The following is a 55,826-nucleotide window of genomic DNA, read 5'->3' on the forward strand; positions in this document are numbered from 1 at the left end:
CCGCTCCCTGACGAGCCCGGAGCTTGCGGAGGGCGTCTCGAAGGGTCCCGCCTTCACCGTCACCGCCAACCAGCGGATGTCCGATGTGCCTGCGTTGCAACCGCTCACGAGTGAGTGCGTCGAACCGTTCCGCGCCGACCGCATCGCCGCGCGGCTCGACGGTCTCGGTTCGGTGAGTCCGGCGGATTGCGCCGACATCCACACCGATGTCCGCCTCGAGCAGGCGACCGTCGTCCAGGCGTTGCTGTCACGTGTACGCGGCGCCGACGCCGAGGCCGAGCACATCCGGGAGCGCCTAGTGGCGTGGGACCGGTCGATGACCGCCGACAGCACCGACGCGTACCTCTATGCCGAGTTCCGTACCCAGTTGGTTCTCGGGGTCGCGAGTACCGACGTGCTCGCGCCGCTGCGCGGGCCGCACGGGTTCCCGGCGGTGTTCCAGCCGTGGTTCGTGCCCGAGCCCCGTCTCGCGACCGCGCTGACCTCGGTCGTCGCCAACACGGCGGGGATCGGCATCGACATCGAGGCCGTGGCGGTCGCAGCCCTCGATGCCGTGGTGGCCCGGATCGGGGCCTTCGGTTCGACGCCCACGTGGGGCAGCGTCCACCGCCTGGCACCGATCCACGGATTCGACCTGGTCGGCGCATCGCCGCAGTACCCGGACCTGTTCGCCACCCTTCGTCCTGCACCCCTGCCCCTGGCGGGGGACGCCGAGTGCGTGTTCGCCAACGCCGCGGCGGTCGGCACCCACCTGTGCATCACGGGTGCCGCCGCACGATATGTGTGGGACCTCGCGGACCGCGGTGCGAGCCGCTGGATCGTTCCGCTGGGCGTGAGCGGTGATCCCCGTTCCGATCACTTCCAGGACCAGGCGCCGCGGTGGGCGGCGGGCGAGCTGATCGAGGTCGTCCGCGACTGGGATGTGTTGCGTGGCATGACCGCAGCAGCGTCGACGCCGACCACCGCCACATCGACCGAGAGGGAACCATGCCCGCGTTGACCGAAGCGCGACTGACGCTGTTGCGTCGTCGAATCGCGCAGGCCGGCGAACCCGCCCGCACGGCGCCCGCACCTGACGAACCGAGGACCTCCGTGCCGTTCGGCGAGTTCGGCACCGCCGAACGGCGGATGTGGCGGATCTACGAACTGGATCCGGAATCGGTGTCGCACAACATCGGACTCGTCCTGGAGTTCGGCGGTACGCGAACGCTCCGATCGGTCGTCGACTCCGCCGAGCTACTCGTCGAGCGCTTCGGGGTCCTGAGCTCGGTGGTCGAGGTCGACGACACGGGCACGCCGACTCGCCGCGCCGTTTCGCACGCGGGATCGTGGGACGCATCGGGCACGTGGACATGGGGCCTGCCGGACGCGGAGGCGACCGGACCCGTCGACGATGCCGACGCGATCGCGACCGCGCTGACCCGCACGCCATTCGATCTGACGTCGGATGTGCCGCTCCGGCTTCGGGTCTCGGGCTCGGACGGCGACGTCACGATGATCCTCGTGGTGCACCATCTCGCCGTCGACGACACCTCATGGCCGCTGCTGCTGGGCACCCTGGTGTCAGGTTCGTGGCCCGGGGACGTCACCGCCGACTCCCGCCCGGTCGCACCAGAGTCCTCGGCGGCCGCCGAGGACGCGGTGCGCCACGCCCTCACGACCTGGGCCGCCGAGGACGTCCGCTATCCGCTCAGCGGCGAGTTGCCCACCGAGAGTGCCGCCGACAGCTGGCTCTCGCCGATGGACGACCGCGACGGCATCAAGGTCGCCGCCCCGGTGGCGGCCGACTCGCTGGCCGCTTTCGGGCGGGTCGCCCAGACCGTCGGGGCCACCCCGAACGCGTTGCTGATCGGCGTGTGTTCGCTGGCCGCGTATGCCCTGACCGGCGCCGCCGATCACGTCCTGGTGGTGCCGGCCGACAACCGTCGTCGGACGCAGTCACCCCAGAACGTCGGATACTGCGGCAACATCATCCCGATGCGGTTCCGCATCGACCCCGACGCCACCGTCGAGCAGGCTCTGCGGGATGCGGGTGCGGTCATCTACCGTTCGATGGAGCACTCCGGCACCGACTTCGGGCCGATCCTGACCGCGTTGCGACAGCAGGGCAGCCGTTTTCCCGTCATCGAGATCATGGCGTCGGTCCGGCCCGCACCGTTGCGGGGGATTCCGCAACCCGCCGACGCCCCGGTCACCTGCCGGTCGGTGTTCAACGGGATCGCCAACTACCCGCTCTCGATCGCCTTCGAGGCCGACGACGAGAGCACCCACGTCGAGGTCGACCACCAGCCGGGGATCGTCCCCGACGCGGTGGCCGACCGCGCCACCGCAGTACTCACCGCGCTCGTCGACCTGATCCCGACGTCGTTGCACCAGAACGTCTCCGCACTCGTCGAAACCCTCGCCGAGAGCGCACCACAGAAGGGCAGCGCCGGATGACCGGCCTGCCACCGCGCCACCGCGCGCCAGAGTCAACAGGGGGGAACTCAGTGTCCGAAGACCGCCAGTCCGTGTGGGGTGCCTCGCGATTCGCCCGTCCCGGCGATGGCTGGGCCGACGTCGGGCGTGGCTTGGCCGAGGTCGCGGCCGCGGTCGGCGACGATCACCACGGCGCCCCGCTGCCGAGCGGTGACCCCGTCGCGGTGCTCGGCGGGGTGACGGCACTACTGGGCCCGCACGGAGTCCCGGAGAACGGGATCGGCGAGTCCGAGGCGCTGACCCGGCTCGCCCGCCTGGTGGCCGAGTTCGGACTGGACCTCACCCATCCGATGGCCGCGGCGCATCTGCAACCCGCTCCGCTGTCGGTCGCGGTCGCCGCCGACGCCCTGGCCTCGGCCACCAATGCCTCACTCGACACCTACGATTCCGGCCCGGCCACCCTGGCGCTCGAGACCTGGACCGTACAGTCGCTGGCTCGTATGGCCGGGTTCGGCGAACATGCCGGCGGCGTCTTCAGTCCCGGCGGATCGATCTCGAATCTGCTGGCGCTCATGATCGCTCGCGACCACACCGCTGCCCGGCGGGACATCGACGTGCGGCACGACGGCGTCGGGGCGTTGCACCGCCCGGTCGTCTTCTGCTCGCGCGTGGCGCACTTCTCGGTCCACCGCGCCTGTGCGGCACTGGGATTGGGCGAAACCGCGGTCATCCCGGTCGAGGTCGACTCGCATCACCGGATGATCCCGGAGGCGCTGGAAGCGGCCATCCGAGACGCCCGCGGAGCGACGCCACTGGCGATCGTCGCCACCGCGGGCACCACCGACTTCGGTACCGTCGACCCGCTCGGGGAGGTCGCCGACATCGCCGAGCGGCACGAGATCTGGATGCACGTCGACGCCGCCTACGGTTTCGGCTCGCTGTTCTCCGACCGCCTCGCCGGTCTGCTCACCGGCGTCGAACGCGCCGACTCGGTCACCCTCGACCTGCACAAGGTCGGTTGGCAGCCGGCGGCCGCGAGCCTCATGCTGCTGTCCGACGCCAATCGCTTCGTGTCCCTGAACCGTTCGGTGGCCTACCTCAACCCCGACGACGACGTGGAGGCCGGGTACAGCGGCCTCCTGGGTCAGACGCTGCAGACGACGCGACGGCCCGACGTCCTCAAGGTCGCGGCGACCCTCCTCGCCTACGGACGCCGCACCCTGGGTGACATGCTCGACAAGTGCAACGACCTCGCGGTGTACGCCGAACAGCGAATCGCCACCGAACTGCAACTCGAGCTCATCGCGCCGGTCACGCTGACCACCGTCGTGTTCCGGTATCGCTGCGCCGATCTCGACGCGGTCAACGGCGAACTGCGACGTCGGTTGATCGCCGACGGCAAGGCACTCATCGGCCGTACCCAGGTCCGGCTGCCCGGTGAGGAAGAGCCCCAGACCTGCCTGAAACTGACCCTCCTCAACCCGGAGACCTCGGAGAGCGAGATCGACGAGCTGTTCGACGAACTGTTGCGCGTCGCGCTCGAGGTGGAGTCGGAAGGCACCGCCGCACCCGGCGCGGAAGTCCACAGTGAAGAAATGGTGAGAGTGTCCGAATGACCCCTGTTGAGAACGTAGACGTACTCGCGATCGGTTGCGGCCCATTCAATCTGGGCCTCGCCGCGCTCGCCTCGACGCTCGACGACGTGAACCTCCTGGTCGTCGACTCGCGGGACGAGTTCCGGTGGCATCCGGGCCTGATGTTCGACGACGCCACCCTCCAGGTGAGCTTCCTGTCCGACCTGGTGACGCTCGTCGACCCGACCCATCCGCTGTCGTTCCTGAACTACATGGCCGACATCGATCGCATGTACCGGTTCCTGGTACGCGAGGACTTCTTCCCGACCCGCATCGAGTACGAGGCCTACCTGCTCTGGTGCGTGTCCCGGCTCGACTCGCTCCGGTGGGGCACCACCGTCGACGAGGTGGCCTGGGACGCCGAGGCCGACGCGTTCCGAGTCACCATGCACACCGGCACGAGCTCTTCGACGGTGATCGCACGACACGTGGTGGTCGGCATCGGCACCGAACCGTTCGTCCCGCAGGCACTCTCGTCAGACTCGCCCGCGGTGGTCCACAGCTCCGACTACCTGTTCAACCAGGAGAAGGCGCTCGCCGGCGACACCGTCACGGTCATCGGCTCCGGCCAGTCGGGTGCCGAGATCGTCATCGATCTGCTGGAATCGAACCTGCGCGGCGGACCCGCGGTCCGATGGTGGACGCGCACACCGTGGTTCGCGCCGCTGGACTTCACGAAGCTCTCATTGGAGATGACCACGCCGGCCTACATGGACTACTTCCACAGCCTTCCCGAGGCCGCGCGGGATCGGGTTCGCCCGCAGCACTGGCAGTTCCACAAGGGCATCTCCACCGATACCCTGGAACGCCTGCACGACCTGCTGTACCGGCGCCAGTTGCAGGACAAGCTCAACCCGGTGCAGCTGCGGATCTCGGTCGAGGTCGAGGGCGTCGACACCCTCGCCGACGGCAAGCTCCGGGTCCGCGGCCGTCACCTCGACACCGGCTCCGAACTGGCCCACACCACCGACATGGTCATCGCCAGTACCGGCTACCAGGCCCGCAGGGCGGACTTTCTGGCCCCGATCGAGTCTGCGCTGCACCGGGATTCGCGCGGACGCCTGGTCATCGGCGCCAACCACGAGATCGAGACCGACGACGCCCTGACCAACCGGATCTTCGTCGCCAATGCCGAGGAGCACGCGCACGGCGTCTCGGCCCCGAACCTCGACATCGGCGCGGTCCGCAACGCACGCATCCTGAACACCGTGCTGGGCCGCGAGGCCTACCGCCTGCCCAAGCACACCGCGTTCACCAGCTTCGGCGCGTCGGACGACGACGACATCGTCGCGCCGTAACCCGCTAGCCGGCTCACGGCCCGATTCGCCACGTGCGGCTCGGGCCGTTGTCGTTGTTGCCAAGTGGCTTCGACACGGCTCCTCGCTGCGCTCGTCGCCTGCTCAACCAGCGGTGGGCCCCCGCTCCCTGAGGAGCCCATGGCGACGGGCACCCCCTGCTCCCTGAGGAGCGCCCGGAGCTTGCGGAGGGCGCGTCACGAAGGGTCTTCGCAACCCGACTCGCCAGGACCCTTCGTGACGGCCTCCGCAAGCTCCGGCCTCCTCAGGGAGCAGTGGTTGGGCTCGCTCCAACACAACGAGTTCTTTCGTAGCCACGACGGCCGCCAGGCCGCGGATACTGAGGAGCGATAGCGACGAGCACCCCCTGCTCCCTGAGGTGCGAGGAGCGATAGCGACGAGCCACGAAGGGTCCGGTGACCCGAAAACGAACTCGCCCTCCGCATTCCGCGGAGGGCGAGTTCGATTAAGACCGAGCTCAGTTGGACGCCGCGGCGAACGACGGCTTCAGCAGGTCGAGGACGTACGGGATCGAGTTCGGCGTCGGCGCGTTGAGACCGGTGATCTGCGACTGGGTCATGAACGTGACGGCGTTGTCCTTGACCGCCTTCAGGTTCTTGTACCCGGGCAGCGACTTCAGGGTCTCCGCCTGCTCCGGGGTGGCCGTCGCCACGACGAGCACATCCGCGTCGAGCATCGGGATGTTCTCGGTGCTCAGCCCGAAGCGCGGCTGGCCGGTCCGCTGGTACTCGGCGACCAGCTTGGGAGCCATCTTCATCCCGAGCGAGGTGAACAGCTTTCCGGCGCCGTCGTTCTCGTCGCCGAGTACCGACAGCTGGTCGTTGCCGTACATGAACGCGAACGCGTAGGTCTTACCCTTCAGATCCGGGTACTCCTGCGCCACCGCCGCGATCTTCGCGTTGGTGTCGTCGATGATCGACTTCGCCTTCTCCGGGTCGTGCAGCACGGTGCCCATCACCGTGACCATGTCCTGCCAGGGATCGATCTCCTGGTCGCTGATGGCATTGACCGTCGGGGCCAGCTTCGAGATCTGCTGGAACTCCGGGCTGTCCGAGGCGAAGCCGGGTGCGAAGATCAGGTCCGGGTTCAGCTTGGCGATGGTCGTCGCGTCGTCGCCCTTGGTGGGATCGACGAACGTCGCGTCGGCCAGCTTCTCGCCGTACCACGGCTGCATCTCGCCGGTCGCCGACTTCGAGTAATCGTAGTACCCCACCGGCGTCTCACCGAACGACAGAACGACGTCGGTCCATTGGTCACCCAGGGTCACGATCCGCTCCGGGGTGTCCGGGATCGTCACCGACCGGCCGTCCGGCAAGTTGAGTTGGACGGTGCCACCGGCGGATTCGTCATCCGAGCTCGAGCAACCGGCCAGCAGGCCCGCGAACAGGAGTGCACTCGCGGCGAGTGCGCCCAGGCGTGGTCGTGAAATCACGTGAAGATCCCCCAATGGGTTGTCGGTGTCGTCCGGCGGACCGGACCGTGTCACCCCGCGCGGTCAGAGCGAGCAGGGCAGCAGGACGAATCCCGCGATGGTGCAGACGCTTCGGTTGGAGAGCTTCCACTTGTTGCCGCTCCACACGAACGTCATCGAGCGATTCTGGCTACCGCGGCCGACCACGCTGATCTGCAGCGGAGCGGTCAGCGTGTTGCCGCTGACCTGGACGGGCCCGACCATCTGGTAGCTGAGCCCGACGTTGCCGTAGGTCGTGATCGCGCGGGCGACGAGGTCGATCTGACGGAGCGCGCGCTCACCGCCCTCGAGTTCGGCGGCGCGTGCGGCGCGGCTGCCGTTGGAGTTCATGACGATGCGGACCTTGGTGTTGAGCTGTCCGGGCGTCAGCGCGGTCGGGCCGGCGGCAACGCTCTGCTGCGGGGCGGCCGTGGTGCCCGGCGCGGGAGCAGGTGCGGGGGCCGCACCCGGAGCCGGCGCGGCTCCTTCACCGGGAGGACCGACCGGTCCACCGATCGCTCCGCCGCCTTCGGGCACGTTTTCCGTCGGGGCCGCTGCCGGCGCTCCGGCCGGTGCGCCGGCGGGTGCGGGCTGACCCGGGACGGGCTGCTGGCCGGCAATGCCCTGCTGGGGCAGGGCGGTCTGCGCGGCACCGAGGTTGACGACGGTCGGCTGTGCGGCGGTGGCGGAGTCGTTGCGCTCGCTCACCACGATGCCCACCACGCCGATCGTCACGACGATCGCGGAGATGATGGCAGCGATGCCTGCCGACGCCAGGACGGTCGGGACGCTGACCCCGCCCGATCGGCGAGACGAACCGGTGTCCGACTCGCGGTGATCGACCCCCGAGTAGTAATCGGCCCCGGCCGGGTCCTGGTAGTTGACGTCGTTGCTCATGTTGTTCTTTCTCCGTGTATGTCTTCGCCCCCGCCGAGCCGACGGCCACCTGTATATTGCAGCCCTCGGACCCCGGATTACAAGGCAAGCCTAAGCTCGCACCCCCGTCAGGTTGACGGGAGGGCCTCCTGAAGTACTTCGTCGAGCGCGGACACGAATCGTTCGGCGTACCCGGGTAGCGCCCGCGCGTCGGTGACGACGCCGAACGTGGTGGTGTGTCCGAGGATCAAGGCCGTCACCGACAGCGAGTAGCCCGCGAGCGGCGACAACGGTGTCAGGGTGACGATCGAACGCCCCAGCACCGACCGGACCCGCGAGAAGCCGGGGTTGATGCCGATGTGGATGTCGGGGTGCATGTGGGACATCGACGCGTTCACGATCGCGCGTTGCAGACCCCACAGCGGGGCGCGCGGCAGATCGTCGGCGGCGGCCAGGTACAGCTCCGGCTTGCGCGTTGCGATCGTCTCGAGTTCGCTTCGCGCACGGCCGATCTGACGCGACAGATCAGGCTCGTTGCCGAGCAGGTTGAGGAGCGCCACGGACACCGCGTTGCCGGTGTGCCGGAACTCGTCGTCGAGGGGCACGGGCAGTGTCACGCGGACGACGTCGGCCTGTGGGGACGCGGGCGGGTTGAGGCTGATCGCGCGGCCGATGGCGGCAAGGAGGAACTCGTGAACGGTCGCACCGTTGCCCTTGGCCGCCTTGCGCAGCGTCCGGGTCGACGCGGAGAACAGGGCGTACTCGCGCTCGCCCGACTTCGTCAGTGCGGGCCAGGCCCGTTTCTTGCCACCGCCCGCCGCGTGCTGGTCGCCATAGGCGGCCTTCGCCTCTTTGAGTTCTTCGGGATCGATGCCGCTGATCCGGAAGCGGGGACTGGTGGCGAATCGCTCGAACTCCGCGAGATCGTCGGGTTCCCCGTCGGCGAGGAGGGCGGCGAAGGCCGCCCCCGCGATGCCGTCGGAGATGCTGTGGTGCACCCGGAGCAGGACCCATTGTCCGACACCCTCGGCACCCGCCGACGGTGTGAACAGGGTGATGTCCCAGAACGGGCGCGGACGCGGCAGCGGCGACTCGAGCAGTTTCGTCACCCGTCGCTGGAGATGGGCGCGGTCGGTGAACCCGAACTCGGTCACGTGCTCGCCGGCATCCCAGCTGTCGTCGGCGAGCACCACCTCGGGCTTGCGCCAGCGGCCGTTGCGGATGCCCAGCCGGAAGATCTCGAACAGCCCGGCCCGCTCCCGGACCCGCGTCCGCACCTCGTCGAGGCCGAGCAACGCCCCGTTGCTCTCGAGCTGCAGGAGCATCGACCAGTGCATGGGCGCACTGTCTTTGTCCATGTGCAGATAGGTGTGGTCGGGCGGCGCGAGTTCGGTGACACGCGCGTCGGCCGGCGCCTGGCTGGCTGGGCTGTTCATGGGATGACCGCCTGGGTGAGAGGGACGATGGCTCGAGCGCTTCAGGACACCGGCGAGCCGGTGCCGTGGAGTTCGGAGTCGACGAACATGGCCTGGTACCGCTCGGTGTCGGGTTTCATCGCCGCCGCGACCAGTTCCCACAGCACCTCGTCGGTGCCGCCGCCGACTCGGGCCAGTTTCATGTCCCGCCACCAGCGACCGATCGGGGATCCGGTCTCGAGGTAACCGATCCCGCCGAAGATGTGCAGGCACTCCGACGCGACCTCTTCCCCGAGGTTGGCGGCGGTGGCCTTCAGTGCCGCGGCGGTGCGCAGGTTGATCTTGCCCTCCGCGGCGACTCCGGCCAGCGAGTAGCGCAGGACGTCGACCCTGGCCTGCAGATCGGCGACGCGCAGCCGGAGCGCCTGATGGTCGTAGAGCTTCTTGCCGAATTGGGTGCGCTCCACCATCCGGGCGAGTGTCACGCCGATCATCACGTCGCACGCGGCGGCGATCTGGGCGGCCACCGAGTACCGCTCGTGCGCCAATCCCCAGCTGATGATCGCCAGGCCCGTCCCCGGCCGGGCGATCAGCGCCTCGTCGGGGATCCAGGCGTCGATGGTCACCGGCGCGGTGTCGAGGGGCCCGGCGCCGAGTTTCGCATATGGCTTCCCCACCGTCACCGACTCGATCGGGACGGCGGCCAGCGCCACGTTGCCGCCCACGTCGGGACCGTCGTCGACGCCCCGGCAGACCACGAACACGTGGTCCGCGATCGGCGAAAGAGACACGAACTTCTTGTGCCCGACGACGCGGAACCCGCCGTTCTCCGGCAGGATTCGGGTCTCGGAGTTCTGTAGATCCGACCCGCCCTGCTCCTCGGAGGCCCCGATGCACAGCACCGTCTCGGCGGTCAGGGCGCGCTGGGCCAGGTCTCTGAGGTAGTCGTTGCGGCCGAAGCGGCGGAGGATGGCGATGGCCGAATCGTGCAGGCTCACACCCACTCCGATGGCCGCGGAACCCAGCGCGCCGAGATGTGCGCCGAGGGCGAAATGGTCGTGGAGGTCGGTGACCTTGCGGTCCTCCCACTTGCGGACGAAGACGCCCTCGGCACCGAGGTGTTCGAGCAGGGGCCGCGGGAATCGGTGATCCCGCTCGGCCTGCGCCGTCCACGCCGTCACCTGCTTGTCGAACGCGGCGTCGAGCAGTTCGGCGTACGTCTGCACTGGGGTCTCCACAGTCATGTCGGGTCCGGGTCCTCTCAGGCCGGGGTGCCGGCCTTCGACCGGATGAGGTCCTCGAGGTCGCCGACGGTCTTGGACTCGAAGAGCTCCCGTTCCGACAGCTTCACGCCGAGACGCTCTTCAATCGCCACCACGCCGATGGCGAACGCCACCGAGTCCAGCCCGAGGTCGTCGATCAGCTTCGAGTCGCGGCTGATGTCGCCGAGCGCGAGGTCGAGGTCCTCTTCGAGGATGCCGCGCAGGGCTTCGGTGATGTGGTCGGACATGTGGTGGCTCCTGGGGTGGTGATGTTCGGTCGAAAGTATCGGTCGGTCAGCGCGGGACCACGTACGGGGCGACGCTGGCCAGCTTCTCGCAGGTCTCGGTGAACTCGCGCTCCGGCGTGGACTGGGCGACGATCCCGGCACCGGCACGCAGCCATGCGCCTTGCCCGGACGAGAAGATGGTGCGCAGGGCCAGGGTCGCTTCGAGCTCGCCCGTCGACGAGGCGGTGAGGATCGCGCCGGAATACAGGCCGCGGCGTCGGGGCTCGAGACGGTCGATCGCCTCCACGGCCGGGGTCTTGGGGATGCCCGACGCGGTGATCGACGGGAACACCACCTCGAGTGCACGCCACGGCGTTTCGTGATCGGCGAGGGTCCCGCGCACGGTCGAGGCCAGATGCTGGACGCTCCCGCGCTCACGAACCTCCATGAACTCGCTCACGGCCGTGGTGTCCGCAGTGGCGATCGAGGAGATCTCGTCGAAGCACGCACGTACCGACATGGCGTGCTCGGCGATCTCCTTGGCATCCGAGAGCAGGTCGGCGCGGGCCGCCGCGTCCTGCTCCGCGGAGATCCCGAAAGCCCTTGTGCCGGCCAGCGGTTCGGTGACCACGGTCCGGTCGTCATGCACCGCGACGACGAGTTCGGGACTGAACCCGGCCGCCTGCAGGTCACCGAGCGAGAGCAGGTAGCTCCGGGCGGGGTTGTTGTCGGCGCGGCCGCGGGCGTAGGTGGCCGGGATGTCGACGTCGAACGGGATGTCGACGGCACGCGAGAGGATCACCTTCTGGTACCGGCCGGCTTCGATCTCGGCGACAGCGGTGGCCACACGGCCCCGGTAGTCGTCCGGGTCGGACTGTACATCCACCGGCCGCGACTCGCCGGAAACGGTGGCTCGCGAGGCGATCTCGAGGAGACGACCGGCACTCTCGGCGTCGAGCGACCCGGTGTCGACCCCGTCGGCATCGACGGTCGCCTCGAACTCGGGAACGATGAGGTGCGCCAGCACCGTGTCCTCGGGAACGCGCTCGAGGATGCCGTGATAGGGCGCGCAGAAGTCGAAACCGACCCAGCCGTAGACGCGCCAGTCGGGAATCGACAGCGACGCGGTCGCGGCGGCGAGCGCGTCGGCGGGGTCGCCGTGCCAGGGCGTCGTCGTGCGGTCGCCCTGATCGTCGACGATGACCTCACTGCGCGTGATCACCACGCGGGCGCGGACACCGGCCGCAAAGGTCCAGCGCCGGTCACGCTCGTAGACGACATGGTCGCCGAATTCGCCGGAGCCGGCCCAGGCCGCCGTGATCCGCGCGGCATCGGACTCGCTCAGCGGCGAGGCCGGCGCGAGCAGGTCGACGAACTGCGCGGCGTGCGATTCGGTTGTCAGCGACATGTCCTTCGTTCCTCCGGTCGTGATGCACTCGAGCACCGATGATCATAGGGAATCTTAGGGCAGCCTAATCAAACAATCCCCCGCGGGTCGATAGCCGGCCTCCCGCCCTGCATCGACCGGTAAGGTTACCCTATCCTGCCTGTGTTTGAATGAACTCATGCCGACGCATCTCGACCCCGCGACCGATCTGCTCGACGGTTTCGCTCCCCACACCGACGCACAGGCACAGAAGTACCGCGACGCCGGCGTCTTCCTCGACCGCCCGTTGTTCGCCGGCCTCGATCTGGCCGCCGAGCGAACTCCCGACTCCCCTGCGCTGACCGATGCCTCCACCGACGGGCCGCGCACGCTCACCTATGCCGAGTTCCGCGACGCCACCCTCCGTCGTGCCGCCGGTTTCGTCGCGGCCGGACTGCAGCCGACGCAACGGGTCGTGTTGCAGCTGAACAACTCCCTCGACTTCGCGGTCACCCTGTACGGCCTCCTACGCGCGGGTGTCGTGCCGGTGATGACGCTGCCCGCGCACCGGATCTCCGAGATCGCCCATCTCGCAGCCGGTGCCGGCGCGGTCGCCTACATCGGTGAGGACGGCCGCCGGGGATTCGACTACCGCGAGCTCGCGACCGAGCTGCAGTCACGGGTGCCCGACGTCGCGCAGGTCTTCATCTCCGGCGAACCGGGTCGATTCACACCGCTCCCCGACGCCGACCCCGCCTCGGTCGAGCTCCCGGCTGCCCCCGACGCCGGGCTACCCGCCCTGTTCCTCGTGTCGGGGGGCACCACCGGACTGCCGAAACTCATCGCGCGCACGCACGACGACTACGACCTCAACGCCCGGCTGTCCGCGGACGTCGCCGGCCTCACCGCCGACGACACCTACCTCGTCGCATTGCCGGCCGCGCACAACTTCCCGCTGTGCTGCCCGGGAATCCTGGGCGTCTTCGGTGCGGGCGGCCACGTCGTCTTCGCCGACAACCCCAGTCCGGACAACACTTTCGAGCTCATCGAGCGGCACCGCGTCACGGTGACCGCGCTCGTCCCCGCGCTCGCGCAACTCTGGTGCGCGGCGACCGAGTGGGAGCCGGCGGACATCAGCTCCCTGCGCCTGCTGCAGGTGGGCGGCGCCAAGCTGGCCCAGTCCGACGCCGTCGCCCTCGACGGGGCCCTCGGCCCCGTCGTCCAGCAGGTCTTCGGCATGGCCGAGGGGCTGATCTGCTACACCCGGACCGACGACCCACGCGACCTGGTCCACCAGGTGCAGGGGGCGCCGATGTCGGCGCTCGACGAGGTACGTGTGGTCGACGAGGACGGAGCCGATGTCCCCGACGGGGAAGAAGGCGAACTGCTGGTGCGGGGGCCGTACACGATCCGCGGCTACTACCGCGCCGCCGCCCACAACGAGAAGTCCTTCACGCCGGACGGCTTCTACCGGTCCGGGGACAAGGTCACCAGGCTGCCGTCGGGGCACCTGGCCGTGACCGGCCGCATCAAGGACACCATCGTGCGCGCCGGGGAGAACGTCGCCGCCGACGACGTCGAGGAGAACCTCCTCGCCCACGATTCGGTCCGGCAGGTCGCGGTGGTCGGGCTGCCCGACGACGCGCTCGGTGAGAAGATCTGTGCGGCAGTCGTGCTCTCGCACGAACACCCCCCGGCCCGTCCACTCGAGCTGGCCACGATCCGCACCTTCCTCGCCGACCGCGGACTCGCCTCCTTCAAACTGCCCGACGTGGTCCGCGTCGTGCGCACACTGCCGGTCACCGCAGTAGGCAAGATCGACAAGAAGGTGCTCCGCGAGACATTGCTGTCGGAGCCGTCGGCGGGCTGAGCCGAGTCGGAGCCCGTTCCTCACACCGGCGCGAGGAGCGCGACCACCGCTCCATAATCCGAAGAAGGAAGCGCATAACCCCTGCTCCCTGAGGTGCGAGGAGCGATAGCGACGAGCCTCGAAGGGTCCGGCGAGGAATGTTCCGGAGCCGCCGAGGCCAACCTTCGGATCACACCGGCGCGAGCGTCACGATCCCGGGATGGCCGTCGAGGTAGTGCTTGGTGAACGTGCACACGGGTCGTAGACGGGCGCCTTGTTCACGGGTGTAGTGCACGACGGTGCGGGTGAGTCGGGTGGCGAGACCGTGTCCGCTGTACTCGTCGTAGAGCACGGTGTGCAGCACGGTGATGGTCGTCTGACCGTCGACCGTCTCGGTCGAGTAGCCGAGCACGCCGACCAGGTCGCCGGCGACCCACAGTTCGAACCGGTCGCGGTCGGGATTGTGCACCACCTGCGCGATCTGTTGCAGGATCGACTTCGCCGACTGTGGTGGTCGCTGACGATGCTTGCGTAGCACCCGACCCTCCTCACCTCTTGATCGTGGACATCGGACCACTGACATGTGCCGTCCGAACCTCGGCATCGGCCCCGCTTGTGATCCGGGTCACACGGTACCTTACGGAACCGTAACTGCCGACCCCGATCGTCCGGTCGTCGCACATCGAGACGGTCGCGCGCACCCCTACGACCCGAACGAACTCCGCGCTGTAGGGTGGCGGGCGCACGACAACTACACCGCGGGGGCTCTCACGACGACCGAGGGCTGAGATGGCGACAGGCGGTCGCCGACCGCTCGAACCTGTCCGGATAATGCCGGCGTAGGGAGCAGCCATGGGCACACGTGTATCCGGTACCCGATCGGTCGACGAGCAGTCCTTCACGGGACTCCCGGTCGCGCAGCGCGGGTCCGCTCCGGTACGGGTCCTGACCATCGCGGGTTCGGACTCCGGCGGGGGCGCGGGAATTCAGGCAGACATGCGCACCTTCGCCCTGCTCGGGGTGCACGGGTGTGTCGCGGTGACCGCGGTGACGGTCCAGAACTCGGTGGGCGTGAGCGGGTTCGAGGAGATCTCACCGCAGACCGTGGCGGCGCAGATCGACTCCGTGTCCGGTGACATCGGTGTGGCCGCGGCGAAGACCGGGATGCTCGCGTCGGCGCCCATCATCGAGGCCATCGTCGAGCAGTGCCGCACGAGCGGTATCGGCCGGGACACATCCGTTCCGCTGGTGGTCGATCCGGTGTGCGCGTCGATGCACGGCAACCAGCTGCTCGCCGACTCGGCACTCGACACCCTGCGGCACAGCCTGTTTCCCCTCGCGACGGTGGTGACCCCGAACCTGGACGAGGTTCGCCTGATCACCGGGATCGAGGTCACCGATACCGCGTCGCAACGCGACGCGGCCAGGGCACTGCTCGATCTCGGGCCGCGCTGGGCGCTGGTGAAAGGCGGGCACCTGCGAAGCTCGGACCACTCCCCCGATCTGCTCTACGACGGCGACCAGTTCATCGAGCTCAGCCACGAACGCATCGACACTCCGCACGACCACGGCGCCGGCGACACCCTCGCCGCCGCGATCGCGTGCGCGTTGGCACATGGATACGAGGTTCCCGAGGCGGTCGGCTTCGGCAAGGACTGGGTGACCCGTTGTCTGGCCGCTGCGTATCCACTGGGCGCCGGCCACGGTCCGGTCAATCCGCTGTGGCGTGTGGGCGTCGGGTCGGCGGACTGACGCGACCGGGCCGGACCCCGAGAAGCAGACAACGCTCCCCGACGGCGACCGGCGCCATCGGGGAGCGTTGTCTGTGTCGAGGGACCGTCAGGCGGTTCCGCTGAGGGCCTTGCTCTTCAGGTGTTCGAACTCCTGGGGTGTGATCGCGCCCGAGTCGAGCAGGTTCTTCGCGTCGGCGATCTGCTGCGTCGGCGAGGTGCCCGCGACAGACCGGATGTACTCGTCGGACGCCTGCTTGGCCTCGCTGTACGCCTCACGCTGACGCTCGGCCATCCCCTTGCCCTTGGCGAGTAGGTAGACGATCGCGGTGATGTACGGGAAGACGATCAGAAAGATCACCCACGCCGCCTTCGCCCACCCCGAGGACGCCTTGTCCCGGAACAGGTCGCTGATGATGTGCCACAGGACGATCAGGTATGCGACGAACGCGAAGATGACGATCGTGTACCAGATGAAGTCCCAGAATGAATCCCACATCGGAGTGTCTCCCTTGTCTAGAAGAATCGGCGCTCGCACGCCGAGCACATGAACCGATATGAAGCATTACACAGCACCGACCTCGACACCGTGACGAACTGGAAAGATGTCCGTGAAATCGTGTGAAAAGACCAATGCGGGCGCGATTCCTCGGATTTCGCCCCGCACGATCACAACTTCGCGAAGGGCGACATGGAATCTCACCCGGTAGGTATCGAGAAGGTCGAGCTCGGTCTCGACACGTTCGGGGACATCACCGCCGAACCCGACGGCACATTGCGCTCGGGATCGCAGACCCTGCGCGACCTGCTCGAGCAGGCCATCCTCGCCGACACGGTCGGCGTCGACTTCCTCGGTGTCGGTGAGCATCACCGCGACGACTACGCGGTGTCGGCACCCGAGGTCGTACTCGGCGCGATCGCGGCGCGCACCACCCGGATGCGTCTCGGTTCGGCCGTCACCGTCCTCAGTTCCGATGATCCGATCCGCGTGTTCCAGCGGTTCTCGACAGTCGATGCGTTGTCGTCGGGTCGCGCCGAGGTGATCCTCGGGCGCGGGTCGTTCACCGAGTCGTTTCCGCTGTTCGGTTTCGACCTCTCCGATTACGAAGAACTGTTCAGCGACAAGCTGGCCCTGTTCGCCGAACTGCGCACCGGCCGACCGGTCTCCTGGTCGGGTTCCACGCGCAGTCCGCTGCAGTCCCAGACGGTCTACCCCGAACTCGAGAACCCTCCCCTGCCGACGTGGATCGCGGTCGGCGGCAGCCCGGAGTCGGTGGTACGTGCCGCGTCGTACGGCCTGCCGCTCATGCTCGCGATCATCGGCGGCGACCCGCTGCGCTTCAAGCCGTACGTCGATCTCTATCACCGCGCCCTGCGCGAGATGGACAAGCCGCTATTGCCCGTCGGCGTGCACTCACCGGGACATGTCGCCGACACCGACGCGCAGGCACGCGACGCCCTATGGCCGCACTACCGCGAGTACGTCGGACGCATCGGTCGCGAACGCGGTTGGCCGCCGCCGACCCGCATCGAGTTCGAGCGGTCGACGGGACCCGGCGGCTCGCTCTACGTCGGGTCGCCCGACACCGTTGCCCGCAAGATCGCGTCGACCGTCCAGGCACTGGGACTGAGCCGATTCGACCTGAAGTATTCGCACGGGACACTCGGCCACCCCGAGCTCATGCGCAGCATCGAACTCTATGGGACGCAGGTCATCCCGCGGGTGCGCGAACTGCTCAGCGTCGGGTCAGGGTGAGCTGAAAGTCGCCCGCGGGATCGGTCCACGCCGACACGACGGACAGTCCGGCCGACTCGAGTTCTTCCGCGAGCGCCCCGGGCTGGAACTTGGTGCTGATCTCGGTGTGGATCTCGGTTCCCGCGGGCACCCGCCACGATCGGCCCAGCACACCGAAGTACGCGTCGACGTCCCGCCGGGCGCGAAGCCACATCTCGACGCGGTGCTCGCCCGGATTCCAGCGGGCGATGTGTTCGAAGTCGTCGGCGTAGAGCCCGCGAGCGTCGAGGCCGGCACGGAGCACCTCGATCATGTTCCGGTTGAAATCGGCGGTCACACCGGCACTGTCGTCGTAGGCGGCGACGAGCCGCCCGGTGTCCTTGACGAGGTCGGTACCGAGGAGGAAGTAGTCACCCGGGGACAACGAGCCGACCATCGAACGATAGAACTCCGCGCGCGCAGCAGGATCGAAGTTGCCGATCGTGCCACCGAGGAACACCGCGAGGCGCGGGCCGTCGGCGGGCGGGAGATCCAGGTCGGGCTCGGTGAAGTCGGCGACCACGGGGACGACGTCGATCCCGGGATAGTCGACGGCGAGCACTTCGGCTGTCGTCGTGAGCATCTCGGTGCTGACGTCGACGGGGACGTAGGTCGGACGCTCACCGTCGGCGGCCGCGTCCACGAAGGCGTCGAGCAGCAGACGCGTCTTGGTCGATGTGCCCGAGCCCAGTTCGACGATGACGTCGGCACGGGTCGTCGAGGCGATCTCGGCCGACCGCGCGCGCAGGATCGCGGTCTCGCGGCGGGTGGGATAGTACTCGGGCAGACGGGTGATCTCGTCGAAGAGCTTGCTGCCGCGCTCGTCGTACAACCACTTCGTCGGGAGGACCGGCGGTTGCTGCCACAATCCCGAGAGTGCGTCTGCGGCAAGGCCCCCGATGGCCGTGTCCCCGGTGGTCGCCGTCACCGGGGTGTCGCTGTCGAGGCTCATCGGGCCAGCCGGAGTCCCGAGAAGACCCAGCGCGACGGCGCCGGGAAGAAGTTCCGGTACGTCAGTCGTTCGTGACCCACAGGCGTCACCGCGCTCGCCCCGCGCAGCACATGCTGGTCGGACATGAACTTGCCGTTGTATTCACCCACCGCGCCGTTGGCGGGCACGAAGCCGGGATAGGGCAGGTACGCACTGGCCGTCCACTCCCACACATCCCCGATCATCGCCGCACCGACGCGGCCGGGATGACATCGGTCCGGGTCGAGCAGGGCCCCGCGCTCGGTACCCAGTGAGCCGGCAGCGATCTCCCACTCGAATTCGGTGGGCAGCCGGGCCCCCGCCCAGCGGGCGTAGGCGTCGGCCTCGTAGAACGAGACGTGCAGGACGGGCTCGTCGGGCACGATCCGCCGCCGACCGGACAGGGTGTACGTCGTCCAGTCCGACGGGTCGGTGGAGCGCGCACCCGTTTCGTCGCGCCAGTATCCCGGTGCGTCCCATCCGGTCTGGCGGATGGTCGCCCACCCGTCGGACAACCAGAATTCGGCGCGCCGGTAACCGTCGTCGGCCATGAACTCCAGCCAGTCGGCGTTGGTGACCGCGCGGTCGGCTATCTCGAAGTCCTCGAGATACACCCGGTGCCGGGGGCCCTCGTTGTCGTAGGAGAATCCGCTGCCCAACGCGCCGATCTCGTTGACGCCGCCCTCGAACTGCCGCCAGCCCAACGTTTTCGCGATGCCCGGTTCGTCGGGTTCGCGATCGACGTACACCGGCCCGAACGTATTGGTGGAGAAGAGATGCTTGATGTCCATGAGCAGCAGCTCCTGGTGCTGCTGTTCGTGATTGAAGCCGAGTTCGACGAGTTCGAGTGCGGCCTCGTCGAGGTCGCCGCGCTCGAGGAGATCCACCATCGCGGCGTCGACATGCTCGCGATAGCGGGTCACATCGCGGACACCCGGCCGCGTGACGAGACCGCGATCAGGTCGTGGATGCCGTTCTCCCACAGCCTCGTAGTAGCTGTTGAACAGGTACCGGAACGTGTCGTCGTAGACCTTGTACGCGGGGTCACGCCGCAGGATGAACTCCTCGAAGAACCAGGTGACGTGCGCCCGGTGCCATTTCGCCGGGCTCGCCTCGGTCATCGACTGCGGTGTCTGGTCCTCGGGCGAAAGCCGTTCGGACAGCGTGTCGGTCAGGGCGCGGACGTCGAGGTAGCGACGCGCGACATCGGTGACGACACCGTTCGCCGGCGGGCTCTCGGCGGACCGGGTGTCTGTGGACTGGGGACGAACCGACGGTTCGGTGATGCTCACTGGATAACCTCCCGTGGCAAAGCCTGGAGCGGCCGGCGACGACTTCGCCGATCTCCGCATCCATCGTCATGACGCTTGCCGTTCCTGTCAACGCACACGCGCTTGATCGGCCTCGACGCGTCGTCGTCAACTCGGGGTTGACGCGATCAACTCGTCAACCTACGGTTGACGCATGCCCCAGAATTCAGTCTCCATCCGCCTCGACGACCTGATCCATGCCATCCGCAAGGTCCACGACGACCCGTTGGACCAACTCTCCGACGCGGTGGTCGCCGCGCAGCACCTGGGCGACATCGCCGACAGCCTGATCGGTCACTTCGTCGACCAGGCCCGTCGCTCGGGGGCATCGTGGACCGCGATCGGCACCAGCATGGGCGTGAGCAAACAGGCCGCTCAGAAGCGGTTCGTCGATCGGGTGTCGTCCGCGGGCGAGAACGATGCTCCCGGCGCGGACAACCCGTTCTCGCGTTTCACACCTCGGGCCGCGAACGTACTGATGGCCGCGAACGCGGCAGCTGCCGCGGGCCGTGCCGAGCACGTGACCCCGGCCCACATCGCGCAGGCCCTCACGGCCGAACCGAAGTCCCTCGTGTTCCATGTGTTGCGGGACTCCGGCGTCGACGCCGACAACTGGCGTGCGGCCATCGCGCCGCTGCTCCCGGCACCGCGGGACATCGCCGACGACGAAGCAACGAGCGTGGTGCCCTACGACGACGCGTCGAAGTCGGTCTTGGAGTCGACCGTCACTGCCGCCCTCGATCTCGGGCACAACTACATCGGCACGGAGCATCTCCTGCTCGGCTTCTTCGCCGATGGCACGCTTGCCGAGGCGATGAGCGGGCTGGGCCTCACGGCCGACGCCGTCCGCTCGACCATCGTCGCGACGCTGGCGCAGGTACTGGAGCAACCCGGCGCCGGGAGCGAAGCGAGCGGGCCGAATCAAACCGGCGCCGGGAGCGAAGCGAGCGGGCCGAATCAAGCCGGCGCCGGGAGCGAAGGGAGCGGGCCGGGTCAGACCGACTAGTCCGAATCGGAGATGTAGTGCACCGCAGCCTCTTCCGCGGAGGCTCCGGCGCCGTCGATCCCGGCGTCCTCGGCGACGGCGTCCGACTCGGTGTCGATACCCGATCCGGCGTCCGGGGCGATGAGACGTCCGGCGCGGCGGTCCCCGACCTCGTCGTCTTCCTCGAACTCGTCGTCACGATCGGAATCGTGTGCGCGCCAGTCGGTCCGCGCACGTTCCTCGGCGGTGATCTCGTCGAGCGGATCGACCGCTCCGACGTCGGGTTCCTCTTCGGCCAGCCGCTCGTCGAGCGTCTCGCCCTCGGCCTGCTCGCGAGAGGTCAGCCCGTGGACGGCGCCCTTGGGCGCATAGTCGGGCGGTGAGTACCCCTCGTCGAGGACGTCGTCGACGCCGCGGTCGTCCAGAGTGTCCTCCGGCTGCAGTTGGTCGTCCTCGTCCAGGCTGTACTCGCCGTCCGAACCCTCCGGGGTGCTACCGATGTCGTCCTTCATCCTTGCCACGATGCCAGCCCGCCGGGAGTCCTGCCAGGACGACCCGATGGCGCGACGTGGCCGACCGCTGTCGGTCGCGCTCACCCGGTTCGGCCGAATCGCCGATGCCGGGGTGCCGGATCGGCGACAATGTCGAGGGTGATCGAGGAAATGCAGGCCGAGGCCCGGGCGCTGCTCTCGGCCGGTGAATACGACCACGCGCTGGCCGAGTTCTCCGTGCTCCGCGAGATCAGATCGCGCCGCGAGGGACCGTATTCGGTGATGTATCTGTCCAATCTGCACGACTGCGTCCGCTGCATGTCCCATCTCATGCTGTGGTCCGACGCCAGCCACCTGTGTCGTGAACTGCACGGCAAGTACGTGCGCACGCACGGGCGCGCCGAAGCCGACACGGTCGACGTCGCGAAGCACTGGGCTTGGGCGCTCGTGCACCTGCACGACTATTCGCCGGCCGTCCGGTTGTACCTGCTGACCGCCGACGCGCTCTGGGAGTCCGATCCCGCCCAGGCGCAACGTCTGCTCGGCGCGGCGGTGGTTCACCGGCACGACACCGATCCCCTCGCGCTGATCTCGCCGGGGCTCATCGACGGTGTCGGACTCCGTCATGCCGACGAGGAGCGAGAACTGCTCACGCGCCTGGTCGAGAGGTTGGCCGATGGTGGCGGCGCTCCGGCGAGCGCGGCCACCATCGACGGTCTGGCTCTGGTGTGAGCCGTCAGACGACGTCTCGGCGTCGGCGTCGCATGATGTAGCTGTCGGCGCCCATCCGGCCGGCCGACGTGTAGCCGACGGCCAGCAGGCCCGCGATCAGCGCGAGCGGCCACTCGTAACCGCCGTCCATGTTCCAGAACCCGGCGTCCCAGTGCACGAACACGATCGCGCCGATCATGTCGGCGATCAGCAGGGTCGCGACGATCGGCAACAGCAGTCCGAGGATCAGCAGGATGCCGCCGATCAGCTCGACCCATGTCGCGTAGTACGCGGCGAGCTCCGGGTAGGGGATGTCCATGCCGGCCGGGCCGAATGCCGCCTTGGTGGCGTCCATCCCCTGGGTGACCAGCTTCTGCCACCCGTGGGCGATGAAGATGATGCCGAGTATCAGGCGCGCGAGAAACTGCGCCACACTACCGAATCCGCTCATTCCGCACTCCTCGAATCGATCGGGCGGGCCGGCTGTGCCGCCGCCAGGTACTCTCTCAGTGTCCGGGACAGCATCGCCCCGTCGCGGGTGAACAGCCGAATCGAGACGTCACCACCGAACCGCAACCGCTTCGTGACCGGTCGCAGCGCGTCGCCGACGCGACTCGTCGAGGCGCGCCGCCGCACGTCAGCCCGCCGGGGCAGAACGGAGTAGGAGTCGAGAGTGCCGGGAAAGTCTGGGCTGGGTTCACGTGGCAACTCCGGGCAACCCGTGCTGGGGGCACCCGCCGACGTCCTCGATGCATATCTGCCCGACAACGGCAATCTGGGCTATCGCATCTCTCGATACGATCTGGAACTCGAGTACAAGGTGTCGAGCAATCGACTCGAGGGCACCGCGATCCTGACCGCGACGTCGTACGCCGAGCTCAAGCGTTTCACCCTCGACCTGGCGAGCTCGCTGTCGGTGCAACGGGTGTCGGTCAACGACAAGCGCGCCCGCTACTCGCATCGTCGGCACAAGCTGACCATCACCCCCGACACTCCACTCCCCCCGGGCGGGGCGATGACCGTCACCGTCCGGTACCACGGCAGTCCGCATCCGATCCGCGGCCCGTGGGGCGAGGTCGGCTGGGAGGAACTGACCGACGGCTCGCTCTGCGCGAACCAGCCCAACGGGGCGGCGTCGTGGTTCCCCTGTGACGACCACCCGAGCGCCAAGGCGCCGTACCGGATCTCGATCACCACCGACAGCCCGTATCACGCGCTCGCCAACGGCGTCCTGGAGTCCAAGCGGGTCCGCGCCGCGCAGACCACCTGGGTCTACGAGCAGGTGGAACCGATGCCCACCTACCTGGCGTCGATCCAGATCGGTCAGTACAAGCAGATCTCGTTGGCGTCCAAACCGATTCCGGTCTCGGGCCTCGTCCCCTCGCGACTCGAGGAGAACTTCGGGGTCGATTTCGGTCAGCAGACCGAGATGATGTCCGCGTTCGTCGAGATGTTCGGGCCGTATCCGTTCCCCCAGTACACCGTCGTGGTCACCGACGACGAACTCGAGATCCCCATCGAGGCACAGAGTTTCTCCACCTTCGGGGCCAATCACTGCGACGGTAGCCGGCACGCGGAGCGGTTGATCGCCCACGAGCTCGCGCATCAGTGGTTCGGCAACTCGGTGACCGCGGCCCGCTGGCGCGACATCTGGCTCCACGAGGGTTTCGCCTGTTACGCCGAATGGCTGTGGAGTCAGCACTCGGGCGGCCGCAGCGCCGACGAATGGGCGCGCCACTACTACGCGAAACTCGAATCGTCGCCGGTGCGTGTGCCACTCGCCGATCCCGGTCCGCGCAAGATGTTCGACGACTGGATCTACAAACGCGGCGCACTCACCCTGCACGCCCTGCGGCTGACCATCGGTGACGGCGACTTCTTCGCGCTGCTGCAGCGGTGGACCGACAAGTATCGGTACGGCTCGGTGACCACCGAGGACTTCATGGCGCTCGCCGCCACCCACTCGTCGAAGCCGCTCAAGGATCTCTGGGACGACTGGCTGTTCACGCCCGAGTTGCCGCCGTTCCCGGGTCCTTCCTGAACCGTTCGATGACGACCGATCCGACGACGCCGGGTCCGGACGCCGGTTCGGCCGGTTCGGCAGGTTCGGCAGGCGACACCGACGCACGTTCACTGGGCCGGGTCACGATGGCGACGATCGTCGCGGCCGCGTCGGGATATGTCGTCCTGCTCTTGGCGGCCAGACATCTCGGGGCCGTCGGCTACGGCGTGTTCGCCGTGTTCTGGGCCGCGTACGGCCTGGTGACCGGGGCGCAGAACGGGCAACTCCAGGAGACGACGCGGGCGGTCCGGACCGCCGCATCGGAGGGGCTCGCCCGGTCGCGCCCGTTGCTGGTCAACGCTGGCATCGGGCTCGGCCTGGCCGTTCTGGTCGCCTCGACGTCGCCGTTGTGGAGCTCACGGGTGTTCACCGCGGATCGCGGGCTGTCGGTGCTGCTGCTCGCCGTCGGCGTGGCCAGCTTCGCGGTGTACGCGCACCTGTGCGGAGCGTTGTCGGGGCGGCTGGACTGGTCGTCGTTCGCGGTGCTGCTGTCGGTCGACGCGCTGATCCGGCTCGGTGGTGCGGGGATCGCGGTCGCGGCCGGCTGGGGTGTCACCGCGTTCCTGGTCGTCACCGTCGTCGGGTCGGTGTCGTGGTGCCTGCTGCTCGTGGTGTCGGCATCGGCCCGTCGCGCGATCGGCGTCGCCGGCGACGTGGCGCCCCAACGTCTGACCGGCAACACCCTGACCGCGATGGCCGCCGCCGCCGCGAGTGCCGTCCTCGTCATGGGTTTTCCCGTTCTCATCAACCTGACCACCGACCTGCGTGGCGGCCCCGACGCCGACGACGTCCGGACGATCGGCGCCCTGATCCTCGCCGTGACCCTGACCCGCGCGCCGCTACTGGTGCCGCTCAACAGCTTTCAAGGTGTGCTGATCTCCAGGTTCGTCGACCGCCGGGACCGTCGCCTCGCCGCGCTGGGTGCTCCCCTCGGGATCGTCGCCGCGGTCGGTGCCGTGGGGGTGACGGCCGCGTGGCTGGTGGGCCCGTGGTTGCTGCGATCGGTGTTCGGCGCCGACTTCGATCTCGACGGTGTGGTAGTGGCGCTGCTGACGCTCGGCGCGACGTGCCTGGCGCTGCTGACGGTGACCGGCGCCGCCGCGATCGCCGCGGGCGCCCACCGCTGGTACGCGGCCGGATGGTGGGTGTCGACCCTGGTCGCGATCGCGATGTTGTTGCTGCCGCTCGACGTCGCGACCCGGACCTGCGTCGCCCTCGTCGTCGGACCCCTGGTCGGCCTCGGCGTGCATCTCGTCGGGGTGCTGCGGGCCTGACCCTTCGTGACGCTCGCTCCTCAGGGAGCATGGGGTCGGCTCGCAAGCTCGCTCCTCAGTACCTGCGGCCTCGCGGCCGTCGTTGACCGAAAGAACCGCATAACCCCTGCTCCCTGAGGTGCGAGGAGCGCAAGCGACGAGCCTCGAAGGGCTGGTGAGGCGCGCTACGAGCCCTTCGAGGCTCGCTTCGCTCGCACCTCAGGGAGCAGGGGTTAAGCTCGCTTCGCCCGCACCTCAGGGAGCAGGGGTTGGGCTCGCTTCACACGCACCTCGAGGAGCGGGGGGCGCTCCTAGCCCCCGGACGAACCCCGCAGCCGGCCGAGGCCCGCGCCGACGCGGGCCGAGAGGTGGTTCAGCCTCGACGTCGCGTGCCATCTCGCGGCGCGCGCCGCCGTCGGCCATCCGTGCGCCTCGCAACGCTGCGCTTCGTCGGCGAAGAATCGGTTCTCCTCGGCGAACCGCCGACCGTCGACGGCCTGCACCGAACTCACCGAGGCGCGGTGCCTGCGGTAGGAGAAGACCACCTCAGGGTCGTAGACCAGTGATCCGCCGGCGCTCGCCAAATCGACGAGGAGTGCGAGATCGAGGACGATCTCTAGTCCGGGCCGGAACCCGACCTCGCGCACGGCGGCGGTCCGCCACAACAGGGACGGAAAATAGGTCCAGTTGCCGTGGTACAGCGAGGTGGCCAGCCGTTCCCCGGACAGCACGGTCGCCCGCGGCGGCGCGAGAACCGACTTGATCCGGTCGCCGAGCGGCGTCACCGGCCGCCCGTTCTCGTCGATGACGTCGACGCCGGGCGCGATGACCGCAGCGTCGGGATGGTGGCGGGCCAACGTACGGACGGTGGCGAGGTAGGCGCGATGCATCACGTCGTCGCACCCCATGACCACGAACCAGTCGGCGGTGACCAGCTCGACGCAGCGCCGGAAGTTCCCGTTCACACCGAGGTTGGTCTCGTTGCGGAGGTACTGGACCCGGGCGTCACCGAGCGACTCCAGCCAGTGCCGCGGGGTCGGATCCGGGTAGCAGTCGTCGACGACGACGAGCCGGAGGTCCGGGTCGTCCTGGTCGAGCACACTGGTGACGGCTTGCCGGAACTGGGCGACGTCGCCGTAGAACGGCATCATCACGTCGATCGTCACCGGACAAGACTAACCAGGTCCGATCACCACGCGACCCCCGAGGCGTGCCGGGCGCCAGACGCCGCGCGGAAGCGGGTTAGGGTTGTTGACCATGGCCGACCCCAGTACCAACGCCGACGTGTGGCTGGTGGTACCCGTTTTCAACGAGGGCCAGGTGATCCGCGAGGTGGCGGCCAAGGCCCGCGAGACGTTCCCCAACATCGTCTGCGTCGACGACGGCAGCTCGGACAACTCGGCCGAGGAGATCCGGGCCGCCGGGGTGCATCTGGTTCGGCACCCGGTGAACCTCGGCCAGGGTGCCGCGATCCAGACCGGCGTCGAGTATGCGCGTCGCCGGCCGGGGGCACGGTTCTTCGTGACGTTCGACGCCGACGGACAGCATCAGGTCGACGATGTGTCGGCCATGATCGAGCGCTTACGACGCGAGCCGGTCGACATCATCGTCGGAACCCGCTTCGCCGACGGTCGCAGCGAATCGGTTCCGATCCTGCGCCGGATGGCGTTGCGCACCATCGTGTTCCTGAGTCCGCGCACCCGTCGCCTCGGATTGTCCGACGCACACAACGGACTTCGGGCCTTCAACAAGACCGTGGCCGATCAGCTCGACCTGCTCATGAGCGGGATGAGCCACGCGTCGGAGTTCATCGCGCTCATCGATCACCATCGGTGGCGGGTGGCCGAACAACCGGTGACGATCCTTTACACCGACTACTCGCGCGCGAAGGGACAGTCGCTGATCAACGGGGTCAACATCGTCGCCGATGGCCTGTTCCACACCCGGATGAGGAAGTGATGCCACGATGATCTGGTTCCAGATCCTCGCGATCCTCGGTCTGGTCGCGCTCGTCGGTTTCTTCGTGGTGAACCGGGGCACGGCCCGCGCGTCGGCAGGCGTGAAGCTGCTGTTCGTCGCGTTCATCGGCTTCGGCCTCTACGCGATGCTGAGGCAGGACGACGTCACGTGGGTGGCCAACAAGATCGGCATTCAACGCGGCCTCGACCTGGTCCTGTTCCTGCTGGTCATCGCGTTCGCGTTCACGACGGTGTCGACGTATCTGCGGTTCCGCGACCTGGAGGTCAAGTACGCGCGGCTGGCCCGTGCGATCGCGCTGCAGGACGCGGAGCGCGAGAACCATCCCGGAACGGGCGACTAGCTCCGGACCGTCATCGACTGCGCCACGGCACTACCCGACTCCAGCCGATCGTTCGCACCATCGGCGGCGGAACGGCTTTCGGCCTCGGCCACCTGAAACATGGTGGCGACGATGGAGGCGTACAACACCAGCTCACCGAAGTTGCCGAGCCAGAGAACCGACATGCCCGCGGCCGCGGTGACGAGCATCGTCACCGAGCCGAGCAACAGCCAGAGCGACCGCACCTGACGCCACGCGGTCATTCCGATCGCGATGAGGATCAGCACGGTGCCCAGTGCGGGGACCGGCGGGCCGGCAGCGGCGGCGTTGGCGTACCGCAGCGCATCACCGTCGGTCGCCGGCGTCAGCTCCAGCGCCACGAAGCACTCGACGATCCCGACGACCACCAACGCGGCGACGAGAACGGCTCCGACCACGACCACCGGGCGACTCCACCGCACACCCAGACGCCAGGCCAGCACGGCGGCGGCAACGACGATCAACGGAGTCATCAGCCCATGAATCCAGAAGCGGGGCAGATTGATCGCGTACAGGAGGTCACCGAGGCCGACGAGACGTCCCACCGCAACCGCCATGTTGTCGAATGTCAGTGCCATGCCGAGCAGGACGACCAGCCAGGTGACGGCCCCACACGACCGCCTCAGGCGGAACGCACACGCGGTCAACGCGATCATCCCCAGCCCTATCGCGGCCATGATCGCCGAATTTCCCATCAGTCCAGTGAGCATCTGCTCGCCACCTCCCATCGCTCAGCTTACTGAACGATTCGGAGCCGCTGTCCTCACGGACGGCCCTGCCGCGGCGAACTGCGCCACCCCTTGCGTCTACGTATACATCTACATATAGTTACCGCATGCCCAACAAGACCATCTACGTCTCCGACGAGGACCTCAAAGTCCTCGAACGCGCTCAACAGGTGTCGGGAGGCAATCTCTCCGGCGCAGTCGTGGAGGCACTGCGCGCGTACGTGCGGGCGGCCGACTACCGCGACGCCGGCTACGACGAGGTCGTCCTGCGCGACGGCCCCGACGGGGTGCGTCGTAAGCGGTTCTTCGGCAGACTCCTCGCCGAGGAGACCGAGTACGACGAAACCACCGGCAACGCAACGAAATTGACCGCTTATGAGGGACGGACCGGAAAGATCGTCCTCGCGGTCCACCACGTCGACTGGGCGAACTACGGGGTGACACATCGACAGAAGACCGGTAACTGGCTGAAGGACCTGACCGGACTTCCCAGTGTCCGCAGCCTGTTCACCGCCGACCTACCGGACTGGGGCGACTACCGCGTCGACATCGTCGACTCCCCCGACCAGCTCAAACCGCTTGTTCCCGAACGCTTCTACGCACGCACCGCCGCCGCCCTCCGACCCGAGGTCGAAGACCTGGACGTGTGAACCCCACCCGACCGCACCGCTAGAACCACCGAGTACTTCCCGGCGACGTCCATCAGGGACGGTCGTCTACCCACACATGCATATATGCGCATGCGTTTATGTCTGGACCCATCAACCGCAGGGAGCACGATCATGACAACGACCGCCATCCGCGCCACCGGACTCACAAAGTCCTTCGGCGACCACACCGTCCTCGACGGTATCGATCTCGACGTACCGGCGGGCACGGTGTTCGCCCTGCTCGGACCCAACGGCTCCGGGAAGACGACCACCGTGAAGATCCTGTCCACGTTGTCGCAACAGGACGCCGGTGAGGTGGAGGTCGCCGGACTCGATCCGCGGACCGACCGCGCGGCAATCTGCGCGCAGATCGGCCTGACCGGGCAGTTCGCCGCCGTCGACACGTTGCTGACCGGGCGGGAGAACCTCACCATGGTCGCCCGCCTGCGACATCTTTCGAAAGCGGCGACCCGCGAGCGGGTGGACCGGTTGCTGCACGACTTCGACCTCACCGACGCCGCGGACCGTCGGGTCGCCGAATACTCCGGCGGTATGACCAGGCGCCTCGACCTGGCCATGACGTTGGTGGGCGAACCGTCGATCATCTTCCTCGACGAGCCGACGACCGGACTCGATCCACGGTCCCGCCGCGCGGTCTGGGACACCGTCCGCGGTCTCGTCGCCGGCGGCACCACCATCTTCCTCACCACGCAGTACCTCGAGGAAGCGGATCACCTCGCGGACCGGATCGCCGTGCTCGACCGCGGCCGCATCGTGGCCGAGGGGACGGCGGCCGAACTGAAGCGTCTCGTGCCGGGCGGATACATCCGGATCGACTTCACGAACGCCGACGACCTCGAACGGGCGCGGTCGCAGTTCCCCTCGGCGGTCGACACCCCGGGCGAGAACACCCTCGCCGTCCCCGGTGGCGCCGGTATCGGCGCTGTCCGCGACGTGCTCGCCACCCTCGACGAAGCCCGGATCGACGCTGCCGGGATCTCGGTCCACACACCGGATCTCGACGACGTCTTCCTCACCATCACCGGCCGCACCGCCGCTACCACCACCAACTAGGAGAAGTCATGACCACCACGCTCGACCACACCCTGTCCGACTCCGCGGTGATGGTGCGCCGCAACCTGATCCGGCTACGGCGCTACCCCACGATGATGTTCTCCACGATTGCGATGCCGGTCGTGATCCTGCTGATGATGACCTACTTCTTCGGCGGTGCCATCGAGAGCGCCCTCGCCGCGGACGGACCGCTGGACGGCAAGTACATCAACTATCTTCTCCCCGGCCTACTGCTCTTCGTGCCGTCGTTCCTGACGGTGGCGGTTGCGGTCTCGGTCAATCAGGACGTCACCGAGGGCATCATCAATCGGTTGCGATCACTGGCCACTCCGCCGACAGCGATCCTGGCCGGACACTTCGTCGGCGCCCTCATCCAAGGTGTGGTCGCGGTCTGCTTCCTGCTCGCGGTCGCGTTCGCGATGGGCTTCCGTGCCGACGCAAGCCTTCTCGACTGGTTCGCGGCCGGCGGACTGCTCCTGCTACTGACCGCCGGCCTCGTGTGGATCGCGGTTGCCATGGGCGTCGTCGCGCCGAATCCGGAGAGTGCGAGCAACATGCCGCTGCCGCTGCTGTTCCTGCCCTATCTGGGCAGTGGGCTGGTCCCGACCGACAGCATGCCCAACGGTGTCCGCCAGTTCGCCGAGTACCAGCCGTTCAGTCCCATCGCCGACACGCTGCGCGGACTCCTCATGGGTCTCGACATCAGTGATCGCTGGCCGTGGGCGCTGGGATGGTGCGTGGTGTTCCTGGTGGTCGGCTACTTCTGGGCGGTCACCGCGTTTCGGCGATCCACTACCGGCTGACGCTTCCCGCCCTGCGACGTGTACGGCTCGCGCCGTGCACGTTTCGGCGTTCGCGCCTCAGTCCCGCAGCGAACCCAGGAAGTCGGCCACCTCGTCGTGGTTCGGCAGCAGACCCGACTCGCGCGCCTCGGTGAGCCCCGGTGCCGCGGTGTCCTTCGGCGAGAGTTCGAACTCCAGCGGCGAACCGTCCCGGGCGTGCGTCGGCCATTCGATACCCAATTCCGGATCAAGCGGGTTGATGCCGTGCTCACCCGTCGGGTTGTATCCGGTGGAACAGAGGTAGGTCACGGTCGAATTGTCGGCGAGCGCGCAGAACGCGTGGCCGAGACCCTCGGACAGGTAGACCGCACGACGATCCACGTCATCGAGCAGGACGGTGTCGTAGGTACCGAAAGTGGGTGAGCCGACGCGGATGTCGACGATGACGTCGAGAATCGCCCCGGTGGGGCAGGTGACGTACTTCGCCTGCCCGGGCGGGACGTCGGCGAAGTGCACGCCGCGCAGCACCCCGGCCGCGGACACCGAGAGATTCACCTGCGCGAGGTCGAAGCGGTGGCCGATGGTCTCGGCGATCACGTCGGCCTTGAACGCCTCGGCGAACAACCCACGGGCATCGCCGTGTTGGACCGGGGTGAACTCCCACGCTCCGTCGATGGCGAGCGGGCGGACCTTCATGCGGACACCTTTCCCAGAGTCGGTCGTCGGACATGCGCCTCGGGGGCGGCGCTTAGAAACCCTTGCCCCGCTGCAACAGTTCGAGCAGGTAGTCACCGTAACCCGACTTGCGGAGTTTGTCGGCACGAGCCCGCAACTCCTCGTCGGAGAGATAGCCTTGCCGCCACGCGATCTCTTCTGGGACAGCGATTTTGAGTCCCTGGCGTTGTTCGACGGTGCGGACGAAGTTGCCGGCGTCGAGGAGGCTGTCGAACGTGCCGGTGTCGAGCCACGCCGTGCCGCGCGGCAGGACGGTGACCGACAGCTTGCCGCGGTCGAGGTAGTGGGCGTTGACGTCGGTGATCTCGTACTCGCCGCGGGAGCTGGGGCGCAGATTGCGGGCGATGTCGACGACATCGTTGTCGTAGAAGTACAGACCGGGCACCGCGAAGTTCGACTTCGGTTGTGCCGGTTTCTCTTCCAGCGAGATGGCGGTGCCGTCGGCATCGAAGTCGACCACGCCGTAGGCCTCCGGGTTGGCGACCCAGTAGGCGAACACCGCACCGCCGTCTACGTTCTCGAAACCCTGCAACCGGCTGCCGAGTCCGGGGCCGTAGAAGATGTTGTCGCCGAGGACGAGAGCCACCGAGTCTGCACCGATGTGGTCGGCGCCGAGGACAAAGGCCTGCGCGAGTCCGTCCGGGGAGGGCTGGGTCTTGTAGGTGAGGTCGATGCCGAACTGGTCGCCGTTGCCGAGCAGGTTCTCGAAGGCCGGGGCGTCGTGCGGGGTGGTGATGATCAGGATGTCGCGGATCCCGGCCAGCATGAGCGTCGAGAGCGGGTAATAGATCATCGGCTTGTCGTAGACCGGGACGAGTTGCTTGCTCACCCCCTGCGTGATGGGGTGCAGCCGCGTGCCCGTACCGCCGGCCAGGATGATCCCTTTCATGGCGATCAGGGTAATGCCCGCGGCCTTTCGCGACGGCACGCGAGTCGCACCGCTGCGCTCACCCGAGGCGAGCAGGTCAGCTGCTCGGTAGAGTGACTGCGACCATCGACCTCGACGAAAGGCGCCGCGCGTGCGTGTTCTCGTGACCGGGGGTGCCGGGTTCATCGGCGCCAACTTCGTGCTGCGCACCCTGACGACCCGCCCCGACGTCTCGATCCGGGTCCTGGACAAACTCACCTACGCCGCCAACCCCGACACCCTCGCCCCGGTCGCCGACCGCGTCGAACTCATCGAGGGTGACATCACCGACGCCGCCCTGGTCGGCCGACTCGTCGCCGAAGCAGACCTCGTCGTGCACTTCGCCGCCGAATCCCACAACGACAACTCCCTGGCCGACCCGTCGGCGTTCGTCTCCACCAACCTCGTGGGCACCTACACCCTGCTCGAAGCCGTCCGCGCCCACCAGGTGCGCTACCACCACATCAGCACCGACGAGGTCTACGGCGACCTCGATCTCGACGACCCGGCCCGCTTCACCGAACAGACCGCCTACAACCCGTCGAGCCCCTACTCCTCGACCAAAGCCGGCAGCGACCTGCTCGTGCGCGCCTGGGTCCGCTCCTTCGGCGTGGCCGCCACCATCTCCAACTGCTCCAACAACTACGGCCCGTACCAGCACATCGAGAAGTTCATCCCCCGCCAGATCACCAACGTGCTCTCCGGGGTGCGCCCCAAGCTCTACGGCGACGGCCGCAACGTCCGGGACTGGATCCACGTCGACGACCACAACGACGCCGTGTGGACCATCATCGACCGCGGCCAGATCGGCGAGACCTACCTCATCGGCGCCGACGGCGAGGTCGACAACCGCACCGTCGTGGAAACCATCCTCGAACTCCTCGACCAGCCCACCGACGCCTTCGACTTCGTCACCGACCGCCCCGGCCACGACCGCCGCTACGCCATCGACTCCACCCGCCTGCGCACCGAACTGGGCTGGACCCCCTCCTACCTCGACTTCCGCGCTGGCCTCGCCGCCACCATCGACTGGTACCGCGACCACCCCGGCTGGTGGCAACCCGCCAAGGAAGCCGTCGAACAGAAGTACGCCACCACCGAACGCGTCACCGGCTGACCGGCACCTCCGCTGATCGAGCCGACACCTCCGCTGATCGAGCCGACACCTCCGCTGGTTAAGCCGGCCGTCCGATGGTTGAGCCGACACCTCGGCTGGTTGAGCCGCCACTCCGCTGGTTGACCCGCCCCTCCACTGGTTGACCCGCCCCCTCCGCTGGTTGAGCCGGCCCCGAGCGAAGCGAGGCGCCGAGTCGAAGCCACCTGGTGACCTCCATGCAGTCCACTTGGCCCATTCCCAGGGTCGCCGCTTACGGTGGTCCACATGCGCGTACTCGTGAGCGGAGGAGCGGGCTACATCGGCTCGCACACCGTCATCCAATTGGTCTCGGCCGGACACGACGTCGTCATCGTCGACGACTTCAGCAACGCCAAGCCGGCCGTCGTCGGCCGGCTCGAGGCACTGACCGACCGTTCCATCCCCGTCCACGCCTTCGACCTCGCCGACGTCGACAAGACCGAACACTTCTTCGCCCACGAGGACATCGACGCGGTCATCCACTTCGCGGGGTTCAAGGCGGTCGGCGAGTCGGTGGCCAAGCCGCTCGACTACTACCAGAACAACCTCGGCACCACGTTCGCCCTGCTCCGCGCGATGGAGCGCCACGATGTGCACACGCTGGTGTTCTCGTCGTCGGCGACGGTCTACGGCGCCGAGCCACAGTTGCCGATGACCGAGGATCTGCCGACGTCCGCGACCAACCCGTACGGCTGGACCAAGGTGATGATCGAGCAGATCCTGCGCGATGTCGCCTCCAGTTCGGACGTGTGGCGCATCGCGGCACTGCGGTACTTCAATCCGGTGGGCGCGCATCCGAGCGGGCAGATCGGCGAGGACCCGTCGGGCATTCCGAACAACCTGATGCCGTTCGTCGCGCAGGTCGCGGTCGGCCGGCGCGAGAAGCTGGCGGTCTTCGGCGACGACTACGACACCCCCGACGGCACGGGCGTGCGCGACTACATCCACGTCGACGACCTGGCCGCCGGCCACGTCGCGGCCCTCGACCGCATCAGTACCGGCGAGACCGGCATGTCGACCTGGAATCTTGGTACCGGGCAAGGGGTTTCGGTCTTGGAGGTCGTGCACGCGTTCGAGAAGGCCAGTGGGCGCCCCATCCCCTACGAGGTCGCCCCGCGGCGGGCCGGCGACATCGCCGCGTCCTACGCCGATCCGACCCGGGCGAACGACGACCTGAACTGGCACGCCGCCAAGACCATCGACGACATGTGCGCCGACACCTGGCGCTGGCAGTCCGGCAACCCGAAGGGTTACCCGGACGCCTGACCGGTTTCCCCTTGGGCAGGCGCGTGCGGATCGTCGGGATCGACGATCGAGTCGGTGACCCAGCCGATGTAGCGCCGCGCCGAACTGTCCACCACGTCCCGGGCGTTCTCGGCCACGACGACACCGAACGCGTCGTAGAGCCGGTCGAACCGGAGTGTGTTCACCCGGTCGACGATCTGGCGGACGAGCCGCGGTGACAGCGGGATCATGTTCGGGTAGCTGCGCATGAAGGTCACCATGCCGGGCTGTATCACGCCCTTGATGGTGTCGCCGGTCAGCACCGCACCCCGGCCGTCGGCGGCGTCGGGGAGGTGTAGCACCGCGCTGCCGGGGAAATGGCCGCCGCACTGGACGAGTCGCACTCCGCCGAGGACCTCGGTGGTGTCCGACCAGAAGCGCACAACGGGGTCGGGGCGGGTGACCCACCTCCGGTCGGAGTCGTTGTAGTACACCGGAACTCGACCGAACCGATGACTGAGCGAGACGCTCGCGCCCACCAGATGCGGATGACTCGCGGCGATGGCGGCGACCCCGCCGTGCTGCTCCAGCCAGTCGACGAGGGACGGCCCGAGGAAACCCGGCGGTTCCCAGAGGATGTTCCCGTCGGGAGTCGTGACGAGCAGGGCACGCTGCCCGATCCCGACGGAGGGCTGCACCGACAGCGCGGTCAGACCTGGCTCCAGTTCGTGGGCGGTCAGCGTGTTGACGGCGGTCTCGTCGAGCCGGGTCCAGCTGGGCCCGCTGACCGGAAGCCACTGCCGGTCGTCGTCGCAGATCGGGCACATCTCGGGCGGCGTCTCACCCGGCGGGAATTCGTTGGCGCAGAACACACACATCCAGGGCCGCATGTCCCGACGCTAGCCCGTGCTCGCTCGTCGAACGGGGCGAATGGCCGCGTATCCCCCGCTTCGTGAGGTGCGCGGCGCAGACCCGCTGCTCCCCGAGGTGCGAGACGCGACCCCACTGCTCCCGAGGAGCGAGACGCGGCCCCACTGCTCCCTAATCCGAAAGAAGCGACCCCATTGCTCCCTGAGGTGCGAGGCGCGACCCCCTGCTCCCTGAGGTGCGAGCGAAGCGAGCCACGAAGGGTCCTCGTGAGTTGCCTCGCCAGACCCTTCGAGGCTCGTCGCTTGCGCTCCTCACACCTCAGGGAGCATGGGGCGGGTACGCGCCTCGCATCGGGCCTCAGGGGGTCAAGTCACTCAGGGCGCGGGCGGCGGGTAGACGAGGTCGTTGACGCGGTAGACCACCGCGTCGCCGCGGCGGAACACCTCGGTCAATCCGGGAGCGCCGTTCTGACGCAACGCAAGGAAGGGGTCGCCCTGGTGCCCGCGGGCGGGGTCGGGCATGCCGCGCTGGAACTCCCAGTAACTCGGCGGCGAGTCGATCACGTAGTGCACGTTCATGTCTCGCACGATCTGGTCGATGGCCGGGTCGGCGCCGATCTCCGACACACCCCAGAAGAGGTCGCGCTGCCGCTCGGAGAACTCGTTGGCCCGGTAGAAGGGGAACATCGGGGTGACCCCGGTGACCGGGTACAGCCAGCCGGTGCCCTGGTCGAGGTTGTTGAGGACGAGGACGTCCTGGGCGTCGGGCTGCGCGGCGAGCCACTCGTAGGCGGCGAGATCGTCGGGCCCGACATACTTGCCGCCCCGCTCCTTCGACGCGATCTGCGCGTTCGGCGGATAACGCACGACGGCGGCGCCGGCGATCAGACCCAGCAACACCACATATGTCGCGGCCACCACCCAGCGCGCCTTCCCCGAAGTCGCCTCGGCCTTCTCCTGACCGTCGGCCGGTTCCGACGCCACGCGGCGTCGGACCAGACCTGCGACGCCGAGCGCGAGAACCCCGATCGCGACGCCGGCCGCCGCGGCCGAGAGGATCGCGACCACGAATGTGAGCCGGTGGGGTGAGTTGTAGAAGTAGCCGCCGATCGCCCCGAGCGGGTACGACAGCGGCCCCAGGGACACCATCGCGTTGGCGGTCACCAGGGCGAACACGAACCATGCGACCAGGCCGGCCCAGCATCGCAGCCATACGAGCGCTATCAGCCCGAGCAGGGTGACGACGATCAGCGGCCACACCGGGAAGTGGTCGAGCTCGAGCGGGATCGTCCCGTTGAACGCGCCCTTGACGAGCCCGTCGAGAACGCCGATCGTCTCCTCACGGAAGTCGAAGAACGGGAGCTCGTTGGTGTCGGCGACCCGGATGGTGCCCAGGACGACCGGTGCGATGAGGACCAGCGTCACCACCGCCGTGACGGCCAGCGTCGCGAGATCGCGCAGGCGACCGGCGACCGGACGCCACAGACCCTCGCACAGCCACCAGAGGCCGACGATCACGCCGACGACGATCAGGCCGGAGGGGTGAGTGGCGGTCACACCGGCCACGGCCACCGCGGCCGGCAGCACACGCGATCTGTCCGACACCACGCTCATCACGAGGACGGCGGCGACCGGCGCCAGGCTCACGCCGACCGCGTTCGGCACCGAGGTCAGCTGGACCTCGACGTAGGGCAGGGACGGGAACAGCGCGCTCAGCGCACCCGCGGTACCGGCGATGAGAGCCGACGAGTCGACGTCGTAGCGGTGCCGCGCAAACCAGTAGGCCAGCGACGCGACACCGAGCGGAACGGTGATCGCCAGCACTGCGGGCGAATACGTGTTGTAGAGCTCGACCGGGTCGGCACCGGTCAGCGGGAACAGCAACGCACCCAGCGCATGCCAGGTGTTCGGGTAGTAGTTGAACCCCTGGGTGTCGTAGTTCATCAGCTCGCCCATCCGCATGGCCGAACCGACGCCCGTCTCGTGGATCCAGCGCAGCGAACTGGCGTGCCACAACGAATCCCACACCTGCGAGATGTTGCCGAGACCGGCGAATGCGGTCGTCGCGATCGGCCGGATACAGGTGACGGCGATGACGAGTCCACCGAGTCCGAGGCCGGCGGCGACCCGCACCATCGCGGTCCGTCCCACGCGGGATTCGCCGTCGGCGTCGGGTACCGGCGCCAGCCGCTGACCCCACCGGGTGAGCAGCAGTGCCGAGTAGACCCAGGCACCGCCGACCGCGAAGACCAGACCCACCAGGGCCGAGACGGCATTCCACTCGAAGCCGACGACGGAGTACAGCACCGTCAGGATCGAGACCAGGGCGAACGTGATGGGCGGACCCGCGGCCAGCGCGACCGGCCACGGTAGGTTCATCCGTCGGCCGACGAACGCGCCGGGCAGGATGAGCACGAGCGCGGTCACGACGACGACCCATGCTCCCAGCATCATCGTCTGCGCCTTTCCACACTCACCCGCTGCACTCCCCGTCGCACCGCGGTGTCACTGCGCGGTGCCTGATCAAACTCTCAGCAGGTTACCGGGTGGTCGATCGACGACGCGTCACCGTGTGCGGGCGGCCCCGGCGGCCGAGCCCGCCATTGCGGCGGTACCGAGTTCTACGACGGGGGCGCCGTGGCGACGATGTCCGAGGAGAGCGACGATCAGGCTCATCATCGCGGCGACGGCGCCGAAGCCGAACATGACCGGGTAGGTGATCGCCGGCCAGCTCTCCGAGATCCAGGCCAGAACCGCCGGAACCCCGAAGCCGAGGTAGGTCACGCCGTAGAACACGGCGGTGAGACCGGCGAGGTCATCGGGTCCGGCGATGCGCTGCACCTCCAGCAGGCCGACGATCATCGCCATGCCGTATCCGCAGCCGAGCAGCGTCGACGCCAGGAGCGCGACCCAGACGGTCAGCACGTGTGCCGCCACGGCTGCGAGGACCATTCCGGCCACGAGCACCACGAAGGCGACGACGACACCGCGGAGACTCCCCGGCCGGTCGATCCGTCGACCCAACGACTGGATGCCGAAACCGGCGGACAGGCCGAGGACGCAGCACAGGCCGGCGAACGCGATCGGCGCTCCCGCGGTGCGGGCGGACATGAGGGCGGGGACGATCGCGTAACCCGATGCGGCGGCACCGAAAACCCAGGGCGCCAGTGGCAACACGACGAACAGGAAACGACGATGGCCCGCGGACGGGATGCGCAGGTCGTCACGCAGACGCCCCGGCGAGTCTTGTCTGGGACGCGTCTCCGGCACCAGCACGATCAGGTTCGTCGCGACGACCGCGACGGCGATGTTGATCAGGTACGGCAGCACATGCGGCCACGGCCCCCACTGCGCGAGCACCCCGGCCACCCCGGCGCCGACGCCGAAGCCGGCCGTGAGACTCATGGCCGCGCGACCGGCGCCGGCACCCGACCGCGCACCGTCTCGGTCGGAGAGTTCCTTGATCCAACTCCCGCCCACGGCCATCGAGAGACCCAGCGCGATGCCGCTGCACACCCGCCCGGCGGTCAGCAGTGCCACCGACTCCGAGCCCGCGGCCAGCAGTCCCGAACCGATCGCCGCGAACAGCGGGGCGGGCAGCATGAGTGGCCGTCGGCCCAGCCGATCCGACAACGGGCCGCCGATCAGCAGGGCGGGCACAATGCCCAGGACGTAGGCGAAGAGCAACGCGTCGACGACGACCGGCGACATGTCGGTGATCTGCCGGTACATGACCAGCAGCGGCGTGAATTCGTTGCCGCCCCACGCGGTGGCGAACACGGCGAGCGCGACGGCGGGCCATCCGAAGCGCGCGCGGTCGGCGCTCATGCCGGTGCCCCGGGGAGGTCGTGCCCGGGTAGATCGTGAACCGCGACGAGGTGGCCGGCGAGCAGCGTGTCGAAACGTTCGGCGTCGGCAGACTCGATCGCGTCGAGAAGCGCGCGGTGGTCGTCGAGGATCCGGGCCGCGACACTCGAGTCCCGGTGCACCGACGCCGTCGTCATCCGTCGATGCCGTTCCCCGAGCGTGGTGTAGAAGCCGGACAGCAATGCGTTGTCGCCGGCGGCGGCGATGAGCTGATGGAACTCGGCGTCGATGCGGGAGAACTCTCGGATGTCCGAGGCGTCGGACCGACGATGGGCGTCGAGGTTGGCGCGCAGACTCCGCACGAGTCCGGCCACCGCGCCCGGCCGACCGACGACCGCACGCACCGCGTGCCGTTCGAGGAGCAGGCGTGCGTCCACGACGTCGCGGATCTCGCGCTCACCGATAGGGACCACGAGGGCTCCCCGTTTCGGGTAGAGACGCATCCAGCCTTCGGTCTCCAACCGCAGGAACGCCTCGCGCACCGGAGTACGGCTCACCGAGCACTTCGCGGCGATCTCACCCTCGCTGATCAGCTCACCGCCGGCGATCGCGTTTGTGAGAATTTGCTCTTTGACCTCGACATATACCCGCTCAGCAGCGGATTCGGAGGTCGCATGCAACATAGACACAAGTTGTACCTTATCAATGATCATTGGACACTTCACCTGGGCCGACCCACCTTCCGGAACGATCCCAGACGGTGAGACACTTAATCCGGCCGTAACGAGCGTCACCCCGCTCACACGAGCCCGGCCCGCGTCCGCTGAGCTCACCTGCTCGCGTCGATGCGGATCACTTCTAGCTCGCGGGCAGCGTGGCCGGCGAGACGATGCAACCCGCATTTTCGCGGCTTTTCAGGAGGACCCGTGACGAGCACGGAGGACACACGTATGGGTGAGACCCCCTACACCGAACCCACGATCGCCGACCACCCCATCACCGACGAAGAGATCTTCTTGGCCCACGTCGGCGGCAAGCTCTCGGTGGAGCTGCGCGCACCCATCGACACCCAGCGCGACCTGTCGATCGCCTACACCCCGGGTGTGGCCCAGGTGTCGCGTGCGATCGACACCGATGCCACCCTGGTGAACAAGTACACCTGGACCGACCGCCTGGTCGCCGTGGTGAGCGACGGATCGGCGGTCCTCGGACTCGGCGACATCGGTCCCCGCGCCTCGCTGCCGGTCATGGAGGGCAAGTCCGCACTGTTCCGCAGCTTCGCCGGACTCAACTCGATCCCCATCGTTCTCGACACCCAGGATCCCGACGAGATCGTCGAGACCCTCATCCGACTCCGCCCGAGCTTCGGCGCCGTGAACCTCGAGGACATCTCCGCGCCGCGCTGCTTCGAGATTGAGCGCCGCGTCATCGAGGCGCTCGACTGCCCGGTCATGCACGACGACCAGCACGGCACCGCGATCGTCGTCCTCGCCGCCCTCAAGGGCGCGACGACCCACCTCGGCCGCGATCTCGCCGGCCTGAAGGTCGTGATCTCCGGCGCCGGTGCCGCGGGTGTCGCGTGCGCGAACATCCTTCTGGCAGTGGGTATCTCCGATGTCGTCGTGTTGGATTCCAAGGGCATCGTGTCTGCGGGACGTGACGGCCTGAACGAGTCGAAGAGCGAACTGGCGTCACGCACCAACCCGCGCGGGCTGACCGGTGGCGCGGTCGAGGCGCTCGCCGGCGCCGACGTCTTCATCGGTGTGTCGGCAGGTCTGATCCCCGAAGAGCTCATCGCGTCGATGAACGACGATTCGATCGTCTTCGCCCTGTCAAACCCCGACCCGGAGATCCATCCGGAAGCCGCCGCCAAGTACGCGGCGATCGTCGCGACCGGACGCAGCGACTTCCCGAACCAGATCAACAACGTCCTCGCCTTCCCCGGCGTCTTCAAGGGTGCGCTCGACGCCGGTGCACGACGCATCAGTGAGGGCATGAAAATCGCTGCGGCCGAAGCCATCTTCTCGGTCGTCGCCGATGACCTGCGCGCCGACCGCATCGTGCCCAGCCCGCTCGACGACCGGGTCGCCCCGGCAGTGGCAGCCGCCGTCGCCGACGTCGCCCGCGCCGAGGGGCACTGCTCCTAGCACCCCCTTGCTCCCTGAGGTGCGAGCGGAGCGAGCCACGAAGGGCATAGTGACCTGCCTCGCCAACCCTTCGTGGCTCGTCGCTTGCGCTCCTCGCACCTCAGGGAGCGGGGAGGGTCTGCGGTTCTTTTCAGCAGGGCGGCTTTGGTCTCACCACCCCATGAGTTCCGCCGACTCCTCGGCGATGGCCGGGCCGAGGGTCATCCCGCGGCCACCGGGACCGGTGACCGCCCACACCCCGTCACCCACCGACTCGCGGCACACGATGCGGTCGGGTTCGGTGCACTGGCTGTAGACGCCCGCCCAGCGGCGCTGAATCCTGGGTAGCGGACGGCCCAGCAGACCTTCGGTCACCTCGACGAGGTGGGCGTAGGGGTCCTCGTCGACGTCGAAGGTGAACGGTTCGGCGTACTCGTGGGTGTCGCCGATGGTCAGCCCGCCGTGCATGCGCTGCACACACAGCAACTGCATCCCGTGGTCGGCGGCGACCGGGCGCTGCGGTTCCGTCCGGCGCAGTTCCTCGAGCGCCGGGCCGGCGAAGCCCGGGTAGTACCGGAGGCTGTCGCCGTCGGCGATCGAGGTGGTGAGGCACTGCCCGAGCGGTGCCGTCTGCATCATCTGCAGCCGGACCCGACGCACCGGCAGCTCACCGAAGACCTCGCGGAGCAGTCCGCGATGAGTTGCGCCGGGGCACAACACGACACAGTCACCGGAATGGACCGCTCCGGCGTCATCCCGGACCGACGATCCCGAGATGTCCCGCGCCTCGACGCCCGGCACGAACGTGTAGCGTCCGGATTGCGCGAGCCGGGAACGCAAGGCGGGCATGGCCTGTCGGGACTCGACCGCGGCATCGGACGCGCAATACAGTCCGGCGAGGTAGTTCCCCTGTAGCGCAGGGTTCTTCTCGGCGACCTCGAACCGTCGCAGCAGGGAGAATCCCCGACGCTGCGCGTCGTCGCGGGCGAGCACCTCGTCGGCGACGGCGAGTTCGGCCTCGGTACGTAACAGGGTGATCGAGCCGTTCGCCCGGAAGCCGACCTCCGGGACCTGGGCGCCGATCTGCTCCCAGAGGACGCGGGACCGTAGCGCGATCTCCAGTTCGGGAGCGGATCGCCCCGAGACCCACACCAGTCCGAAGTTGCGGACGGTGGCGCCCCGCGCGTCGAGTTCTCGATCCAGATGGATCACCTCGTGCCCGCGTTCGACGGCCATCCAGGCGTGTGCGGTCCCGATGATGCCGGCACCGACGATGATCACGCGCATGCGTTCAGTTCTCCTCTGTCGAAAGATGGTGTCATTCAGGGCGCGACGGCCACGCGCAGAGCAGCCCCTGGGGCCGGTTGCAACGCGCCCTCGATCTGGTCCAGTGGCAGCGGGATGGTCACCAGCTCCGACCACCGATGACGGTCGACGGTTCGCGCCAGGAAGTCGATGGCCTGCTGTAGGTGACGTGGCTCGTAGTTGTGGACCCCGGTGATCGTCCACCAGCGTCGGACCACCTGCTCCGGATCGATGTCCAGCAACGGGCCCGGGGCCACCGAACCGGCCAGCACGAGCGTCCCGGCGACGTCCAGCCGGGTGAGTCCTCGACGGATGAAGTCCGACGAGCCGGTGAAATCGACTACGACGTCGACGTTCTCGCCGTCGTCGGGCCGCGCCCCGAATCCGATGGCCTGCTCCACGCGCGCCCGGTCCCGGTCGGCGATCAGGACGTCGGCGCCGCGGTCGGCACATACCGCCGCTGCGGTCGTCCCCAGCATTCCCGCTCCACCGACGAGGACGCGGCGCCCGGACACCTCCCCGGCACGCTCGGCGACCGCCATCACGGTGGCGGTGGCGCAGGCCGCTGGGGCGGCCACTACATCGTCGAGGGTGTCGGGAACACCGACCGACGTGGTGCCGGCCGGCAGCAGGATGTGGGTGGCGTAGCCCCCGGACAGCGGCCAATCACCGTCGAACGGTTCGTGTCCGACCTTGCGCACCCGCCGGCACTTGGCGGTGACGCCGCGTCGGCACCGATCGCACTCACCGCACGAGACCGTGACCGACCAGACGACGCGATCCCCTACGCGGGCGGTCGCTCCCGCGCCGGCGTCGACCACCTCACCCACCGCCTCGTGTCCGAGTACGGAGGGGCAGGGCGACTCTCGGCGTCCGGTCACGGTGTGCAGGTCGCTGCCGCACACCGTGGCCAGTCGTACTCGGACGAGCAACTCGCCACGACCAACTGCAGGAAAGGGCATTTCGACGATGTCGATCCGATCGCCCCGCCAGACGGCAGTACGGGTCAGACGAGTCGTGAGCGTATCCAACCGGACAACCTCTCGATGGTGTAGACGATGACGAAGATGACGAGCACGATGGCCCCGGCGACCTCGAAGTCGAGCGTGCGAATGGATTCGAAGAGCAGGAAGCCGATTCCGCCGGCACCGACGATGCCGAGCGTTGTGGACGTACGGATGTTGACGTCGAGAAGGTACAAACCAGAGCCGACGATGGACGGCATGGCCTGCGGAATCACCGCGGCGAACAGGGTTCTCCACCACCCGCAACCAACCGCGCGGGCGGCCTCGACGGGCCCCGCGTCGATCTCCTCCACGGAGTCGGCGACGAGTTTGGCGAGGAAGCCGATCGAACCGATTGCCAGGGCGCAGGTTCCGGCCACCGGCCCCAGTCCCAGCGCGGCGACGAACACCACGGCCAGGATGAGTTCCGGCACGGCCCGGACGACGAGAATCCAGGCCCGCGCGGCCCAGTAGACGATCGCGTGCGGGGTCACATTGCGAGCAGCGAGGATTCCGACCGGGATCGACAACACGGCGCCGATGGCCGTCGACACCACGCCGATCGCGACGGTCTGGAACGCGGCGTCGAACAGGTCCGCCCCGAGCGTGCTGAAGTCGGGCGGGATCATCCGGCCGAACACCTCGACGGCCGGGGGTATCCACGCGATCAGCGCCCAGGGCGTTATCTCCAGAACCACCATCGCCGCTACGGTCGCGGCGACCGCCAGCACACCGAAACCCGTCCGGACGGCGCGTTCCAGACCGGGCCGCATGGGCGACGGCGTCAGCAGCACGCGGCGGATTCCGATGGCCAGCAACTCCATCGCGGCGATGATCACGAGAATGACCAGCACGATGCCGAGGGCTCGCGGATAGATCAGACCACGGAGCGCGTCCTGCAGTGCGAAACCGATTCCGCCCGCGCCGACGAACCCGAGCACGACCGACATCCGGAGGTTGATGTCGATGCGGTAGACGAACGCCCCGATCCACGCCGGGACACATTGCGGTACGACCGCATTGACCATCTCACGGACATAGCCGACGCCCGTGCTGCGCACCGCTTCGCGCGGCCCCTCGTCGACCTGCTCGATCGCGTCCGCGAACAGCTTGCCGAGCATGCCGATCGAATGCAACGCCAGGGCCAGGATGCCCGGCAGCACACCGATACCCAGAGCACGCACGAACAAGACCGCGAACAGGAGGTCGGGCATCGCTCGGTAGAACGTGATGATGGCCCGCGCCACCGCTTGGACCGCAGGATGCGGACTGGTGTTGCGAGCGGCCAGGAACGCCAGCGGCACGGAAGCGATGGCGGCGAGAACCGTTCCCAGCACGGCCATCAACAGCGTTTCGACGGCCAGCACGCTGATCCGACCGGGATCCGCGAGTCGAGGTGGCAGCATCCGCTCGATGAGCGCGACGATGTCCTCGATTCCGTAGATCAGTGTTCCCGGCGCGAAGTCGATCCACCACGCGCAGATCAGCGTGGCGACAAGGCCTCCGACAGCGATTCCGGGCAGGACCGCGCGGTCCAACCCGGGTCGCTTCCGCGCAGACGGGTCCGCCCGCGGTCGATCGAGCAGCGGGGTGCTCATCGGCGTCGCGCCGCGTTCGTCGACGCCGACACCGGGTCGACGTGTCGGTAGACGTCCATCACCTCGTCGCGGTCCAATCCGACCGTGGAGCGATCCAGAACCTTGTGCCCACTGCGCAATCCGACGATGCGGTGCGCCCACCCGAGTGCCAGATCCACCTGGTGCAGTGTGCAGAGAATGGTGAGCTTCTCCTCGACGCACACCTGGAACAGCAGATCCATGACGACGCCGGCGTTCTCCGGGTCGAGGGAGGCCACCGGTTCGTCGGCGAGGAGGAGCACCGGTTTCTGCATCAGTGTGCGTGCGATGGCCACGCGCTGCTGCTGACCGCCGGAGAGCGTGTCTGCGCGACGGTCGGCGAGGTCGGCGAGACCGACACGGTCGAGGTGCTCGAGCGCTTCCTGGCGCATGCGTTTCGGATACGTCAGCGCGCCGTAGCGCGGACAGCGCAACCGGCCCAGCCCGCCGAGCAGGACGTTCTCGAGACAGCTGATCCGGCCGACGAGATTGAAGTGCTGGAAGACGAACCCGACGTCGCGTCGTAGAGCTCGCATCTCGGTACGTCCGGCACGATCGACCCGGTGCCCCACGACGTCGACGACGCCGGACGTCGCGGGATGCAGTCCGTTCAGGCAGCGGAGGAAGGTGGACTTCCCGGACCCGGAAAGGCCCAGGAGCACCACGAGTTCGCTGCGGTGGACGTCGAGCGACACGTCGTCGACCGCCACGGTGTCACCGAATCGCTTGGTCAGTCCGTCGACGTGGACGACGAGGTCGTCGCCGGCCACCGGTGGATGTGCGGTCATCAGCTCGCACACTTCTCGGACTTGGTGACCTCACAGACGTGCCGCACGCCGGCGTAGTCCTCGTCGGAGGCCGGCACGACACCCCAGGCACGCTCGTCGGTGATGAGGCACTCGTCGCCGGAGCAGAAGCCCGCGGCTTCCATCGACTCCTTGTTGACCTGCTCGGTGAACACCTTGGTGAGCGTGTCGATGGCTTCGGGGCCCAGCGAATTGTTGGCCGCGAACACCGATCCCGCGATCATCTCCGACTTCCAGACCGTCTTCAGCTGTCCTTGCTGGAGGTCACCCTTCTCGATGAGGGTCTTGTCGACCATCGAGTCGAAGGCGAATCCGGCTTCGCAGTCACCGGAGGCCACCGACAGCGCCGACGCGTCGTGTCCGCCCGCGTAGATCGGCGTGACACCTGCGGCCAGGTAGGTCTCGGTGCCGGACTTGATGACTCCCGCCTCGATGAGACCGGCGCTCGGGTACAGGAAGCCGGAGGTGGACCCGGGGTCGACGAAACAGACCGTCTTGCCGGCGAAGTCGTCGATGCTGTTGACAGACGGGTTGTCGGCCTTGGCGATTCCGTAGGACTGGTATCCCGGTTCTGCGCCCTTCTCCGACACCACTGCTCCGATCGGGGTGATGTCGGCCCCGTTGAGGCCGGCGACGACGTAGGCGAAGGGACCGAAGAAGGCGAGGTCGACGTTGTCGGCGATCATCCCCTCGACGACGCCGGCATAGTCGGATGCCTGGACGAACTCGACCTTCGACCCGGTTTCCTGTTCGATCACCTTGATGACCGGGTCGTAGCTGGCCTTGAGATCGGAGGAGTTCTCGGCCGGGATCGCGGCGAGGGTGAGAGTTTCAGGAAAACCATTGTCGTTGACCGCTTCCGAGTCGCCACCGGAACATCCGGCGAGAACGAGGGCGGTGGTGGCGAGGGCGGCGGTGAGGGCGAGCGGAGACCTACGGTTCTTCATCGGAGACGACCTTTCGGGGCGTGACGGGGGCGGGATGTGGAGCGGATCAGGGGGCGGTGATCAGAGCGGGGAGATCGGCGACCGACGTGAGCACCCGATCGGCACCCGCGGCGCGCAGGGTGTACTCGTCGTGGGCACCGGTGAGCACGCCCACGGCCAGACCGACGCGGGCGCGTCGTGCGGTGTCGATGTCGCTCGACGTGTCGCCGACGACGACGACGTTGGCCAAGTCGTCGACCTGGGCGGTGAGAGCGGCGGCCAGCACGAGGTCCGGGTAGGGGCGACCGCGCAGGCCGGCGGTGGGAGCGAGGACCTGGTCGACGACCTCGGCCCACCCCAGTGAGTCGAGAATCCGCTGCTGGGTGGCCGGGCTGAACCCGGTGGTGAACGCGGTGGCGATCCCGCGCGATCGCAGGTCCGCGAACGTCTCCGCCGCTCCCGGGATCGGGTCGACCCCGTCGTCGATCAGTTCTCCGTAGGCCTCTTCGAACGCTTCGTTTGCCCGTCGGGCCGCGTCGTCGGAGCCCAGAAGCGCGCGGAACACTGCGATCTTGGACTGCCCCATCGTGTCGAGGACGTAGGTGCGGGCGCGGTCGCGCTCGTCGCCCTGGTCGGGAATGCCGACCGCGGTCGCGGCCACCTCGAACGCCTGGGTGACGAGCCCGTCGTCGACGATCGTGGTGCCGGCCATGTCGAAGACGACGAGTTGGACGGACGAGGTGCCGTCGTGTGGGGTGGTTGTGCCCGCAGATTCCGAAGCAGGCTCGGTGAAGTCATCGGTTGTACGCATGAGCCCACTGTCGCGTTTGGTATAGACCAATTCGGGTGTCTTACCCCAACGCCAGGTGAACACTCGGTTGCCATTTGGTCTAGACCATCGTTTGCTATGTTGGTCGCATGACCCTGTCCGAGCAACCACGCGTTCTCAAGCACCAGGTGGTCAGGTCCCGGCTGGAGGAACTCCTGCAAGACCTCGTCGAGGGCGATCCCTTTCCCGCCGAACGTGAACTCGCCGAGAGTTTCTCGGTGTCACGCGAAACGGTGCGGCAAGCACTCCGAGAGTTGTTGCTGGACGGCAGGATCGAGCGCCGGGGTCGGATGACGGTGGTGGCGGGTCCCAAGATCCGACAACCGTTGTCGATCGGTTCGTACACCGAGGCGGCCCGCGAGCGCGGGATGGAGACCAGTCGCATCCTGGTGGGATGGACGAACCTGACGGCCGACGCGGTGCTCGCCGAACGCCTGGCGATCGCCGTCGGCGACCCGGTCATCCAGCTCGAGCGTGTCTTCACGACCGACAAGGTGCGGGTGGCGCTGGAACGCACTCGCCTGCCGGCCTTCCGGTACCCCGACCTCGAACGCGACTTCGAGGTGACGTCGTCGCTTTACGCCGAATTCCGCAGGCGCGGGGTGCGTTTCGGGCGTACCGAGGACACCATCGAGACGACGCTGCCCGACGCGCGTGAGGCCGCCTTGCTCAACGTCGACGCTCGTACGCCGATGTTCTTGCTGAACCGCTTGTCCTACGACAAGGACGACGTCCCCATCGAGTATCGGCGTTCGCTGTACCGGGGCGACCGGATGGCGTTCACGCAGACGATGTACGCCGACTGATCAGTAGTTCTGGTCCTGCCAGGTGCACAGGCACACCTCGTTGCCCTCGGCGTCGGCGAGAACCCAGAAGGCCGGGGCGTACTCGTCGGTGAGTAGTTGGCCGCCGGCGGTGATGGCCGACTGCAGCCGTTCGTGTAGTTCGTCGGTCGGGATCCACAGGTCGACGTGCATCCTGCTTCGTTGGGGGCGAGGTTCGTCCATCTGCTGGAACCAGACGCTGGGTAGGCGCCCGGCCGGATCGACGAGGTCGACGGGTTCGCGATCGGCCGCGTCGCCGTAGCCCAGGACAGCTTTCCAGAAGGGCCTGATGGCCGGGATGTCGAGGGCATCGATGGCGAGGTTGAACTGGGTGACGGGCGCGGACACCGGCTCGAGGCCGAGGTCGGCGGCGATGCCGGTGATCCGATTCGCCAGCGCGACATCGGCTTCCGTGAGCTGGTGCTCGCTGTGCGTGGTGAGCACGAGATGCACCGTGCCGTAACGCAGATCGATGTCGGGGTGGTGGTTCGCCTCTTCGGCGGCGTCGATGATCTTGGCGACGAACTCACCGCCCCGCACCATCGATCCGGTGTTGTAGGCGGCCGCCAGTCTGTCGGCGATGACACGCCAGGGATCGGCGACCATCTCGGCGGCCTCGGCGGTGGTGAGCGGTGAGCGAGTGGACCCGGTCATGTCGCCCCATGCTGCCCCGTTCCGGTGGATTGCGAAAGGGGGCGCGCCTCAGTGCCTGTTGGTGGTCGCCGCGGCCAGTGTCGCGATCGACTGGTGCATCGCCGGCAGGAACCCGCGGCGCGCCTCTTGGTCCAGGGCGGTGCCGGCGCCGATGACCGGGTCGTAGTCGAGTCCGATCACTCCGCCCACCGCACCGGACACCACGTTGACCAGCATGTCGGCGATACCGTCCTGATGGGTGGCCGGTAGTTGGGCGGAGATGACGACGATCGTCTTCTCCAGCACCCCGGCCCGGTCCCATTCGGTGAAGACGACCCGGGCGCGGTTGAGTAGGTCGGGTCGCGCCGCGATGACGAGTACCGGAGTGAGGTTCGGGAGATCATCTTCGGCGAGTTCGGGCAGCAGCGTGAGCGGATGCGCGCCGGCGTCGACGACGGGAACTGCGCCCTGCCGCCACGTCTCGACGACGGCGTCGGTCACCGTCGCCTCCTCGGGCGGAAGCCACAGACCCGTGCCCGACGCCGTGCGCAACAGTTCGGGGTTACCCGACCCGCGGAGCCGCAACTCGATGTCGCAGTCGTTGCCCGACGCGTCCACCCACCACGAGAGCAGCCCGAGCGTCGACGACGCCCGATGCTCCGCGAGCAGCGCCGAAACAACCGACGTGCCAACGCCTCCCGCTGTCCCGCACACGACGACGGACCGCTCGGCCCAGGCCTGCGGGTCGCCGTCGCGTGGTGTGGTCGGGTTGGTCATGTGGGGTCAGGGGACGAGCATGTGAAATACGAGAAGAGCACCCGTCGGCGTGCGGACCGGGTTGTTGATGGCAGATGTCGTGATTCCGATCGTTGCCGGACCCGGGCCAGTCGGAACGTCCCACACCTTCGTCTCACCCCGACGCGTCCCGAAGGTCACTGTTGTCCATTTGTCGAGTGCATAGCCACGAAGACTCGTGTATCGGGTTTGAAAGAGTACTCGGCACTTCGGATTCCGCTTCCAGGTCGCGCCTTCTCCGCCGAACCCTGCGGACCGTGCTGTCACCCTGACCACGCCGCGCTTGTTCGGCGGCGTCTTTACCGTGACGTTGACGTTGCCGCGGCAGAAAGAATGGTCCCCCATGGTTCCCAGGTTGTTGCCGTAGAGCGCGATGTTCGGGATTGGCGCCGCGGTCGCCTGGCCAACGCCGGTCACCGTAGTCACCGCGGCGAATGCGGCCAACATGACTCCAATTACCAATTTCTTCATATCTATTCCCCGCAATTTCTGACCCGCAGGTCTACTCGCATTTTTCGAGATCACACACGCGATTCGTACTTGCAAGCGTGAGCCTCCGCCGGAATCGGCGGGCAATTTCATCCGATCCTGCCTAAGGGACAAGCATGTAGATCGTAGATCCGTAACCGGATGGAACCCGGATTGGGCTATTAGTAGCCACCGCGGTGATACCGAGACTCACCGGGCCCGAACCTGAAGGGATTTCCCAGACCTTTGTCTCACCAGCCCGGGGCCCGAACGAGACCGTCACGAACTTCTCGAGATTGATTCCGCGAACGCTGTTGTAGACGTTCCACAGGAGCACACGACACTTGGGATTGCGTTTCCAACTCGCACCTTGGCCCGTGAATCCGTGCGACCGCGCGGTGACACGGACAACGCCACGCTTCTTCGGCGAAGTGTCAGCGGTGACGTTAATGGCACCGCGACAGTAGGAATGGTCGCCGAACGTCCCGAAGTTGTAACCAGTGAAAGTCACTTGAGGAATCGGAGCCGCGGACGCCTGACCGATGCCTGCCATGCACGTTACAGCGACGATGGCCAGCGAAACCGCCGTCACGATGAGTCTTTTCATTTCACGCCTCCTAGTCGGCTCGCGAGCCGCTTCATATCTGCTCTCACGGAACCAGGTAATAACCGCCAGCTCCGAGACCCTGATGCAGTCGAACAGGGCTGTTGGCGGAGTAGGTGGAGACATAAATCGAAGCGATACCAGAACCCGTAGGCACTTCCCAAACTTTCTTCTCTCCGGCCTTTCTGCCGAACGAACCGGTAGTCCACTTTTCGAGACTGAGCCCACGAATGCTTGTGTAAGCGGTGAGGAAGAGTACGCGACAGCGGGGTGTCCGGTTCCAGGTGGGGCCGTTACCCGTGAACCCACGCGAAGTAGCAGTCACGCGAACCACTCCACGCTTCTTCGGGGGCGCGTCGATACGCAGAGTCACAGCGCCTCGACAGAACGAATGATCGCCGAAGGTCTCAAACGTGTCGCCAGTGGTTCGCCACTGTTGCAAAGGCGCGGCCGCGGCCTGACCGCCTCCGATGAGGCCAACGACTGCCGCCAAAGCAAACGCGGTGAACAATACAATGAGCTTTTTCATTTCAGATCCTAGGTGCGAAGGGGTCGGCATTTAAGGCGCCATCATGAAGAAGGAGGGACCCGCAGGAGACTCCAGGATGCGAACGGCGCTGTTAACGGCATATGTAGTGATGCCCATCCAGGCAGGGCCGGAGCCGGTCACAACGTGCCACGTCTGCTTCTGCCCTGGTTTCGGTCCAAAGGAACCAACCGTCCACTTCTCCACATCGAGTCCCTGGACGCTCGTGACGGCGGAGCGAAACAGGAAGCGACAGTTAGGATTCCGATTCCACGCCGAACCCTGGCCCGAGAACCCGTGTGAAGTCGCGGTGACCTTGACAACGCCACGTTTCTTCGCAACCGCGTCCACCTTGTATGTAATGGCACCGCGGCAGAAGGAATGGTCACCAAATGTCCCGAATGTCGTGCCGTTTGTGCTGAAATTCTGCATCGGAGCCGCGGACGCATGCCCTGCGCCGAACAACATGGCGAAGACAGCAGCGAAAACGACCGTCAAGGGCAGTCCAGTTCTCTTCATTTTCTCAATCCTCGAGATGCTCACGCAGGCAATCAGGTGCGTCACGGGGCACAGTTCCGGTTCGCGCAAGTGGGATCGAAAGCCCGTATCCAAACTTCATGGCACCAACGTGTAGTACGACACACCCCACGACTGTCGTGCGCGAACCGGATTATTTCGCGCGTACGTCGCAAGTTGGAAAAGCACCACTCCAGAACCGGTCCAGATATCACGAACCACCCTCTGCCCGCGCTTCGGGCCGAAATCTGCGTTGAAGAAATTCCACTTGCTATATGCAACCGCGCTGTCGTGTACGGTGCCTACCAGCAATTTACAAACCGGGTTGCGGTCCCAACTCGGGCCCCGCCCCGTGAACCCGCGCGAGGTAAGCGCGACCCGGATGTGACCCGGTTTCTTAGGCGCGGCGGTGAGACTGACGTGCAGTACGCCATGACAGAACGAATGGTTGCCTGCAGTTAGGAACTGGTCTCCATTGTTCGCTAACCGAGGCAACTCAGGTGCTGCGGCACTCTTGCCCGTGCCAGTGATCAGTCCAGAAACCAGGAGAGCGAATGCGATCAACACAATCGCGATACGTCGTGACATCAGAAACTCAAACTCCTTTCGCTATCAGTCGGTGGCGTTTGCGCTGAAAGATTCCGTAGGCCAGTTGATTTCGCTGCCCGGGAGGGCGCTTTGCAGTCTGTCTGCGTGCTCACGGGTCCAATCACGGACCGATTTCTCGACGTGTGGACCGAGAACGGAGTAGGGCGATCGGGCTTGACCGCCTGACCAGCCGAAGGTGGAGGTACCAACCTTCGCGTCAACGTCGCCGCGGTGATTGACCACGTAGTCGACAGCAGGCAGTCCCGAGCGCCGCGCCTGCTCTGGTGTCAAATGGAATTCGAACTGATTCGGCGCGTCAGCCTCGGGCAGTGCATGGCGTGGGCCGTTCTGACGCCACGGCTCATCCGGGTTCGCGCCAGGGTCACCGGCGCCCAGCGAGTAGGCCAGGAGCCCGCCTATAGTTCCACCGGTTACGGCGCCTAGCGCAGCACCCGCCGCACCCACGCCCGCCGCACCGACTCCGGCACCGATCGCAGCGCCCGCGAGACCCTGAGTTCCAAGGAACGGGGGCACGGGCAGAGATCCGATCACGGCTCCCGTGATCGCGCCAACCCCCGCGCCCACAACCGCCGACGGAATACCAAGCGCGACAGCACCAGCCGTGCCACCGGCCATGACGCCGATGATCGTGGCGGCAGCACGACGAGTCGCCTCGTCCTCAGGAACACCAGCAGAGATCAAACCCTGCGCAATCTTCGCCTCGCCATACGCCGACCACGCATTGATCGAGTTCACATCACGCTTCGACATCCCCTCCGGAATGTCGGTGACGAAGTTGCCCACACGGATCTTCTCCGGCGGCGGCGCGATCGGCCGAACCGGCGGAGCAACCCGCGGAGCCACCCGATTATTGATCAACGGAGTGTAGGGCTCGTCATACGAATACGACCCAGGCGCGGTGTACGCCTGATACGGCGCCTCCACCGGCGGACCCGGAATACTGCCCGGCCCCGGAACCACAACCGGCTCGACCGTCGCCTCAGCACCGCTGCCACCATCCGGCGACACATCACTCGGACTCGTGCCACCCTGCCCCGGCGCCGTGTCACCCGGACTCGTGCCACCCTGCTCCGGCACCGCAAACGCCGCCCCCGCACCGGCAGTGATCGACACCGCGACCACCGCCGACGTCACCGACAGCAATGGACCACTCGGCACCCGACGCTTCCGGTGCCGACCCCGACTATGACTCATTACTCGACTACCTCTCTGGTGCGCCCACGGCGGGCGAGATCTCACTCAACTGATCGGATGGACTGGATGTAGGACTTGCCGCCGATGGTCGTCGTGCGGATGACCTGGCGGTAGGTGATGGGCAGAGCGTCGGGCTGCAATTCGGTGAGCACCACCGAGTACTCGCCCGGGCCGCGCTCGGCGACCGTCAGGCAGTGCCGGGTACCGACTGGACGCTGATTGATGTACTGCTGCATCACGTACTCGGAGGCCACGGCGCCCGGTGCCGCGACCGCCCGTGCCGCCCTCGCCGAGCGCAGAACGTAATAGGCGTGGTTGAAGGCGCGGATCGCACCGGCGCCGGACTCTTGATTACCGGCATCGTCGCCGTCGGACACCGTCGTCCCCGACCCCACCGGGCGCTGCGTACAGGCGGGCTCGCTCCCCACAGCGGACGTGGATGGCACCAGCGAATCAGAGGCGTCAGCGGTGGACGTCGATGCCGTCGTCGATTCGGGCTCGCCGCCGCGCGTCAGGACCACACCCAAGGCTGTGGCGACAATCACAAGAATCGCTGCTGCCGCACCTGCGATTCGCAGTGGTGAACCGAGACGTGTGGGCTTCTCACCGCGTGCGGCCGATCCGCTCTTCCGCTTCGCACGGACCGACTTCTCCGCCTCTGCCAGGAACGCGTCGAGCTCCGACGCCGGGCGAGGCGCGACGACCTGCGGTGCGGCGACCGCCGGCCGAATCGACTCCTCGAGCTGTGGAAGTGGACGCTCGAGAACCGCCATCGCGGAGGGCTGCGAGGCCACCTGAGCTGGGCCAACAGAGCGGTATCGGGCCAGGTGAGCGGCCAGATCGGCGGCCGGCGTCGCGTCGGAAGCGGGCGACGGCGGGACGTCGGGGAACCACAGTGCGGAAGCGCGCGGCGGCACCAAAGATCCCTCCCCCCGGCCGGTGATCATGTCGTCGTGAAGTTGCGCTCAACGACGGCACGACGCAGGGGGTCCCCCGATGACGTCGGCATATGCCGTCGCTGACCTCGGGACACCCTACAACAGCTCTCAGGACCTTCTCAGCTGTCATCCACAGGGGTGACAGGCGATCCTGCGCTGCGAATTCATGCACACAGATGTCGCGCTGACTAGGGTCGCGAGTGTGCTTCTCACGGCCGCAGTCGCCCGCGGGGTCGCGGACGGAACCGTCGACCTCGCCTTCCGGCGATGGGGCCATCCGCGCATACATCCGGGTTCGAGCTTCATCGCGCTGACTCACGTCATCGAGGTGACGTCTCTGGAACGCGTCGACCCCGAACGGATCACGCGCGACGAGGCGCGGCGCGCAGGATACGACGATGCCGACGCCGTCCGGGCCGCCCTCTGCGTCAACGTCCACAATCCGACCTACCGCATCGGACTGCAGTGCATCGGCGAGGACCCGCGTATTGCCCTGCGCGCCGACGACGATCTGTCGGACCCGGACGTGGAGGAGATCCGAACCCGTCTCGACCGGATGGACTCCCGGTCCAAGATCGGGCCGTGGACCCGAGAAACCCTCGACCTCATCGCGCGCCGCCCGGGCGTGGTGTCGACCGACCTCGCGGCTGAACTCGGCAGGGACCGAGCAGGATTGAAGCAGGACATCACCAAGCTCAAAAAGCTCGGGCTGACCGACAGCCTCGTCGTCGGGTACGAACTGTCGCCGCGCGGCGTCGA

53 protein-coding genes and 1 riboswitch (1 of these 54 only partly in view) are annotated in these 55,826 nt (G+C 67.5%); of the genes, 21 read left to right on the top strand and 32 right to left on the bottom strand.

All coding sequences use genetic code 11. The features are described from left to right. The 4 genes from ACFVHY_RS17385 to ACFVHY_RS17400 form a co-directional block, all read left to right on the top strand. On the top strand, positions 1-1,000 hold a 1,000-nt coding region (locus tag ACFVHY_RS17385), incomplete at its 5' end, for a penicillin acylase family protein (protein WP_390274097.1). After that, on the top strand, positions 988-2,439 hold the full coding sequence (locus ACFVHY_RS17390) for a condensation domain-containing protein (protein ID WP_390274099.1): 1,452 nt from the start codon (positions 988-990) through the stop codon (positions 2,437-2,439). The genes ACFVHY_RS17385 and ACFVHY_RS17390, both read left to right, overlap by 13 nt. Before the next feature lie 50 nt (positions 2,440-2,489). After that, a complete protein-coding gene (locus ACFVHY_RS17395; protein ID WP_390274100.1) occupies positions 2,490-4,034 on the top strand; it encodes a pyridoxal phosphate-dependent decarboxylase family protein in 1,545 nt (514 codons plus the stop codon). Beyond that, complete coding sequence (locus ACFVHY_RS17400) at positions 4,031-5,350, top strand: lysine N(6)-hydroxylase/L-ornithine N(5)-oxygenase family protein (RefSeq protein WP_390274102.1); 1,320 nt, start codon at positions 4,031-4,033, stop codon at positions 5,348-5,350. Before ACFVHY_RS17395 ends, ACFVHY_RS17400 begins: the two co-directional genes overlap by 4 nt. Positions 5,351-5,825: 475 nt before the next feature. Here the strand turns inward: ACFVHY_RS17400 and ACFVHY_RS17405 are convergent, their stop codons facing one another. The 6 genes from ACFVHY_RS17405 to ACFVHY_RS17430 all read right to left on the bottom strand — a co-directional run bounded on the left by ACFVHY_RS17405 (position 5,826) and on the right by ACFVHY_RS17430 (position 12,006). Beyond that, positions 5,826-6,800 carry an ABC transporter substrate-binding protein gene (locus tag ACFVHY_RS17405; RefSeq protein ID WP_058251432.1) on the bottom strand — a complete coding sequence of 325 codons (975 nt, stop codon included), beginning with the start codon at positions 6,798-6,800 and terminating at the stop codon, positions 5,826-5,828. Positions 6,801-6,863: 63 nt separating this feature from the next. Beyond that, complete coding sequence (locus ACFVHY_RS17410; RefSeq protein WP_068971153.1) at positions 6,864-7,715, bottom strand: hypothetical protein; 852 nt, start codon at positions 7,713-7,715, stop codon at positions 6,864-6,866. 107 nt (positions 7,716-7,822) lie between these two features. After that, entirely contained in the window at positions 7,823-9,130 is a 1,308-nt protein-coding gene (locus ACFVHY_RS17415; RefSeq protein ID WP_390274105.1) for a wax ester/triacylglycerol synthase domain-containing protein, read from the bottom strand. 41 nt (positions 9,131-9,171) lie between these two features. Further along, complete coding sequence (locus tag ACFVHY_RS17420) at positions 9,172-10,353, bottom strand: acyl-CoA dehydrogenase family protein (protein ID WP_338856677.1); 1,182 nt, start codon at positions 10,351-10,353, stop codon at positions 9,172-9,174. 17 nt (positions 10,354-10,370) lie between these two features. After that, entirely contained in the window at positions 10,371-10,619 is a 249-nt protein-coding gene (locus tag ACFVHY_RS17425) for an acyl carrier protein (protein ID WP_058251371.1), read from the bottom strand. A gap of 46 nt (positions 10,620-10,665) precedes the next feature. Further along, complete coding sequence (locus ACFVHY_RS17430; RefSeq protein ID WP_390274107.1) at positions 10,666-12,006, bottom strand: salicylate synthase; 1,341 nt, start codon at positions 12,004-12,006, stop codon at positions 10,666-10,668. Between the two features lie 157 nt (positions 12,007-12,163). Here ACFVHY_RS17430 and ACFVHY_RS17435 point away from each other — a divergent pair, with 157 nt between their 5' ends. Beyond that, positions 12,164-13,834, top strand: coding sequence for a (2,3-dihydroxybenzoyl)adenylate synthase (locus ACFVHY_RS17435; RefSeq protein WP_390274110.1), 1,671 nt, complete (start codon positions 12,164-12,166; stop codon positions 13,832-13,834). A 169-nt stretch (positions 13,835-14,003) separates the two neighbouring features. On the opposite strand, the gene ACFVHY_RS17440 is transcribed toward ACFVHY_RS17435, so the two are convergent. Continuing rightward, the gene (locus tag ACFVHY_RS17440) at positions 14,004-14,351 is read right to left on the bottom strand and encodes a GNAT family N-acetyltransferase (protein ID WP_390274112.1); all 348 of its coding nucleotides are present in this window, start codon (positions 14,349-14,351) and stop codon (positions 14,004-14,006) included. 210 nt (positions 14,352-14,561) lie between these two features. Beyond that, positions 14,562-14,676: riboswitch (TPP riboswitch) on the top strand. Between ACFVHY_RS17440 and thiD the strand changes: the two genes are divergently transcribed. Next, positions 14,666-15,565 (top strand): bifunctional hydroxymethylpyrimidine kinase/phosphomethylpyrimidine kinase, encoded by a 900-nt coding sequence (thiD, locus tag ACFVHY_RS17445; protein WP_390274114.1) that lies wholly within the window; start codon positions 14,666-14,668, stop codon positions 15,563-15,565. (Overlaps the previous riboswitch by 11 nt.) A gap of 87 nt (positions 15,566-15,652) precedes the next feature. On the opposite strand, the gene ACFVHY_RS17450 is transcribed toward thiD, so the two are convergent. Then, positions 15,653-16,042, bottom strand: coding sequence for a PLDc N-terminal domain-containing protein (locus ACFVHY_RS17450; protein ID WP_390274116.1), 390 nt, complete (start codon positions 16,040-16,042; stop codon positions 15,653-15,655). Between the two features lie 192 nt (positions 16,043-16,234). On the opposite strand from ACFVHY_RS17450, the gene ACFVHY_RS17455 reads away from it, so the two are divergent. After that, positions 16,235-17,299, top strand: coding sequence for an LLM class flavin-dependent oxidoreductase (locus tag ACFVHY_RS17455; protein WP_068971199.1), 1,065 nt, complete (start codon positions 16,235-16,237; stop codon positions 17,297-17,299). On the opposite strand, the gene egtD is transcribed toward ACFVHY_RS17455, so the two are convergent. Both egtD and egtB read right to left on the bottom strand, forming a co-directional pair. Continuing rightward, positions 17,280-18,269, bottom strand: a complete 990-nt coding sequence (egtD, locus tag ACFVHY_RS17460) for an L-histidine N(alpha)-methyltransferase (protein WP_058251376.1) — start codon at positions 18,267-18,269, stop codon at positions 17,280-17,282. The two genes, ACFVHY_RS17455 and egtD, sit on opposite strands and share 20 nt — an antisense overlap. After that, a complete protein-coding gene (gene egtB / locus ACFVHY_RS17465) occupies positions 18,266-19,579 on the bottom strand; it encodes an ergothioneine biosynthesis protein EgtB (RefSeq protein ID WP_390274119.1) in 1,314 nt (437 codons plus the stop codon). Before egtB ends, egtD begins: the two co-directional genes overlap by 4 nt. A gap of 172 nt (positions 19,580-19,751) precedes the next feature. Here egtB and ACFVHY_RS17470 point away from each other — a divergent pair, with 172 nt between their 5' ends. Beyond that, positions 19,752-20,603, top strand: a complete 852-nt coding sequence (locus ACFVHY_RS17470) for a Clp protease N-terminal domain-containing protein (RefSeq protein ID WP_390274122.1) — start codon at positions 19,752-19,754, stop codon at positions 20,601-20,603. Here ACFVHY_RS17470 and ACFVHY_RS17475 read toward each other — a convergent pair. Next, entirely contained in the window at positions 20,600-21,094 is a 495-nt protein-coding gene (locus tag ACFVHY_RS17475; RefSeq protein ID WP_058251378.1) for a DUF5709 domain-containing protein, read from the bottom strand. The two genes, ACFVHY_RS17470 and ACFVHY_RS17475, sit on opposite strands and share 4 nt — an antisense overlap. Positions 21,095-21,223: 129 nt before the next feature. Here ACFVHY_RS17475 and ACFVHY_RS17480 point away from each other — a divergent pair, with 129 nt between their 5' ends. Further along, positions 21,224-21,805: a hypothetical protein gene (locus ACFVHY_RS17480; protein WP_175404303.1), complete on the top strand. Its 582-nt coding sequence runs from the start codon at positions 21,224-21,226 to the stop codon at positions 21,803-21,805. 4 nt (positions 21,806-21,809) lie between these two features. On the opposite strand, the gene ACFVHY_RS17485 is transcribed toward ACFVHY_RS17480, so the two are convergent. Next, a complete protein-coding gene (locus tag ACFVHY_RS17485; RefSeq protein ID WP_058251379.1) occupies positions 21,810-22,235 on the bottom strand; it encodes a DoxX family protein in 426 nt (141 codons plus the stop codon). 222 nt (positions 22,236-22,457) lie between these two features. On the opposite strand from ACFVHY_RS17485, the gene ACFVHY_RS17490 reads away from it, so the two are divergent. Together ACFVHY_RS17490 and ACFVHY_RS17495 are read left to right on the top strand one after the other, a co-directional pair. Beyond that, on the top strand, positions 22,458-23,825 hold the full coding sequence (locus ACFVHY_RS17490) for a M1 family metallopeptidase (RefSeq protein WP_390274125.1): 1,368 nt from the start codon (positions 22,458-22,460) through the stop codon (positions 23,823-23,825). A gap of 8 nt (positions 23,826-23,833) precedes the next feature. Then, positions 23,834-25,120 carry a polysaccharide biosynthesis protein gene (locus tag ACFVHY_RS17495; RefSeq protein ID WP_390274128.1) on the top strand — a complete coding sequence of 429 codons (1,287 nt, stop codon included), beginning with the start codon at positions 23,834-23,836 and terminating at the stop codon, positions 25,118-25,120. Positions 25,121-25,410: 290 nt separating this feature from the next. Here the strand turns inward: ACFVHY_RS17495 and ACFVHY_RS17500 are convergent, their stop codons facing one another. After that, entirely contained in the window at positions 25,411-26,265 is an 855-nt protein-coding gene (locus tag ACFVHY_RS17500) for a glycosyltransferase family 2 protein (RefSeq protein WP_390274130.1), read from the bottom strand. A gap of 91 nt (positions 26,266-26,356) precedes the next feature. Between ACFVHY_RS17500 and ACFVHY_RS17505 the strand changes: the two genes are divergently transcribed. Continuing rightward, the gene (locus ACFVHY_RS17505; protein WP_226512333.1) at positions 26,357-27,058 is read left to right on the top strand and encodes a glycosyltransferase family 2 protein; all 702 of its coding nucleotides are present in this window, start codon (positions 26,357-26,359) and stop codon (positions 27,056-27,058) included. A gap of 7 nt (positions 27,059-27,065) precedes the next feature. Continuing rightward, entirely contained in the window at positions 27,066-27,419 is a 354-nt protein-coding gene (locus ACFVHY_RS17510; protein ID WP_259935319.1) for a DUF2304 domain-containing protein, read from the top strand. Here ACFVHY_RS17510 and ACFVHY_RS17515 read toward each other — a convergent pair. Then, positions 27,416-28,147, bottom strand: a complete 732-nt coding sequence (locus ACFVHY_RS17515; RefSeq protein WP_390274133.1) for a hypothetical protein — start codon at positions 28,145-28,147, stop codon at positions 27,416-27,418. The two genes, ACFVHY_RS17510 and ACFVHY_RS17515, sit on opposite strands and share 4 nt — an antisense overlap. Positions 28,148-28,272: 125 nt before the next feature. Here ACFVHY_RS17515 and ACFVHY_RS17520 point away from each other — a divergent pair, with 125 nt between their 5' ends. The 3 genes from ACFVHY_RS17520 (at position 28,273) to ACFVHY_RS17530 (ending at position 30,692) form a co-directional block, all read left to right on the top strand. Then, positions 28,273-28,815, top strand: coding sequence for an EXLDI protein (locus ACFVHY_RS17520; RefSeq protein ID WP_068970632.1), 543 nt, complete (start codon positions 28,273-28,275; stop codon positions 28,813-28,815). A 132-nt stretch (positions 28,816-28,947) separates the two neighbouring features. After that, a complete protein-coding gene (locus ACFVHY_RS17525) occupies positions 28,948-29,889 on the top strand; it encodes an ABC transporter ATP-binding protein (RefSeq protein WP_390274136.1) in 942 nt (313 codons plus the stop codon). Positions 29,890-29,897: 8 nt separating this feature from the next. After that, positions 29,898-30,692, top strand: coding sequence for an ABC transporter permease (locus ACFVHY_RS17530; protein ID WP_058251389.1), 795 nt, complete (start codon positions 29,898-29,900; stop codon positions 30,690-30,692). Between the two features lie 57 nt (positions 30,693-30,749). On the opposite strand, the gene ACFVHY_RS17535 is transcribed toward ACFVHY_RS17530, so the two are convergent. Beyond that, positions 30,750-31,367 (bottom strand): dTDP-4-dehydrorhamnose 3,5-epimerase family protein, encoded by a 618-nt coding sequence (locus ACFVHY_RS17535; protein WP_068970630.1) that lies wholly within the window; start codon positions 31,365-31,367, stop codon positions 30,750-30,752. A gap of 52 nt (positions 31,368-31,419) precedes the next feature. Continuing rightward, the gene (rfbA, locus tag ACFVHY_RS17540) at positions 31,420-32,295 is read right to left on the bottom strand and encodes a glucose-1-phosphate thymidylyltransferase RfbA (protein ID WP_390274139.1); all 876 of its coding nucleotides are present in this window, start codon (positions 32,293-32,295) and stop codon (positions 31,420-31,422) included. Between the two features lie 130 nt (positions 32,296-32,425). On the opposite strand from rfbA, the gene rfbB reads away from it, so the two are divergent. Continuing rightward, the gene (gene rfbB / locus ACFVHY_RS17545) at positions 32,426-33,430 is read left to right on the top strand and encodes a dTDP-glucose 4,6-dehydratase (protein WP_390274142.1); all 1,005 of its coding nucleotides are present in this window, start codon (positions 32,426-32,428) and stop codon (positions 33,428-33,430) included. A gap of 264 nt (positions 33,431-33,694) precedes the next feature. After that, positions 33,695-34,714 carry a UDP-glucose 4-epimerase GalE gene (gene galE, locus ACFVHY_RS17550; RefSeq protein ID WP_390274144.1) on the top strand — a complete coding sequence of 340 codons (1,020 nt, stop codon included), beginning with the start codon at positions 33,695-33,697 and terminating at the stop codon, positions 34,712-34,714. Here the strand turns inward: galE and ACFVHY_RS17555 are convergent. The 4 genes from ACFVHY_RS17555 to ACFVHY_RS17570 form a co-directional block, all read right to left on the bottom strand. Beyond that, positions 34,699-35,562: a hydrolase gene (locus ACFVHY_RS17555; protein WP_390274145.1), complete on the bottom strand. Its 864-nt coding sequence runs from the start codon at positions 35,560-35,562 to the stop codon at positions 34,699-34,701. The two genes, galE and ACFVHY_RS17555, sit on opposite strands and share 16 nt — an antisense overlap. 354 nt (positions 35,563-35,916) lie before the next feature. Beyond that, complete coding sequence (locus ACFVHY_RS17560; RefSeq protein WP_390274147.1) at positions 35,917-37,995, bottom strand: DUF6541 family protein; 2,079 nt, start codon at positions 37,993-37,995, stop codon at positions 35,917-35,919. A 111-nt stretch (positions 37,996-38,106) separates the two neighbouring features. Further along, entirely contained in the window at positions 38,107-39,369 is a 1,263-nt protein-coding gene (locus ACFVHY_RS17565) for an MFS transporter (RefSeq protein ID WP_390274149.1), read from the bottom strand. After that, the gene (locus ACFVHY_RS17570; RefSeq protein ID WP_390274303.1) at positions 39,366-40,031 is read right to left on the bottom strand and encodes a GntR family transcriptional regulator; all 666 of its coding nucleotides are present in this window, start codon (positions 40,029-40,031) and stop codon (positions 39,366-39,368) included. The genes ACFVHY_RS17565 and ACFVHY_RS17570 overlap by 4 nt, the downstream gene beginning before the upstream one ends. Positions 40,032-40,298: 267 nt before the next feature. Between ACFVHY_RS17570 and ACFVHY_RS17575 the strand changes: the two genes are divergently transcribed. Next, positions 40,299-41,495 carry an NADP-dependent malic enzyme gene (locus ACFVHY_RS17575; protein ID WP_058251397.1) on the top strand — a complete coding sequence of 399 codons (1,197 nt, stop codon included), beginning with the start codon at positions 40,299-40,301 and terminating at the stop codon, positions 41,493-41,495. A 150-nt stretch (positions 41,496-41,645) separates the two neighbouring features. Here ACFVHY_RS17575 and ACFVHY_RS17580 read toward each other — a convergent pair whose 3' ends face one another. Genes ACFVHY_RS17580 through ACFVHY_RS17605 form a run of 6 tightly spaced genes read right to left on the bottom strand, consistent with a single transcriptional unit; the run spans position 41,646 to position 47,942 of the window. After that, the gene (locus ACFVHY_RS17580) at positions 41,646-42,761 is read right to left on the bottom strand and encodes a TIGR03364 family FAD-dependent oxidoreductase (protein WP_390274151.1); all 1,116 of its coding nucleotides are present in this window, start codon (positions 42,759-42,761) and stop codon (positions 41,646-41,648) included. A gap of 35 nt (positions 42,762-42,796) precedes the next feature. Continuing rightward, on the bottom strand, positions 42,797-43,810 hold the full coding sequence (locus tag ACFVHY_RS17585; protein WP_390274153.1) for a zinc-binding dehydrogenase: 1,014 nt from the start codon (positions 43,808-43,810) through the stop codon (positions 42,797-42,799). Then, a complete protein-coding gene (phnE, locus tag ACFVHY_RS17590; RefSeq protein ID WP_390274155.1) occupies positions 43,786-45,381 on the bottom strand; it encodes a phosphonate ABC transporter, permease protein PhnE in 1,596 nt (531 codons plus the stop codon). Before phnE ends, ACFVHY_RS17585 begins: the two co-directional genes overlap by 25 nt. Next, positions 45,378-46,187, bottom strand: a complete 810-nt coding sequence (phnC, locus tag ACFVHY_RS17595; protein ID WP_390274157.1) for a phosphonate ABC transporter ATP-binding protein — start codon at positions 46,185-46,187, stop codon at positions 45,378-45,380. The genes phnE and phnC overlap by 4 nt, the downstream gene beginning before the upstream one ends. After that, positions 46,187-47,152 (bottom strand): phosphate/phosphite/phosphonate ABC transporter substrate-binding protein, encoded by a 966-nt coding sequence (locus tag ACFVHY_RS17600; RefSeq protein ID WP_390274159.1) that lies wholly within the window; start codon positions 47,150-47,152, stop codon positions 46,187-46,189. Before ACFVHY_RS17600 ends, phnC begins: the two co-directional genes overlap by 1 nt. A gap of 46 nt (positions 47,153-47,198) precedes the next feature. Then, positions 47,199-47,942 (bottom strand): phosphonatase-like hydrolase, encoded by a 744-nt coding sequence (locus ACFVHY_RS17605; RefSeq protein WP_390274161.1) that lies wholly within the window; start codon positions 47,940-47,942, stop codon positions 47,199-47,201. 107 nt (positions 47,943-48,049) lie between these two features. Between ACFVHY_RS17605 and ACFVHY_RS17610 the strand changes: the two genes are divergently transcribed. After that, positions 48,050-48,766 (top strand): GntR family transcriptional regulator, encoded by a 717-nt coding sequence (locus ACFVHY_RS17610; protein WP_390274164.1) that lies wholly within the window; start codon positions 48,050-48,052, stop codon positions 48,764-48,766. Here the strand turns inward: ACFVHY_RS17610 and ACFVHY_RS17615 are convergent, their stop codons facing one another. From ACFVHY_RS17615 to ACFVHY_RS17640, 6 genes are all read right to left on the bottom strand, one after another. After that, positions 48,767-49,438 (bottom strand): VOC family protein, encoded by a 672-nt coding sequence (locus ACFVHY_RS17615; protein WP_390274165.1) that lies wholly within the window; start codon positions 49,436-49,438, stop codon positions 48,767-48,769. Between the two features lie 48 nt (positions 49,439-49,486). After that, the gene (locus ACFVHY_RS17620) at positions 49,487-50,194 is read right to left on the bottom strand and encodes a hypothetical protein (protein WP_390274168.1); all 708 of its coding nucleotides are present in this window, start codon (positions 50,192-50,194) and stop codon (positions 49,487-49,489) included. Between the two features lie 6 nt (positions 50,195-50,200). Next, the gene (locus ACFVHY_RS17625; protein ID WP_078111746.1) at positions 50,201-50,683 is read right to left on the bottom strand and encodes an enoyl-CoA hydratase; all 483 of its coding nucleotides are present in this window, start codon (positions 50,681-50,683) and stop codon (positions 50,201-50,203) included. A gap of 647 nt (positions 50,684-51,330) precedes the next feature. After that, complete coding sequence (locus ACFVHY_RS17630; RefSeq protein ID WP_390274171.1) at positions 51,331-51,813, bottom strand: enoyl-CoA hydratase; 483 nt, start codon at positions 51,811-51,813, stop codon at positions 51,331-51,333. Between the two features lie 1,125 nt (positions 51,814-52,938). Further along, positions 52,939-54,129 carry a hypothetical protein gene (locus ACFVHY_RS17635; RefSeq protein ID WP_390274173.1) on the bottom strand — a complete coding sequence of 397 codons (1,191 nt, stop codon included), beginning with the start codon at positions 54,127-54,129 and terminating at the stop codon, positions 52,939-52,941. A gap of 41 nt (positions 54,130-54,170) precedes the next feature. After that, positions 54,171-55,049: a hypothetical protein gene (locus ACFVHY_RS17640; protein ID WP_390274305.1), complete on the bottom strand. Its 879-nt coding sequence runs from the start codon at positions 55,047-55,049 to the stop codon at positions 54,171-54,173. A gap of 220 nt (positions 55,050-55,269) precedes the next feature. On the opposite strand from ACFVHY_RS17640, the gene ACFVHY_RS17645 reads away from it, so the two are divergent. Next, positions 55,270-55,826, top strand: partial view of a hypothetical protein gene (locus ACFVHY_RS17645; RefSeq protein WP_390274176.1) — the 5' portion only. 25 nt of this gene lie beyond the right edge of the window; 557 of the gene's 582 nt are visible here — the first part of the coding sequence; its start codon is at positions 55,270-55,272; its stop codon lies off the right edge, out of view.

It is taken from the genome of Gordonia sp. NPDC127522 (genome assembly GCF_042672305.1).
GTDB lineage: Bacteria > Actinomycetota > Actinomycetes > Mycobacteriales > Mycobacteriaceae > Gordonia > Gordonia hongkongensis.

What these genes read in the sequence shown, in the direction of transcription:
- ACFVHY_RS17390 (WP_390274099.1), top strand. Translation starts at nt 988, where the DNA reads ATGCCCGCGTTGACCGAAGCGCGACTGACGCTGTTGCGTCGTCGAATC.
- ACFVHY_RS17400 (WP_390274102.1), top strand. Translation starts at nt 4,031, where the DNA reads ATGACCCCTGTTGAGAACGTAGACGTACTCGCGATCGGTTGCGGCCCA.
- ACFVHY_RS17410 (WP_068971153.1), bottom strand. Translation starts at nt 7,715, where the DNA reads ATGAGCAACGACGTCAACTACCAGGACCCGGCCGGGGCCGATTACTAC.
- ACFVHY_RS17415 (WP_390274105.1), bottom strand. Translation starts at nt 9,130, where the DNA reads ATGAACAGCCCAGCCAGCCAGGCGCCGGCCGACGCGCGTGTCACCGAA.
- ACFVHY_RS17420 (WP_338856677.1), bottom strand. Translation starts at nt 10,353, where the DNA reads ATGACTGTGGAGACCCCAGTGCAGACGTACGCCGAACTGCTCGACGCC.
- ACFVHY_RS17425 (WP_058251371.1), bottom strand. Translation starts at nt 10,619, where the DNA reads ATGTCCGACCACATCACCGAAGCCCTGCGCGGCATCCTCGAAGAGGAC.
- ACFVHY_RS17430 (WP_390274107.1), bottom strand. Translation starts at nt 12,006, where the DNA reads ATGTCGCTGACAACCGAATCGCACGCCGCGCAGTTCGTCGACCTGCTC.
- ACFVHY_RS17435 (WP_390274110.1), top strand. Translation starts at nt 12,164, where the DNA reads ATGCCGACGCATCTCGACCCCGCGACCGATCTGCTCGACGGTTTCGCT.
- thiD (WP_390274114.1), top strand. Translation starts at nt 14,666, where the DNA reads ATGGGCACACGTGTATCCGGTACCCGATCGGTCGACGAGCAGTCCTTC.
- ACFVHY_RS17450 (WP_390274116.1), bottom strand. Translation starts at nt 16,042, where the DNA reads ATGTGGGATTCATTCTGGGACTTCATCTGGTACACGATCGTCATCTTC.
- ACFVHY_RS17455 (WP_068971199.1), top strand. Translation starts at nt 16,235, where the DNA reads ATGGAATCTCACCCGGTAGGTATCGAGAAGGTCGAGCTCGGTCTCGAC.
- egtD (WP_058251376.1), bottom strand. Translation starts at nt 18,269, where the DNA reads ATGAGCCTCGACAGCGACACCCCGGTGACGGCGACCACCGGGGACACG.
- ACFVHY_RS17470 (WP_390274122.1), top strand. Translation starts at nt 19,752, where the DNA reads ATGCCCCAGAATTCAGTCTCCATCCGCCTCGACGACCTGATCCATGCC.
- ACFVHY_RS17475 (WP_058251378.1), bottom strand. Translation starts at nt 21,094, where the DNA reads ATGAAGGACGACATCGGTAGCACCCCGGAGGGTTCGGACGGCGAGTAC.
- ACFVHY_RS17480 (WP_175404303.1), top strand. Translation starts at nt 21,224, where the DNA reads ATGTCGAGGGTGATCGAGGAAATGCAGGCCGAGGCCCGGGCGCTGCTC.
- ACFVHY_RS17485 (WP_058251379.1), bottom strand. Translation starts at nt 22,235, where the DNA reads ATGAGCGGATTCGGTAGTGTGGCGCAGTTTCTCGCGCGCCTGATACTC.
- ACFVHY_RS17495 (WP_390274128.1), top strand. Translation starts at nt 23,834, where the DNA reads ATGACGACCGATCCGACGACGCCGGGTCCGGACGCCGGTTCGGCCGGT.
- ACFVHY_RS17505 (WP_226512333.1), top strand. Translation starts at nt 26,357, where the DNA reads ATGGCCGACCCCAGTACCAACGCCGACGTGTGGCTGGTGGTACCCGTT.
- ACFVHY_RS17510 (WP_259935319.1), top strand. Translation starts at nt 27,066, where the DNA reads ATGATCTGGTTCCAGATCCTCGCGATCCTCGGTCTGGTCGCGCTCGTC.
- ACFVHY_RS17515 (WP_390274133.1), bottom strand. Translation starts at nt 28,147, where the DNA reads ATGCTCACTGGACTGATGGGAAATTCGGCGATCATGGCCGCGATAGGG.
- ACFVHY_RS17520 (WP_068970632.1), top strand. Translation starts at nt 28,273, where the DNA reads ATGCCCAACAAGACCATCTACGTCTCCGACGAGGACCTCAAAGTCCTC.
- ACFVHY_RS17525 (WP_390274136.1), top strand. Translation starts at nt 28,948, where the DNA reads ATGACAACGACCGCCATCCGCGCCACCGGACTCACAAAGTCCTTCGGC.
- ACFVHY_RS17530 (WP_058251389.1), top strand. Translation starts at nt 29,898, where the DNA reads ATGACCACCACGCTCGACCACACCCTGTCCGACTCCGCGGTGATGGTG.
- ACFVHY_RS17535 (WP_068970630.1), bottom strand. Translation starts at nt 31,367, where the DNA reads ATGAAGGTCCGCCCGCTCGCCATCGACGGAGCGTGGGAGTTCACCCCG.
- rfbA (WP_390274139.1), bottom strand. Translation starts at nt 32,295, where the DNA reads ATGAAAGGGATCATCCTGGCCGGCGGTACGGGCACGCGGCTGCACCCC.
- galE (WP_390274144.1), top strand. Translation starts at nt 33,695, where the DNA reads ATGCGCGTACTCGTGAGCGGAGGAGCGGGCTACATCGGCTCGCACACC.
- ACFVHY_RS17555 (WP_390274145.1), bottom strand. Translation starts at nt 35,562, where the DNA reads ATGCGGCCCTGGATGTGTGTGTTCTGCGCCAACGAATTCCCGCCGGGT.
- ACFVHY_RS17560 (WP_390274147.1), bottom strand. Translation starts at nt 37,995, where the DNA reads ATGATGCTGGGAGCATGGGTCGTCGTCGTGACCGCGCTCGTGCTCATC.
- ACFVHY_RS17565 (WP_390274149.1), bottom strand. Translation starts at nt 39,369, where the DNA reads ATGAGCGCCGACCGCGCGCGCTTCGGATGGCCCGCCGTCGCGCTCGCC.
- ACFVHY_RS17570 (WP_390274303.1), bottom strand. Translation starts at nt 40,031, where the DNA reads ATGTTGCATGCGACCTCCGAATCCGCTGCTGAGCGGGTATATGTCGAG.
- ACFVHY_RS17575 (WP_058251397.1), top strand. Translation starts at nt 40,299, where the DNA reads ATGGGTGAGACCCCCTACACCGAACCCACGATCGCCGACCACCCCATC.
- ACFVHY_RS17580 (WP_390274151.1), bottom strand. Translation starts at nt 42,761, where the DNA reads ATGCGCGTGATCATCGTCGGTGCCGGCATCATCGGGACCGCACACGCC.
- phnE (WP_390274155.1), bottom strand. Translation starts at nt 45,381, where the DNA reads ATGAGCACCCCGCTGCTCGATCGACCGCGGGCGGACCCGTCTGCGCGG.
- phnC (WP_390274157.1), bottom strand. Translation starts at nt 46,187, where the DNA reads ATGACCGCACATCCACCGGTGGCCGGCGACGACCTCGTCGTCCACGTC.
- ACFVHY_RS17600 (WP_390274159.1), bottom strand. Translation starts at nt 47,152, where the DNA reads ATGAAGAACCGTAGGTCTCCGCTCGCCCTCACCGCCGCCCTCGCCACC.
- ACFVHY_RS17605 (WP_390274161.1), bottom strand. Translation starts at nt 47,942, where the DNA reads ATGCGTACAACCGATGACTTCACCGAGCCTGCTTCGGAATCTGCGGGC.
- ACFVHY_RS17610 (WP_390274164.1), top strand. Translation starts at nt 48,050, where the DNA reads ATGACCCTGTCCGAGCAACCACGCGTTCTCAAGCACCAGGTGGTCAGG.
- ACFVHY_RS17615 (WP_390274165.1), bottom strand. Translation starts at nt 49,438, where the DNA reads ATGACCGGGTCCACTCGCTCACCGCTCACCACCGCCGAGGCCGCCGAG.
- ACFVHY_RS17620 (WP_390274168.1), bottom strand. Translation starts at nt 50,194, where the DNA reads ATGACCAACCCGACCACACCACGCGACGGCGACCCGCAGGCCTGGGCC.
- ACFVHY_RS17625 (WP_078111746.1), bottom strand. Translation starts at nt 50,683, where the DNA reads ATGAAGAAATTGGTAATTGGAGTCATGTTGGCCGCATTCGCCGCGGTG.
- ACFVHY_RS17630 (WP_390274171.1), bottom strand. Translation starts at nt 51,813, where the DNA reads ATGAAAAAGCTCATTGTATTGTTCACCGCGTTTGCTTTGGCGGCAGTC.
- ACFVHY_RS17635 (WP_390274173.1), bottom strand. Translation starts at nt 54,129, where the DNA reads ATGAGTCATAGTCGGGGTCGGCACCGGAAGCGTCGGGTGCCGAGTGGT.